The 57671-nt window shown below is 64.3% G+C and carries 48 protein-coding genes and 2 pseudogenes (1 of these 50 running past the window's edge); 19 read left to right on the top strand and 31 right to left on the bottom strand.

The genetic code is table 11. From position 1 onward, the window contains the following. On the top strand, positions 1 to 439 hold the 3' end of the coding sequence (locus FDY95_RS23825) for an AAA family ATPase (RefSeq protein WP_138081850.1). The gene continues 686 nt to the left of window position 1, outside the view; only the last 439 of its 1125 coding nucleotides appear in the window; its start codon lies beyond the left edge, outside the window; the stop codon is at positions 437 to 439. A 144-nt stretch (positions 440 to 583) separates the two neighbouring features. Here FDY95_RS23825 and FDY95_RS23820 read toward each other — a convergent pair whose 3' ends face one another. Next, the gene (locus FDY95_RS23820; protein WP_138081848.1) at positions 584 to 1003 is read right to left on the bottom strand and encodes a nucleoside-diphosphate kinase; all 420 of its coding nucleotides are present in this window, start codon (positions 1001 to 1003) and stop codon (positions 584 to 586) included. Between the two features lie 360 nt (positions 1004 to 1363). Here FDY95_RS23820 and FDY95_RS23815 point away from each other — a divergent pair, with 360 nt between their 5' ends. The 8 genes from FDY95_RS23815 to recO all read left to right on the top strand — a co-directional run bounded on the left by FDY95_RS23815 (position 1364) and on the right by recO (position 9582). Then, the gene (locus FDY95_RS23815) at positions 1364 to 2017 is read left to right on the top strand and encodes an NAD(P)-dependent oxidoreductase (protein WP_138081846.1); all 654 of its coding nucleotides are present in this window, start codon (positions 1364 to 1366) and stop codon (positions 2015 to 2017) included. 225 nt (positions 2018 to 2242) lie between these two features. Then, on the top strand, positions 2243 to 3271 hold the full coding sequence (locus FDY95_RS23810) for a DHH family phosphoesterase (protein WP_138081844.1): 1029 nt from the start codon (positions 2243 to 2245) through the stop codon (positions 3269 to 3271). A gap of 137 nt (positions 3272 to 3408) precedes the next feature. After that, positions 3409 to 4431, top strand: coding sequence for an FKBP-type peptidyl-prolyl cis-trans isomerase (locus FDY95_RS23805; protein WP_138081842.1), 1023 nt, complete (start codon positions 3409 to 3411; stop codon positions 4429 to 4431). A gap of 97 nt (positions 4432 to 4528) precedes the next feature. Next, positions 4529 to 5086: an FKBP-type peptidyl-prolyl cis-trans isomerase gene (locus tag FDY95_RS23800; RefSeq protein WP_138081840.1), complete on the top strand. Its 558-nt coding sequence runs from the start codon at positions 4529 to 4531 to the stop codon at positions 5084 to 5086. A gap of 112 nt (positions 5087 to 5198) precedes the next feature. Beyond that, positions 5199 to 5624 carry an FKBP-type peptidyl-prolyl cis-trans isomerase gene (locus tag FDY95_RS23795; RefSeq protein ID WP_138081838.1) on the top strand — a complete coding sequence of 142 codons (426 nt, stop codon included), beginning with the start codon at positions 5199 to 5201 and terminating at the stop codon, positions 5622 to 5624. 131 nt (positions 5625 to 5755) lie between these two features. Beyond that, entirely contained in the window at positions 5756 to 6385 is a 630-nt protein-coding gene (locus FDY95_RS23790) for a thymidine kinase (RefSeq protein WP_138081836.1), read from the top strand. A gap of 53 nt (positions 6386 to 6438) precedes the next feature. Further along, complete coding sequence (gene porZ, locus FDY95_RS23785; RefSeq protein ID WP_138081834.1) at positions 6439 to 8775, top strand: type IX secretion system anionic LPS delivery protein PorZ; 2337 nt, start codon at positions 6439 to 6441, stop codon at positions 8773 to 8775. 87 nt (positions 8776 to 8862) lie between these two features. After that, positions 8863 to 9582, top strand: coding sequence for a DNA repair protein RecO (recO, locus tag FDY95_RS23780; RefSeq protein WP_138081832.1), 720 nt, complete (start codon positions 8863 to 8865; stop codon positions 9580 to 9582). A 247-nt stretch (positions 9583 to 9829) separates the two neighbouring features. Here recO and FDY95_RS23775 read toward each other — a convergent pair whose 3' ends face one another. Continuing rightward, the gene (locus tag FDY95_RS23775; RefSeq protein ID WP_138081830.1) at positions 9830 to 10153 is read right to left on the bottom strand and encodes a 2Fe-2S iron-sulfur cluster-binding protein; all 324 of its coding nucleotides are present in this window, start codon (positions 10151 to 10153) and stop codon (positions 9830 to 9832) included. 40 nt (positions 10154 to 10193) lie between these two features. Between FDY95_RS23775 and FDY95_RS23770 the strand changes: the two genes are divergently transcribed. Then, positions 10194 to 11546: a hypothetical protein gene (locus tag FDY95_RS23770; protein ID WP_138081828.1), complete on the top strand. Its 1353-nt coding sequence runs from the start codon at positions 10194 to 10196 to the stop codon at positions 11544 to 11546. A gap of 104 nt (positions 11547 to 11650) precedes the next feature. Here the strand turns inward: FDY95_RS23770 and FDY95_RS23765 are convergent, their stop codons facing one another. The 9 genes from FDY95_RS23765 to purH all read right to left on the bottom strand — a co-directional run bounded on the left by FDY95_RS23765 (position 11651) and on the right by purH (position 23153). Continuing rightward, positions 11651 to 13099, bottom strand: coding sequence for a hypothetical protein (locus FDY95_RS23765; RefSeq protein ID WP_138081826.1), 1449 nt, complete (start codon positions 13097 to 13099; stop codon positions 11651 to 11653). Continuing rightward, positions 13099 to 14613: a hypothetical protein gene (locus tag FDY95_RS23760; protein WP_138081824.1), complete on the bottom strand. Its 1515-nt coding sequence runs from the start codon at positions 14611 to 14613 to the stop codon at positions 13099 to 13101. Before FDY95_RS23760 ends, FDY95_RS23765 begins: the two co-directional genes overlap by 1 nt. Positions 14614 to 14929: 316 nt before the next feature. Further along, a complete protein-coding gene (rodA, locus tag FDY95_RS23755) occupies positions 14930 to 16219 on the bottom strand; it encodes a rod shape-determining protein RodA (protein WP_262710244.1) in 1290 nt (429 codons plus the stop codon). Between the two features lie 85 nt (positions 16220 to 16304). Then, complete coding sequence (locus tag FDY95_RS23750; protein WP_138081820.1) at positions 16305 to 16601, bottom strand: GIY-YIG nuclease family protein; 297 nt, start codon at positions 16599 to 16601, stop codon at positions 16305 to 16307. 78 nt (positions 16602 to 16679) lie between these two features. Next, complete coding sequence (gene mrdA, locus FDY95_RS23745) at positions 16680 to 18527, bottom strand: penicillin-binding protein 2 (RefSeq protein ID WP_138081818.1); 1848 nt, start codon at positions 18525 to 18527, stop codon at positions 16680 to 16682. Between the two features lie 311 nt (positions 18528 to 18838). Further along, a complete protein-coding gene (locus tag FDY95_RS23740) occupies positions 18839 to 19363 on the bottom strand; it encodes a hypothetical protein (protein WP_138081816.1) in 525 nt (174 codons plus the stop codon). Further along, positions 19363 to 20283 (bottom strand): rod shape-determining protein MreC, encoded by a 921-nt coding sequence (gene mreC, locus FDY95_RS23735; protein ID WP_138081814.1) that lies wholly within the window; start codon positions 20281 to 20283, stop codon positions 19363 to 19365. The genes FDY95_RS23740 and mreC overlap by 1 nt, the downstream gene beginning before the upstream one ends. An 85-nt stretch (positions 20284 to 20368) precedes the next feature. Beyond that, the gene (locus FDY95_RS23730) at positions 20369 to 21391 is read right to left on the bottom strand and encodes a rod shape-determining protein (RefSeq protein WP_111480734.1); all 1023 of its coding nucleotides are present in this window, start codon (positions 21389 to 21391) and stop codon (positions 20369 to 20371) included. A 184-nt stretch (positions 21392 to 21575) separates the two neighbouring features. Continuing rightward, positions 21576 to 23153 (bottom strand): bifunctional phosphoribosylaminoimidazolecarboxamide formyltransferase/IMP cyclohydrolase, encoded by a 1578-nt coding sequence (gene purH, locus FDY95_RS23725; RefSeq protein ID WP_138081812.1) that lies wholly within the window; start codon positions 23151 to 23153, stop codon positions 21576 to 21578. A gap of 190 nt (positions 23154 to 23343) precedes the next feature. Between purH and FDY95_RS23720 the strand changes: the two genes are divergently transcribed. The 3 genes from FDY95_RS23720 (at position 23344) to FDY95_RS26490 (ending at position 26103) form a co-directional block, all read left to right on the top strand. Continuing rightward, on the top strand, positions 23344 to 24531 hold the full coding sequence (locus FDY95_RS23720; RefSeq protein ID WP_138081810.1) for an acyl-CoA dehydrogenase family protein: 1188 nt from the start codon (positions 23344 to 23346) through the stop codon (positions 24529 to 24531). 75 nt (positions 24532 to 24606) lie between these two features. After that, entirely contained in the window at positions 24607 to 25356 is a 750-nt protein-coding gene (locus FDY95_RS23715) for a PIG-L deacetylase family protein (RefSeq protein ID WP_138081808.1), read from the top strand. Positions 25357 to 25506: 150 nt separating this feature from the next. Next, positions 25507 to 26103, top strand: a complete 597-nt coding sequence (locus FDY95_RS26490) for a class I SAM-dependent DNA methyltransferase (protein ID WP_171025831.1) — start codon at positions 25507 to 25509, stop codon at positions 26101 to 26103. A 678-nt stretch (positions 26104 to 26781) separates the two neighbouring features. On the opposite strand, the pseudogene FDY95_RS26875 reads toward FDY95_RS26490, so the two are convergent. The 9 genes and pseudogenes from FDY95_RS26875 to FDY95_RS23670 form a co-directional block, all read right to left on the bottom strand. Further along, positions 26782 to 27291, bottom strand: a pseudogene (locus tag FDY95_RS26875) (glycosyltransferase); the annotation flags it as partial. Between the two features lie 349 nt (positions 27292 to 27640). After that, positions 27641 to 28819, bottom strand: a complete 1179-nt coding sequence (locus tag FDY95_RS23705; RefSeq protein ID WP_138081804.1) for a BamA/TamA family outer membrane protein — start codon at positions 28817 to 28819, stop codon at positions 27641 to 27643. Positions 28820 to 28993: 174 nt separating this feature from the next. Continuing rightward, on the bottom strand, positions 28994 to 30169 hold the full coding sequence (locus tag FDY95_RS23700) for a BamA/TamA family outer membrane protein (RefSeq protein WP_138081802.1): 1176 nt from the start codon (positions 30167 to 30169) through the stop codon (positions 28994 to 28996). Between the two features lie 144 nt (positions 30170 to 30313). Further along, on the bottom strand, positions 30314 to 31213 hold the full coding sequence (locus FDY95_RS23695) for a geranylgeranylglycerol-phosphate geranylgeranyltransferase (RefSeq protein ID WP_171025829.1): 900 nt from the start codon (positions 31211 to 31213) through the stop codon (positions 30314 to 30316). 153 nt (positions 31214 to 31366) lie between these two features. Continuing rightward, positions 31367 to 31561, bottom strand: coding sequence for a cold-shock protein (locus FDY95_RS23690; RefSeq protein WP_138081798.1), 195 nt, complete (start codon positions 31559 to 31561; stop codon positions 31367 to 31369). Positions 31562 to 31679: 118 nt separating this feature from the next. Further along, the gene (locus FDY95_RS23685; protein ID WP_138081796.1) at positions 31680 to 32168 is read right to left on the bottom strand and encodes a KdsC family phosphatase; all 489 of its coding nucleotides are present in this window, start codon (positions 32166 to 32168) and stop codon (positions 31680 to 31682) included. A 167-nt stretch (positions 32169 to 32335) separates the two neighbouring features. Continuing rightward, the gene (gene iscX, locus FDY95_RS23680; RefSeq protein WP_138081794.1) at positions 32336 to 32572 is read right to left on the bottom strand and encodes a Fe-S cluster assembly protein IscX; all 237 of its coding nucleotides are present in this window, start codon (positions 32570 to 32572) and stop codon (positions 32336 to 32338) included. A gap of 89 nt (positions 32573 to 32661) precedes the next feature. Then, positions 32662 to 32994: a 2Fe-2S iron-sulfur cluster-binding protein gene (locus tag FDY95_RS23675; protein ID WP_138081792.1), complete on the bottom strand. Its 333-nt coding sequence runs from the start codon at positions 32992 to 32994 to the stop codon at positions 32662 to 32664. A 90-nt stretch (positions 32995 to 33084) separates the two neighbouring features. Beyond that, a complete protein-coding gene (locus tag FDY95_RS23670; protein ID WP_171025828.1) occupies positions 33085 to 33897 on the bottom strand; it encodes a Rossmann-like and DUF2520 domain-containing protein in 813 nt (270 codons plus the stop codon). 132 nt (positions 33898 to 34029) lie between these two features. On the opposite strand from FDY95_RS23670, the gene FDY95_RS23665 reads away from it, so the two are divergent. Beyond that, positions 34030 to 35982, top strand: a complete 1953-nt coding sequence (locus FDY95_RS23665; RefSeq protein ID WP_138081788.1) for a T9SS type A sorting domain-containing protein — start codon at positions 34030 to 34032, stop codon at positions 35980 to 35982. Positions 35983 to 36301: 319 nt separating this feature from the next. Here FDY95_RS23665 and ccsA read toward each other — a convergent pair whose 3' ends face one another. From ccsA to FDY95_RS23625, 8 genes are all read right to left on the bottom strand, one after another. Then, complete coding sequence (gene ccsA, locus FDY95_RS23660) at positions 36302 to 38881, bottom strand: cytochrome c biogenesis protein CcsA (protein WP_246074117.1); 2580 nt, start codon at positions 38879 to 38881, stop codon at positions 36302 to 36304. Between the two features lie 124 nt (positions 38882 to 39005). Continuing rightward, positions 39006 to 39431 carry a cytochrome c maturation protein CcmE domain-containing protein gene (locus FDY95_RS23655; RefSeq protein WP_138081784.1) on the bottom strand — a complete coding sequence of 142 codons (426 nt, stop codon included), beginning with the start codon at positions 39429 to 39431 and terminating at the stop codon, positions 39006 to 39008. A 195-nt stretch (positions 39432 to 39626) separates the two neighbouring features. Beyond that, on the bottom strand, positions 39627 to 39875 hold the full coding sequence (locus FDY95_RS23650; protein ID WP_138081782.1) for a CcmD family protein: 249 nt from the start codon (positions 39873 to 39875) through the stop codon (positions 39627 to 39629). Further along, positions 39856 to 40527 carry a cytochrome c biogenesis protein gene (locus FDY95_RS23645; protein WP_138081780.1) on the bottom strand — a complete coding sequence of 224 codons (672 nt, stop codon included), beginning with the start codon at positions 40525 to 40527 and terminating at the stop codon, positions 39856 to 39858. The genes FDY95_RS23650 and FDY95_RS23645 overlap by 20 nt, the downstream gene beginning before the upstream one ends. Before the next feature lie 95 nt (positions 40528 to 40622). After that, positions 40623 to 41255 carry a heme exporter protein CcmB gene (locus FDY95_RS23640; protein ID WP_111480760.1) on the bottom strand — a complete coding sequence of 211 codons (633 nt, stop codon included), beginning with the start codon at positions 41253 to 41255 and terminating at the stop codon, positions 40623 to 40625. 299 nt (positions 41256 to 41554) lie between these two features. Beyond that, positions 41555 to 43099, bottom strand: coding sequence for a T9SS type A sorting domain-containing protein (locus tag FDY95_RS23635; RefSeq protein ID WP_138081778.1), 1545 nt, complete (start codon positions 43097 to 43099; stop codon positions 41555 to 41557). Positions 43100 to 43263: 164 nt separating this feature from the next. Further along, complete coding sequence (locus FDY95_RS23630; RefSeq protein WP_246074116.1) at positions 43264 to 46530, bottom strand: TolB-like translocation protein; 3267 nt, start codon at positions 46528 to 46530, stop codon at positions 43264 to 43266. Positions 46531 to 46564: 34 nt separating this feature from the next. Further along, positions 46565 to 47662, bottom strand: a complete 1098-nt coding sequence (locus FDY95_RS23625; RefSeq protein ID WP_171025827.1) for an NAD(P)/FAD-dependent oxidoreductase — start codon at positions 47660 to 47662, stop codon at positions 46565 to 46567. 100 nt (positions 47663 to 47762) lie between these two features. Here FDY95_RS23625 and FDY95_RS23620 point away from each other — a divergent pair, with 100 nt between their 5' ends. From FDY95_RS23620 to FDY95_RS23600, 5 genes are all read left to right on the top strand, one after another. After that, positions 47763 to 48401: an MBL fold metallo-hydrolase gene (locus FDY95_RS23620; RefSeq protein WP_138081774.1), complete on the top strand. Its 639-nt coding sequence runs from the start codon at positions 47763 to 47765 to the stop codon at positions 48399 to 48401. Positions 48402 to 48414: 13 nt separating this feature from the next. Continuing rightward, complete coding sequence (locus FDY95_RS23615; RefSeq protein ID WP_171025826.1) at positions 48415 to 49152, top strand: CDP-alcohol phosphatidyltransferase family protein; 738 nt, start codon at positions 48415 to 48417, stop codon at positions 49150 to 49152. Positions 49153 to 49284: 132 nt separating this feature from the next. Continuing rightward, positions 49285 to 53256, top strand: a complete 3972-nt coding sequence (porU, locus tag FDY95_RS23610) for a type IX secretion system sortase PorU (RefSeq protein ID WP_138081772.1) — start codon at positions 49285 to 49287, stop codon at positions 53254 to 53256. A 51-nt stretch (positions 53257 to 53307) separates the two neighbouring features. Beyond that, positions 53308 to 54507: a type IX secretion system outer membrane channel protein PorV gene (gene porV, locus FDY95_RS23605; RefSeq protein ID WP_138081770.1), complete on the top strand. Its 1200-nt coding sequence runs from the start codon at positions 53308 to 53310 to the stop codon at positions 54505 to 54507. Positions 54508 to 54513: 6 nt separating this feature from the next. After that, positions 54514 to 55788, top strand: a complete 1275-nt coding sequence (locus FDY95_RS23600) for a M16 family metallopeptidase (protein WP_138081768.1) — start codon at positions 54514 to 54516, stop codon at positions 55786 to 55788. Between the two features lie 668 nt (positions 55789 to 56456). Here FDY95_RS23600 and FDY95_RS27170 read toward each other — a convergent pair. The 3 genes and pseudogenes from FDY95_RS27170 to FDY95_RS23585 all read right to left on the bottom strand — a co-directional run. Further along, a pseudogene (locus FDY95_RS27170) lies at positions 56457 to 56639 on the bottom strand (IS3 family transposase); the annotation flags it as partial. A gap of 15 nt (positions 56640 to 56654) precedes the next feature. Beyond that, a complete protein-coding gene (locus FDY95_RS23590; protein WP_138081766.1) occupies positions 56655 to 56930 on the bottom strand; it encodes a DDE-type integrase/transposase/recombinase in 276 nt (91 codons plus the stop codon). A 277-nt stretch (positions 56931 to 57207) separates the two neighbouring features. After that, positions 57208 to 57510 carry a transposase gene (locus FDY95_RS23585; protein WP_138081764.1) on the bottom strand — a complete coding sequence of 101 codons (303 nt, stop codon included), beginning with the start codon at positions 57508 to 57510 and terminating at the stop codon, positions 57208 to 57210. Positions 57511 to 57671 lie beyond the last annotated feature (161 nt).

Below are 57671 nucleotides of genomic sequence, written 5' to 3'. Positions count from 1 at the left end.
GCCCAACCTGGCGGCCCGCATTGCCGACCCGGAGTTTATCAACCTGCTCCACGACAACACCAACTCCATCCTCATCATCGAGGACGCGGAAGCGTTGCTAACCAAGCGCGACGCCTCTGGCGGCGGCCCCAGCGCCGTTAGCAACCTGCTGAATCTGTCCGACGGGCTGCTGGCCGACTGCTTCCACATCCAGATCGTGTGCACCTTCAACACCGACCTCTCCCGCATCGACAGCGCGCTGCTGCGCAAGGGCCGGCTGATTGCGGCCTACCACTTTGAGCCGCTCACCCAGCCCAAGGCCCAGGCCCTGGCCACCAGCCTCGGCCACACCAATCCGCTGGACGAGCCCACCGCCCTGGCCGATATCTACAACCGCGAGGAGCAAGAATTTGAGGTAGGCAAGGCACCCAAACGTATCGGTTTTGGCACCAAGGGCTAAACTCTGCAGTATAAACCTGGTATATTTTCAGTATAAAACCAGCACAACAAAAAAGCCGCTCTGCACCAGGCAGAGCGGCTTTTTTGCCGAATTTAGGAAATCAGCGTCAGAAATTCCAGCGCTTGATGATCTAGCTTCTGGAAACTAGAACTGCTCGTTCGCGCCGAAGAAGAAGTTGCCTTCGATCTGGGCGTTTTCGTCGGAGTCGGAGCCGTGCACGGCGTTGGCTTCGATGCTCTTCGCGTACTTTTTGCGGATGGTGCCTTCCTCAGCCTGGGTCGGGTTGGTAGCGCCGATCAGGGTGCGGAAGTCAGCCACGGCGTTGTCCTTCTCCAGGATGGCCGCCACGATGGGGCCCGACGACATGTACTTCACCAGGTCGCCGTAGAAGGGGCGCTCCTTGTGCACGGCGTAGAATTCGCCGGCGCGCTCGGCCGTCAGCAGGGTTTTCTTCAGCGCTACGATGCGGAAGCCACCGGCCTCGATCATGTTCAGGATGCCACCGATGTGGTTTTCCTGGGTCGCGTCGGGCTTGATCATCGTGAACGTGCGGTTCGTTGCCATGTCTGGGGAAAAATTAGGGTTAAGCCGGTGGCCGAGCCGCCGGCGGGAAGAATGTCGTTTTGCGGGCGCAAAAGTAGAAGTTTATGCCGGGAATAAGCGGGTGAGTAGTAGATAATCAGCCCGTGCCGCGCCCGAAGGAATGCCGCAAGTAATCTGGTTGGCCGCTATATTGCCCTTATCAAACTCGGGTAGCCATATTCTCCACGCTGTTCGCCCGGCCCTTTTGCAGCCGTCCGGCCCGAACAGTTTGCGCCGGCCATCATCCGGCGCTGGGCCTTGCTATGCCCCTCCCTTTTCTTTCTGGCCAACGCCGTTGGCAGCCGGCCTGGCCTCGCTGCCCGGCTCATTCCCGAGTTTGTCATGCTTCCCTATTCAATTTTTACCGTGGCCGTGCTGGGTGGTGCCGGCCGTATCGGCCGGCCCGTCGTCGAGCGGGCTCTGCACCTGGGCTACCACGTCCAGGCCCTGCTCCGCCACCCCGACCAATTTTCCCTCACCCACGAACGGCTTGCGGTGGTGGCCGGCGACGCCCGCGACCCGGCGGCCCTTCGGCAGTTGCTGCGGGGCAGTCAGGCCCTCATCAGCACGCTGGGCACCCCGCGCGAGGCGCCCACCCCCATCATCGGCGCCGTGACGGCGTTGCTGCTGCCGCTGCTCCACGAGCAGCGCATCGGACGCTACGTGACGGTGACTTCGCTCTACGATACCGGCCAAGCGCAGCCCGACCCGGCTACGCGGCAAGCGGCAGCGTATATGGCGGACCAGTTTCCCGCCTTCGTGGCCGACCGGCGCCGGGAGCGGGAATTACTGACGAGCAGTTCCTCGCTGAATTGGACCTGCATACGGTTACCGCGCGTCGTGGACGCGCCGCCGACCGGCCACGTGGGCGTTAGCCTGACCCAGTTGCCGGGGCCGCAGATTACGGCCGTCGACCTGGCCGATTTTCTCGTCGGGCAGCTGGACAGCGCCGCCTACAGCCGGCAGGCGCCGTTTGTTGCCAGCGGCGGCGCGTAGCGCGCCGGGGGGTGCCTTGTACAAGCCCGGCCGCTGGTAGTGGCCGGGCTTTTTATTACTCCCTTGGCACGAGCAGAAAGGGGTAGTGGGCACGTATTGCGGCATTGACGAACCGAAAAGCCGCGCCCCGATGTTGAGCCCGAGAACAAGTTTGGGAATTGTTCGCGAAATTTGCCCCCTTGCATCCCGGTAAGGGCCGCAAAGTCAGTCACCTATCAGCCGACAATGCACGACGTCACGGCGCTGAAAGAGCTTCTACGGGAGCCTCGGCGCATTTTCATCACCACCCACCACAAACCCGACGCCGACGCCCTGGGCTCGTCGCTGGGCCTGGCGGGCTACCTGCGCAAAAAGGGCCACCACGTGACGGTGGTTACCCCATCGGACTACCCCGACTTCCTGAGCTGGATGCCCGGCAACGAGGACGTGGTGGTATTCGAGCCCGGCCGCAACGACCGGCGCATCCAGGACATCCTGCGGGAGTCGGACGTGCTGTTCTGCCTGGATTTCTCGGCCCTGAGCCGCATCCACGAGCTGGGCGAGTACGTGCGCGCCTCCCACGCCACCAAGGTGCTCATCGACCACCATGAGCAGCCCGAGCCCTTCGCCGACATTGCGTTTTCCTTCCCGTCGGCGGCGGCTACGGCCGAACTGGTGTTCGAAATCATCCGCGACCTGGGCGACCAGGCGCTGATTACGCCCGAAATCGGGGAGTGCCTCTACGCGGGCATCATGACTGATACGGGCTCGTTCCGGCATCCGAGCACCTCGCGCAACGTGCACATGATCATTGCCGAACTGCTCGACGCGGGCATTAACCTCTCGGCCGTGCACCGGCGCATCTACGACTCGCACTCGGAGGAGCGCCTGCGCTTCCTGGGCTTCGTGCTCAAGGACAAGCTGCGGGTGCTGCGCGAGTACAACACGGCCTACATTGCCATTACGGCCGACGAGCTGAAGCAGTACCACTCCAAAACCGGCGACACCGAGGGCCTGGTCAACTTTGCCCTGAGCATCGAGGGCATCGTGTTTGCCGCCATTCTCATCGACCGCGTCAACGCCGTGAAGATTTCCTTCCGCTCGGTAGGCGAGTTTTCGGTCAGCGAGTTTTCGCGTCGGCACTTCAACGGCGGCGGCCACCACAACGCCGCCGGCGGCATCAGCTACGAGCCGCTGGAGCCCACCGTGCAGCGCTTCCTGAGCCTGCTGCCCGATTACCAGGCGCAGCTGGTGACGGCCCCGCTGACCGTGTAAATCAGATATGAGACGGTAAGACCTGAGAAGTGAGACAAAGCGTCATCGTTCAACGATGTCCGTCTAACTTCTCAGGTCTCACAGTCTCACTTCTACCCTATTACCTTCGCCCCGCATTTTCTCTCTTTTCTTCTTTCATGCTCCGTAACTCTCTTCTTCTGTGGCCGGCCGCGCTGGTAGCTGGCGCCATTGCGCTGAATGCCTGCAACCCGGCTGACGCCAAATTCGCCAAGACCAAGTCTGGCATCGAATACAAAGTCTTCGGCAAAGACGGCAAGGCCAAGGAAATCAAGCCCGAAACGGCGGAGGCAGCCTACAAGAAGAACGTCGGCCAGATCATTGCCCTGCACGTGGAGTACCGCACGGCCAAGGACTCGGTGCTGTTCCAGTCGCGCAAGCAGCAGATGGGCTTCCCGGTGCGCGTGCCGCTGCAGGAAGTAGCCCGCAAGGGCGGCCTGGAAGAGGCTATTTCGCTGCTGCAGCCCGGCGACTCGGGCGTGTTCCGCTTCAACGCCGACTCGCTCTCCATCAAGACCACCGGCCAGCCGGCCCCGCCCCAGATCAAGAAGCACGGCAACACGATGACCCTGTTCGTGAAGGTCGATGCCATCCAGAACCAGGCCGACGCCATGGCTGCTCAGCAGAAGGCTATGCAGGACATGCAGGCCAAGGCGAAGGCGCACGAAGACAAGCAGAAGCCCCTGGACGACAAGACCATTCAGGAGTACGCGCAGAAAAATAACCTGCAGACCCAGAAAACGGCTTCGGGCATTTACTACGTCATCACCCAGCCGGGTTCGGGCCCTAAGCCTACCCCGGGCCAGATCGTGTCGGTGAACTACAGCGGCAAGCTACTCAGCGGCAAGGAGTTTGACTCTTCGGCCAAGCAGGGCCGCCCGATTGAATTCCCCATCGGCGTGGGCCAGGTAATTCCGGGCTGGGACGAGGGCATTCCGCTGCTCAACAAGGGCAGCAAGGCCATCCTGCTGATTCCGTCGAGCCTGGCCTACGGCCAGCGCGGTGCCGGCGCCGACATTCCGGCCGATGCCGTGCTGCGCTTCGACGTGGAGCTGGTGGACGTGAAAGCCGCTCCGCCCCAACAGCCTATGGGCATGATGCCCGGCGGCGGTGCCCCCCAAGGTGCTCCGCAGGGCCGATAAGGTATTATCTTTGGTGTTGCGAAGCTGATGCAACCCGCCGACGGGCGGCCGACTCTTCAGGTAGCCGGCCGCCCGCCGTTTTTTTAAGCTCATTGCCATGCGTACATTTTCTTTCCCTGCCCAGGTCCGCGCTATGCTGTGGGCCCTGCTGCCGCTGATGCTTCTGCTGGCGGGCTGCAAAAACGATTCTGACAAAGCGGCCAAGGAGCTGACCAAGCTCATCGAGCAGCACAAAATCGAGGACGACGCGACCATCAAAGCCTACTTGGCCAAGAACAACATCACCAATGCCGAGCAGCGCGAATCCGGCCTCTACATCATCTGGCAGAACCGGGCCACTACCGGCGCCATGCCCACCGACGGGGCCCAGGCCCGAGTGCGCTACATCGGCCGCTTCATCAGCAACGATTTGCGCTTCGATGCCTCGGTGGATAACGGCAGCCTGTGTGGGTGCTCCTCGTTTACGGTTGCCGCGGGCACGGGCGGCGTCATTCAGGGGTGGGTCGAAACGCTCAAGCTGATGCGCAAGGGGGATAAAGTCATCATTCTGGTGCCCTCGCACCTGGCTTACGGACCCGGCGGCAATCCGCCGACCATTGGCTCGTTTACCCCGCTGAAGTTCGAAATGGAGCTGGTGGATTTCACGACTCCCTAACGCCTCTGGCTGGCCACGGCCGTACTTATCCGATAAACGCAGGCCCTGCCCGGGCCTGCGTTTTGTTTTTGACGCATAGGCTGTTCGCGTTGCCTGGCTTACTTTAGCCCCGATGCTACCCACGGTTTTGCTGCTGGCCCTGACGACCAGCGGGGTTGCCCTACCGGCGCCCCCCGACACCCTGCGCACGCCCGGCGGCGTGCAGTACGTGCTACGCGCGCCTGGGCAGGGTGCCCCCGCCGGGCCCCGGGCCGTGGTGCGCGTGCACTACACCGGTTTTTTACCCAACGGCAAGTTTTTTGAAACATCGGCCACCGACCGGCGGCCGCTGCGGGTGCGGTTGGGGCGCGGCGAGGTCATTCCGGGGTGGGACGAGCTGCTGCCGCTGCTGCCGCAGGGTGCCCGCGTCTGGACGCGCATTCCGGCGCGGCTGGCCTACGGCGCGGAAGGGCAGCGCGACCCGGACGACACGACCAAGTACCGCATTCCGCCCGATACGGATCTGGTGTTCGAGCTGGAAATCGTGCGGGTGAATTGATTGGGCGCGCGAGGTGTTAAAAGTCAGCGGGTTTGCCCAGGTTTTAAGGTCCGGCCGCTTGGTCGCTTGAAAAAGCCGGCCGCGACGCTGTAACTTCGGATTTCCAATCTGCCCGCTTTTTCACCTCCCGCATGTTTATTGAACCCCGAGTCGGCAATGGCCGCGAGTTGCCCCGCCGGGGCTGGATTGAGGTGGTGGTCGGCTCGATGTTTTCGGGTAAAACCGAGGAGCTGATCCGGCGCCTGAACCGGGCCAAGATTGCCCGCCAGCGCGTGGAAATCTTCAAGCCCGCCCTCGATACCCGCTACCACGCCGAGGACGTGGTGTCGCACAACGCCACCAGCATCCGCTCCACGCCCATTGCTTTTCCGCAGGAAATGCTGCTGCCCGCCAGCAGCTGCGACGTGGTGGGCATCGACGAGGCGCAGTTCTTCGACCACTCCCTGGTGGAAGTGTGCAACCAGCTGGCCGACCACGGCGTGCGCGTCATCGTGGCCGGCCTCGACATGGACTACCAGGGCCGGCCCTTCGGGCCCATGCCGGCGCTGCTGGCCGTGGCCGAGTACGTGACCAAGGTGCACGCCGTGTGCGTGCGCTGCGGCGACATTGCCACCTATTCCTTCCGCAAAACGCCTTCGGCCGAGCAGGTGCTACTGGGCGAAACCGACACTTACGAAGCCCGCTGCCGCCACTGTTTTTTGGAAGGTCAGCAGGAGCGCACGAGCCTCGGCACCGCCGTAGCCGAAGCGGCGAAGCACTAATTGGCCGGCCGGTGCGTTATCGGCGCACGTCTAATCTGTGATTACCACCCCGTATGACTAAAGCGCTACGCACCGCGCTGCTGGCCGGCCTCGGCCTCGTGGCGGCGGCTTCTTCGGCCCTGGCCCAACGCACCGCCGGCTACGGCGACTGGCAGCTGCACCTGCCCACCAACCGCACCCACGTACTGGCCGACGCCGGCCCGCGCGTATACGCCGCCGCCGAAGACGCCTTCTTCGTGTTCGACAAGGAAACCAGCAGCGTGCAGCTCCTCTCGCGCCGCGACGGGCTGAGCGACGTGAGCGTGCGCGCCCTGGCCTACGACTCGCTCACCCAGCAAGTGGTGGTGGTGTACCGCAGCGGGCAAGTTGATATTCTCAACAACAAGGGCCGGGTGACGGCTTCGCTCTCCGACATCAAGCGCAAAAGCCTGGCCGGCGGCAAAACCATCAACCGCGTGGACGTGGCCCGCCGCCTGGCCTACGTCAGCACCAATTTCGGCATCGTAGTGCTGGATCTGCAGCGCTTCGAAGTCAAGGACACGTACAGCAACTTCGGGCCCGGGGGCACGGCGCCGCAGGTGTACGGCACGGCCGTGCAGGGCGACACCCTGTACGCCGCCACCAGCGCGGGCCTGCTGCGCGGCAACCTGAACACCAACCTGCTCAACTACAACAACTGGCGCAGCACTGCCGGCTTCGGCGCCCGCAACGGCGACCCGTACCGCACGTTGGTCACCCACCGGGGCAAGGTGTACGCGGGCATCAACGACGACAACCTGTACCGGGCCGTGGGCGCGGGCTGGGTGAGCCTTAATTACCCGGTGCGCACCTGCTGGGCTCTGCGCTCCTCGGCAGCTGGCCTGCTGGTGAGCGAGGATGAGCGTATCGGTCTGATCGATACGCGCACCAATCAGGTGCGCAACCGCATTCAGCTGCCTAGCCTTACGGCCGGCCGCGACGCCATCCGACCCAACAGCGGCCCCCTCTACATTGCGGATTTCCGCAACGGCCTGATTCGGGTGGAGGCAAACGGGCAGAACGCCACCAGCTTTGTCACCAACGCGCCGGCCACAACCAACGCGTTCAACATCGTAACCGACCCCGTCAGCAAGACGGCAACTGTGCTTTCGGGCGGCTACGCCGAAGGCTATGTGCAGCTGGAAAACAAGCTGGGCTTTTACGTCTATGATGCTGATGGCCGTTGGACGAACGTCAATGCGCAGAATTACACCAGCGCCGAGTACCCCAACTTGCAGGATGTTAGCCGGGGCGCCCGCACCCCCGACGGCACCTTGTACGTGGCCAGCTACGCCCAGGGCCTGCTGGAATGGAAAGGGCCCGGCCAGTTTCGGGTGTTTGGCGTCGACAACAGCCCGCTGCGGTCAGCTATTAGAGACTTGCAAGACCCCAACTACCCCCGATTCGTACGCGTGACTGACGTGGCTGCGGCGCCCAACGGCGACGTGTGGCTAGTCAACCGCCACCAGGTGGAGCAGCAGCCGGGCGTATTCCGCTTTACGCCGAGCACCGGGCAATGGCAGAGCATCCCGTGGTTTACCGGCGCCGAAAACCTGGAACGCCTTTGCCTTGACGACCTGGGCCACCTCTGGCTGGGACGGGCGCGGCGGGCGTTATCGGGCCTGGTGGCCTATAACCCCGAAACCAACGCCCTGCGCAGCTTCGCGGTGAGCGATGGGCTGCCCAACGGCACCGTGTGGGACTTGGTCAAGGACCGGCGCGGCGCCATCTGGGCCGCTACCAGCGAGGGCGCGGCCGTGTACGACGACCCCAGCCTGGCATTTGAGCCCGGCGCGACGGGCTTCCGCACGCCCATTGTCCGGCGCGGCGCGGGCACGGGCTTCCGCACGCTCTGGACGGAGGTGGTTAAGTGCATAGCCGTGGACGGGGGCAACCGCAAATGGTTTGGCACCGACAACGGGCTCTGGCTGTTCAATGAAGACGGCGACGAGGCCCTGCAGCATTTCACCGTCGAAAACAGCCCGCTGCCCTCCAACCGCATCGTGGACGTGGCCGTGGACGACCGCACCGGCGAGGTGTGGGTGGCCACCGAAGCGGGCGTGGTGTCGTACCGCGGCTCGGCCACGGTGACCGAGGGCGCGCCGAGCTGCGCCAAGGTCTTCCCGAACCCGGTGCGCCAGGATTTCAGCGGGCAGGTAGGCATTTCGGGCCTGGCCAACAACGCCGAAGTGAAAATCACCGACATCACCGGCACGCTGGTGTACCAGACGCGCGCCACCGGCGGCACGGTGGTCTGGAACCTGGCCGACTACAACGGCCGCCGCGTGCAATCGGGCGTGTACCTGGTGCTGACGGCCGACTCGGACGGCAAGAACGGCTGCATCTCGAAAGTGGCCGTATTGACGAAATAGTGAACTGGTGAGGCGGTGAACTGGCGAGTGCCGTTCTGGCCTCCCGAACGTCAAACTCACCAGTTCACCACCTCACCAGTTCACCCTATGCTGATTAAGACCCGGGGCATCGTCCTCAACTATCTTAAATACCGCGAGACGAGCATCATTGCGCGCGTGTACACCGAGCAGCGCGGGGTGCAGTCCTACATCGTCAACGGGGTGCGCAAGGCCAAGCCGCCGGGGCGCATCGCGCTGTTTCAGCCCTTCACCCTGCTCGATCTGGTGGCCTACGTGTCGCCGCGCGGGGGGCTCACGCGCCTCTCGGAGTTTCGCTGCCTGCGCCCCTTCCGCAGCCTGCCCTACGACGTGCGCAAGAGCAGCGTGGTGCTGTTTCTCTCGGAAGTGGTGAGCCGGGTGCTGCGCGAGGAAGAGGAAAACGTGGCCCTGTTTGAGTACCTCTACCAGTCCATCGTGGCCTTCGACGAGCAGGAAGAGGGCTTCGAGAACTTCGCGCTGTCGTTTCTGCTGCATTTGAGCCATTACCTCGGCTTCGGGCCGGATTCGGGCCGGCAGATAACCGAGCAGGTAGCCTTCGCCACCGACGCCAACCTGCCCGCCACCTCCCGCCCCACGGTGCTGCGCTTCCAGGAGTTCGAGCATTTCTTCGACGAGCTGCTGCGCGACGAGGGCCCGGCCACCGTGCCCAACGGCCGCGTGCGCCGCGAGCTGCTCACCATTCTGCTGCGCTACTACCAGCTGCACGTCGAAAACATGGGCGACGTCCGCTCCCTCGACGTGCTGTCGGACGTGCTGGCGGAACTGTAGCCCGCGAAAACGGCAGCACTAGCAGTCATTGCTTCGGCTGCGCCTCGCAATGACTGCCGAGGTGCCGACCCTAAAATAAGCACCGCCCGAAACCGTCGTTGAACAGTTTCGGGCGGTGCTGCTTTTGGGCCAACGCGCTTTTGGTCTGTGGGTGTTGCGGCGGCGGTGCTACTGGAGGAAGGATTGGCTACGCCTTCTTGGGGTTGCTTCGTCCTTTGTCCTCGCAATGACGGCCAGCGTTATCGTTTCACTCCACGTATTGCACGTGCGGCAGCTTGGTGGCCTCGGGCACCCGCCCGACGACTTCGCCCTCAAGGAGTTGGGCCTGGCAGGTGAGGCGGGCAGTGGCGGCGAGGCGGCCGGTGGTGAGGTAGCGCAGCTCGTGGGCGGTGGGCGGGGCCAGGCAGTCGGCGCCGCTGAGCAGCTCGATGCGGCAGGTGGTGCAGCGCCCCCGACCCCCGCAGGCGTGCATCCAGTCGTGGCCGGCGTCGTGCAGGGCCCGAAGCAACGTCTGGCCGGGTTGTACGTTGATAGGGCCGCCGGGCAGGTTTTGCACGGTTAGTGTAGGCATTTTGGCTAACTTGCCCGCTTGAAGCAGGCTTTTTCTGAGGATGCAAGATACGTATAGCAACGACCAGCTGCAGGCTTACGGCAAGCGGCTTGCCGCTCGCCTTTGCGACCAGTACTTCGCCACCCAACCCGTGGGTACCAGTCTGGACGGCCCCGCCGTGCTGCGGCTCGCGCCGGTGCGCCAACTCAACCTCTACGTGGTGCAGCAGCTGCTCGCGCAGTGGACGGGGGAAATGGCCCGGCTGCGCAGCCCCTATTTCGACTACGAGGACCCGGCCGTGCGCCAGGCCCTGACGCAGCTCATGAACCTGCTCTCCCGGCGCATCCGGCTCACGCGCACCAGCTACGAGCCCCTGCTGGCCCAGGCCGCCGCCGATACCCTGCTGACGGCCCTGGACCCGCTGGCGGCCTTCGAAGCCAAGCTGCTGCCCGCCGACCAGCCCTCGGCCACGCCCACCCAGCTGCGCGACGCGCTGCGCTACGTGGACGTGAACAAGCCTCTGTACCAGGACTTCATCGACAGCCTGCCGGCCGACTTGCCGCAGGACCGGGAGTTTCTGCTGAGCCGCTTCCGCCTCTACCGCGACGCCCACTACAAGGAGCAGCAGCCGCTGGGCGCGTTGCTCGGGGAGCTAAGCGCGGTGGTGCCGGTGACGGAGGCCGAGCTACGCGCCAAAGCCGCTCCGGCCGCGCCTGAGCCTGCCCCGGCCGTGCCGGCTCCCGCTCCATTGGCTCCAGCCGCAGAAGTGCCCGCCGAACCCGCCGCCCCGGCTGCTGAAATTTTGGTGGCAGAAGCCCCCATTGCTCCGGCAGCAGCTGACGTGCCCGTCGCGCCAGCGCCCAGCCCCGCGGCGGCAGAAGCCCCGGCACCTGCGGTGGTTCAGCCCGCGCCCGCCGCAGCTGAAGCACCCGCCGCGCCGGCCCTCGAAGCCGCACCGGTTACGAGTGAGCCTGCCGCAGCCCCGCCCGCCGATGCGGCCGAACCCGTAGCGCCGCAGCCGGCTTCGGCCGAACGGCTCAAGCCGCTGGCCGAAACCGTGGCCCCCACCAATACCCTGGCCGATAAGCTGGCCGCCAACGTGCGCACCAGCACCCTGGCCGATAAGCTGGCCTCGAGCAGCGGCGGGACGGCCCCCACGTTGGCCGAAGCGCAGCCCAAGGTGGAATCGTTGCGCGGTGCTATTTCCATCAACCAGCGCTTCAGCTTTATCAACGAGCTGTTCAATGGCGAAAACATGGAGTATCACACCGCCATCGAGCACCTCGACGCGCTGCCCACCGCCGAGGCGGCCCGGCGCTACATCAACGAGGAGCTGGCCCAGCGCTACCAGTGGGTGCGCAAGGACGAGCACGTGAACAAGCTGCTGCGCCTGGTAGAACGGAAATTCACCTGAGCACTGCCTGCTGATCAATAACGCCACCGGCCCGGTTTAGACAAACCGGGCCGGTGGCGTTAAAGGCGCCTGGGTTGCTCGTCCGCAACGGCTCGAACCATTGCTTACGGCCCGTCCGACGGCCGCTGGTAGAGGCGGAAGTACACCTGCCCGACCCGTTCCTCGTGCAGCAGCGGCCACCGTTGCTGCAGCGAATCGAGCACGGCGTCGCCGAAGTTCATGGTGTTGGACTGCAGCACGTAGCGGTTGCGGCGCAAATCCACCGGAGCAAAGCGGCGCGGGTCGCCGTTGAGGTCGACCTGGTGGAGGGGGTAGAGGTTGGGAAAGTTGCTGCCGACGTCGGCCAGCGGAATGCGGCGGGCGTCGAGCCAATCGATGAAGCGGTGGCGCAGGCGGTAGTAGGGCCAGTGGGCCAGGGTGGCGTCCCAGCCGTTGGCCATGTGGTCGGGATACACCCAGAAATGGCCGCTGAGCAGGCCCAGCAGCGCTACGCCGGTAAGCATGCGGGCCAGGCCGCGGGCAGGCAGCTCGCTCAGCAGGTGGGCCACCAGCAGGGCGAAGAGCAGCAGTACCGGCAGGTAGTAGCGGTGCCCGATGGGGTTGGCGTACCACACCATCGCGCCCGACAATGCCAGCGCGGGCGCCAGCCACAGCACCAGCAGCCGCCAGGTAGTCGGGCCTGGGCGCCAGCCGCCGCGCCAGAGCGCCAGCAGCGCCGCCGCCCCGCTCAGCCACAGCAGCAGCCGGCCCTGGTCGAGCAGGCGCCAGCCGATGAGGGCCACGTTGCGCAAGATGCCTAGCGGCCCGAGCAGCGCGTAGTTGCCCGACCACTGCGAGCGGGCGTTGTAGCCCACCCAGCCCCGTAACTGGTAGTGCAGCCCCAGCCAGAGCCCGGCCAGCAGCAAAGCCGGCAGCAGCGGCCAGATGCGGCGCCCCAGCAGCCGGGCGGCGGCTGAAAAGCGGCCGTGCGGCGCCCGCAGTGGGTTTTCATCGAGCCAGCCGAGCAGGGCGGCGGTCAGGGCCAGGGCGGCCCACAGGATCATGCCGCGGGTGCTGAGGAGCACCAGCGGCAGCGAGCCGGCCAGGGTGAGGACGGGGCGGCGGGCGGTAAGGCCGTTCAGGGCCAGCAGGTAGCAGAACAGCAGCGCCACATCGGACGACACTAGGGTGCTTTGGGTGAGCCAGGTCGCGTCGAGCCAGAGCAGCAGCACGGCGGGCCCCACCCAGGCGCGGGGCACGAAGCGCCGGACCAGGCAGTAGACCTGCCAGAGCGTGCCGAGCACCAGCGGCAGCATGGCCCAGTGGCCGGCGGGCAGGGTTTGGCCGAATAGCCGCCAGACCCCGGCCAGCGCCGCCGCGAACAGGGTGGGGTGGCCGGCATCGAGGGCTTCGGGCACCAGCAGGTGGGTGAAGCGCGTGTCGTAATACCACTGCGCGTGGCGCGAGGCCTGCAGCACGGCATCCCAGAAAAAGCCGTGGTGGGCGGCCAGGGCGGTCAGCAACACGCTGCCGAGGGCCAGCACAAGCAGCAGCAGGCGGTGGGAAGCGGGCATCAGCGCAGGTCGGTGAGGTAGCGGGGGCCGAAGAAGGTAGGGAACGTGTCGCGCACCGCGGGGCGGAAGCCGCGCAGCAGCTCGGCGGCCCCGGCCCCGCGCAGCAGGCTGGCGCGGTCGAGCAGCTGGGGGCCGCCGAGGGCATCGGTGCTGAGGCGGCGGCCGGCCTGCTGCTGGGCGCGCAGCCACTGCCGCAGCTGGGCGGGCGTCCAGTGGCGTTTTTGCAGCAGCACATCGGGGGCGGGCAACACGTTGGGGGCCCCGTCGCGGCCGGTGAGGTAGTGCAGCTGGTTGAGGGCCAAGTTGTGGTTGTCGAGCAGAAACCAGGTATTCGGCTCTTGCCGCACGCGCCGCAGCAGCGGGGGCAGGTTGGTGAAATCGAGCTGGTGATTGGGCACGAGGCCGAAGGCCAGGTTCCAGGCCAGCAGGGCGGCGGCGGCGGCCAGCAGCGGCCGGGCCAGGGCGGGCGAAGCGGCCGTGAGCAGCACGGCCAGCAGTACCGGCAGCATCACCATAAACTCGGCATTGCCCGAGGCCCAGGCCGCAAACCCCAGGTGCAGCAGCAAAATCAGCCCGTGGGTGCGCCGCACGGCCTGCCGTAGCGCGGGCGGCAGGCCGGTACTACGTAGGGTTTCGGGAAGGCGCGCACGGCGCAGCCAGGACCCCACCACCCCCACCAGCCCGAGCACCGGCACCACGGCCAGCCAGGGCAGGCGCCGTAACAGGGCCAGCGTGGAGCCGTGCACCTGCGCGAAGGTGCGCACCACGTTGGCCACCGTCAGCAGCGCGGCTTTGGCCAGCGAGGCGGGCGCGCCGGCCGAGCCGCTCAGGAAATCGTGCAGGGCGAAGCGCACCAAGGACTCGGCGGTGCGGGGCAGGTGCCAGTAGTCCAGCGCCAGCCAATAGGCCAGCGGCACCAGCAAGGCCGGCGCGGCAAACCACGCCGCGGCCCCGCGCCGGGGGCTGAACAAGGCCGTCCCGAGCAGCAGGCCCAGCCACCAGCAGGCCTGTAGCTGGTGGAGCAGGCAGGCCCCGGCCGCCAGCAGGCCGGCCAGCAGCAGCGCGGGCAGCGCGCCGGTGCGCAGGTGGCGCAGCCAGGCCACGCTAGCCCACACCGAAAGCAACAGGGGCAGGATGTAGGTTTCGTTTTCGGTGGCGAAGCGCAGCAGCCCGAAGCTGCTGCCGGCCGCGGCCAGCAGGGCCAGGCGCAGGCCCTCGGAGCCGGTGAGCCGGTGCAGCAGCCGGCGCAAACCCAGCAGCACCCCGCCGTAGGCCAGGGCATTGAGCGCCAGCAGGGCGCTGATGACCTCGGGGTGCAGGGGCCGCAGCAGCAGCAGCCACAGCCAGCCCACCACGTTGTGCAGCAGGTGGTGGGGCAGCAGCAAATCGTGGCCGTAGCGCACGCAGGCGGCGTAGTACCAGGCGTCGGCGGTGCTGTTGCGGGTGGGCAGCAGCAGCGCGAGCAAGGTTAGCAGCAGAATCAGCGCCCATTCGCGGCGCGCGGCGGAAAACATCGGCCGCAAGATATGCGCGGGCAGCGGCAGAAGCCCTACCGGGGAATTCCCTTTTGAAAATGGCTTGGGAGGGTTCCTCCCGGCTCCCGCCCGATTAAGAACGGCTTCGAATGGGTCTTCTTAGCTTGTCAACGACTGAGAACGGCTCCGGCGGGCCCCTCCCAAGGCAAACTCAATTGGGAATGGCTCGGGAGGGACCCGCCGGAGCCGTTCTTAATTGCGTTTGCCTTGGGAGGAGTTCTACCCGGCCGATCCGCAATCGGGGACGAGCCGGGCGGGAGCAGGTACCGGCGCGTGGGGCCGATTCGGGCCCCGTCTACCGCACCAGGTCCTGCTTGCGGTAGGCATCGATGGCCAGCAGGATGAAGAGCAGGATGGTGAACGACCACAGGGACGAGCCGCCGTAGGAGAAGAACGGCAGCGGAATGCCCACCACCGGCGCCAGCCCGATGGTCATGCCGATGTTGACGCAGAAGTGGAAGAAGATGATGCTGGCCACGCAGTAGCCGTAGGTGCGCCCAAACACCGATTTCTGCCGCTCGGCCACGAAGATGACGCGGAAGATCAGGGCCATGAAGAGCCCGATGACCGTCATGGTGCCCAGCCAGCCCCACTCCTCCCCCACCGTACAGAAGATGAAGTCGGTGCTCTGCTCGGGCACGAAGTCGAAGCGCGTCTGGGTGCCTTCGAGGAAGCCCTTGCCGGCCAGGCCGCCTGAGCCAATGGCAATTTTGGACTGCGTCACGTTCCAGCCCACACCCAGCGGGTCGGCCGAGGGGTTCAGCAGCACCTCGATGCGCTTCTGCTGGTGGGGCTGCAGCACGTTGTTGTAAAAGAAATCCACCCCGAACACCATGCCCAGCACCACCGCGTACACGCCCGCCGCCAGCGGCAAATGGTGGCGCAGCACCCGGGGGTTCAGCACCAGCACCAGGGCCAGAATCACCGTGAAAGCGCCCACCAGCCACAGCTTGGGCACCAGCAGCGAGAGGATGAGCACCAGCCCCGCGGCGGCCAGCACCAGCAGAATCAGCGGCGACATGCCCTCGCGGAAGTAGGCCAGCAGGAAGGCCCCGAACACCAGCGCCTGCCCCGTTTCGTTGGAGGCAATGATGAGCAGCGGCGGCAGCAGCGTAATGCCCGCCAATACCAGCTGCTGCTTGAAAGCCTGCTGGCGCAGGTTGATGCCCGCCATGAAGCGCGAGGCCGCCAGCGCGGTGGTGAACTTGGCAAACTCGGCCGGCTGCAGGCGCATCGGCCCCAGCTCCAGCCAGGAGCGGGAGCCCGCAATGGGCCGGGCAATGACCAGCGTGACCAGCAACAGCACAATCATGCCCCCGTAGAGCACGTAGGCGAAGGTGTCGTAGGCCTTGTGGTCGATGACGAGCAGCACCATGATGAGCAGCACGCTCACCCCGATCCAGACCAGCTGCTTAAACCAGTTGAAGGCCATCAGCCCGCTCCAGTCGGCCGAAAACACGCGCTCAAACGGCACGTCGGCCGAATACGAGGCGGCGTACACGTTGAGCAGCCCCACCCCCACCATCGTCAGGTAGATGAGCAGGGTGACCCAGTCGATGCTGCGGCTGTAACGAACTTGGTTCAAGGGGTAGGGAGTGAATTGGCGACCAAAAAGAACGTCATGTCGAGCTTGTCGAGACATCTCGCATGCTGACGTCGGGTAAGTAATTTCATCCTGCCCACGTATGTAAATCAATTGGCGTCCAGCCTGGGTTCAGCGCGGTAATCAGGGCCTCTTTCTTGGCCCTACTCCACTTTTTGAGTTGCTTTTCGCGGGCAATGGCCTGCGTGGCATCCGGGCTGCTCTCAAAGTAGATTAGCAGATTGCACTGATAACGCCCCGTAAACTTTCCGGCGTCTCCCAGCCCCTGACTATGCTCATGTAAGCGCCGCTCCAGGTCGTTCGTCACGCCGATATACAGCACCGTTCGGGCCTGATTGGGGAGGATGTAGACGAAGAAGCCCATTACAGAAAATTACTAGCTGGCATCGGCACGCGAGATGTCTCGACAAGCTCGACATGACGTTCTTTTACTTTCCTTGTTTCACCGGCGGTTGCGCTTGCTCACGAACCTATCGGCCGAGCCGGGCAGCCATTCTTCCCAGCGGTGGCGCCAGGGCGCCACTTTGCCGCGCAGGTACTTTTCCATCATCAGGCCCGCCAGCGGGGCGGCCGAAGAGCCGCCGAAGCCGGCATTTTCAATGAACACGGAAATGGCAATTTTCGGGTCGTTGGCCGGGGCGAAGCCCCCGAAGGTGGCATGGTCGATGCCGTGGTAGTTCTGCACGGTGCCCGTCTTGCCCGCCACCGAAATGCCCACGTCGAGCAGGGAGGCATGTTCGCCGGTGCCGCCGCGGCCGTCGACCACCGCCACCATGCCCGGCACGATGGCGTTGAAGTGGCTGCTGTCGACCGAGGTGTAGTGCCGCTGCCGGTAGCGCGAGAGGGGCCCGCGGTTGCCGATGCTGCGCACGAAGTGCGGGGCGTAGTAGTAGCCGCGGTTGGCGAAAATGCACATCAGGTTGGCCATCTGCAGCGGCGTCACCTGGATTTCGCCCTGCCCGATGCTCAGCGAGTAGATGGTCTTGTAGGTCCAGCGGTGGTGGCCGTAGCGCTTGTCGTAGAAGGCGGGCGAGGGAATCAGCCCCATCCGCTCCCCGGGCAAATCTACTTCCAGGTGCTGGGCCAGCCCGAAGGAGGTGACGTGCTTGCGCCAGTCGGCCAGGCCCAGGGCTACGTCCTCATACTTGCTGGGTGAGCGGCCCTGGCGCACGGTGGCAAACATCACCTGGTAGAAGTAGGGGTTGCAGCTGTTCTTGGTGGCAATGGTGAGGTTGGCCGGGTACTCGTGGCGGTGGGTGCAGCGCACCAGCTTCCAGTTGCACGGAAAGCCGGTATAGGGCGTCACCACGTGCTCCTGCAGGGCAATGGCCTCGTTCACGAGCTTAAACACCGAGCCCGGCGAGTAGGCCGCCGCCAGCGGGCGGTCGAACAAGGGGCGGGCCGTGTCGCGCAGCAGCTCCATGTAGCGGTTGCCCGAGCCCTTGCCGGTGAGCATGGCCGGATCAAACGACGGGGCCGAGACGAAGGCCAGGATTTCGCCCGTCTTCGGGTCGATGGCCACCACCGAGCCTTTTTTGCCTTGCATCAGGTACTCGCCGTACTTCTGCAGCTCCGGGTCGATACTCAGGTGCAGATCCTGCCCCGCTACCGAGAGCGTATCAAACTCCCCGTCGCGAAACGCGCCCTTTTCGATGCCGCGCACGTTGACCATGCGGTACTGCACCCCGCGCCGCCCCATCAGCTCCTTCTCGTAGTAAGACTCGATGCCGCTGATGCCGAGGAAGTCGCCGGGCACGTACTTGGCGTACTTGGGCTTCTCCAGCATCGTGGGCGACACCGGCCCCACGTACCCGAGGGCGTGGGCCATGTTCTGCGTCAGGTACGAGCGGGCCATGCGCGGCTTCACGCTGAAACCCGGAAAGTCGATGAGGTTGTCCTGAATGGCCGCCAGCTCCGGCGTGCTCAGGTTCTGCACCAAGGGCGAAGCCTTGACGCGGGAGTAGATTTTGGCGGCCCGCAGCCCGTCGCGCAGCTCCTGCACCGGCATCTGCAACAGCTGGCAGAAACGGGCCGTGTCGAGCTTTTTCACTTCGCGCGGCACCACCATCAGGTCGTACACCGGCGTGTTCTGCACCAGGATTTTGCCGTTGCGGTCATAAATGACGCCGCGGTAGGGCATCTGCACGATGCGCTGAAGCGTGTTCCGGTCGGCGGCCAGCTTGTAGCTGCCGTCGAGCACCTGAATGTGGAAGAGCCGCACCGCAAACACCACCGCCACCGCCAGGAAAATGCCCAGCACAACAAATTTGCGGCCTTCTAAGTACTGCAAAGCGCGTTACGAACTGAAGGTGAGTTGACTGCCCCGGGTGCAATCAGCCCGCAAAGGTACCACCACCGTGGCGTTATCCCTACGTTCCCAACCGATTCACCCGTCCGTCGCCCCCGTAACAACGCGAGAAGGCATTTTGCTCCCGCCCGGGGTCAAACAGGTTTGGCAGAAGAAAAAGCCCGTCATGTCGAGCGAAGTCGAGACATCTCGCGTGCTGATGGCAGGTAGTAATGACCTCGTTCAACGAGAAGAATACTATCCAGCGAGATTCTTCGCTGCGCTCTGAATGACGTTCTAACTTACCTACTCCTCTACCGCCGGCGCCGGGCCGGGAACAGCAGCAGCTGCACGATGAGCATGGTCACGCCCGTAAACAGCGTGCTGGCCAGAATCTTCAGGAAGGTCAGGCCGATGGCGGAGAACGAGCCCAGCTCCAGGAAGAAGAACACGAAGTGGTGAATGGTCACCAGCAGGCCCAGGTACACCCCGAACCACTGCCAGCCCATCTGGTGAATGTTCACCGCGTCCTGCGCGTCGTAGCCGTCGCGGGGGGTGAGGATGCGCAGCACCCAGGGCCGCAGGTAGCCCAGCAGCACCGCCGCCGCCGCGTGCAGGCCGCCGGTGTCGTAGAACAGATCCATGGAGAAGCCCATCAGGAAGCTCACCCCCAGCATCACCACGATGGGCGTGGCAATGGGCAGGAACAGCAGGAAGCCCAGATAGAAAAAGCACCAGCCCACGTCGAAGAGCTGCAGGCGGCTGATGAGCAGCACGTGCACGGCGGCGTAGAGCAGAAAGCGCCCGGCCTGGAGCAGCAGTTGCAGCGCGTTACCCATTAAGGCCGGCCTCCTTCCTGCTCGGTGGCGCGCAGCCCCGAGCGGGTTTCCAGCGTGTCGCGCTCGGCGGCGCGGGGCGGGGTACCCACCACGTACACGAAGGTCAGGTTCGAGAAATTGGCGGCCAGCTTCACGCGCACCGTCCAGAAGTTCTTGTCCGGCTCCTTGGTGAAGTTGTCCACCGTGCCGATGAGCACGCCCTCCGGAAACACCTGGTTGTAGCCCGAGGTGACGATGGTGTCGCCCGGCACCAGCTTGTTCTGGCGCGGAATGTAGTCGAGCAGGGCGTGGGTGGGGTCTTCTCCCAGCCACTTGATGGTGCCGAAGGTACCGTCGCGCCGGATTTTGGCCGAGAGGTTGGTCTTGGAGTGCAGCACTGAGGTGACAGTGGCGTAATGCTCGCTCACCTGCCGCACCCGGCCCACCACCCCGGCCGCCGACAACACGCCCATGCCCGGCAGCACGCCCTGCTGGGCGCCCACGTTCAGGGTCAGGTAGTTGTCCACGCGGCGCAGGGTCTGGTTGATGACGCGGGCCGGAATCAGCGGGCTGCCCACCAGGCGCGTGGGCATGGGGCGCAGGGCCAGTTGCAGCGTATCGGCCCGCAGGCGCAGGCCGGTGGTGTCGCCGGGAGTAGCGAGGCTGTCGGGCATGCGGGCGGCCAGGTCGGCGCGGTAGAGGCGCTGGCGCAGCTGGGCGTTTTCGGTGGCCAGCGCCCGGTTTTTGTCGGCCAGGCTGAAGTAGTCGTAAATCTGCGTGCGCACTTCCAGCACCCGGCCGATATAAGCGTTGGAGGAATTGAAGAACGCCGCCCGCTGGTAGGCGCTGTTGCGGATAAACAGCACCATGCTCACGACTTCCAGCAGCACGAATACCAGGACGCCCCGGTAGCGGTACAGAAAATCGAGCAGATTACGCATGGATTACATTAGTTAAATGGCTGAATGGTTAAATGGCTGGTCGTTCAAGAACAATCAGCCATTTAACCATTCAGCCATTCAGCCATTAGCTCAGCAGCACGCTGCGGAAACCGGTAATGTTCTTGATAGCGGCGCCGGTGCCGCGCACCACGGCGCGCAGCGGGTCTTCGGGCACGTGCACGGGCAGCTTGGTTTTGGCCGCCAGGCGCCGGTCGAGGCCGCGCAGCAGGGCGCCGCCGCCCGTCAGGTGAATGCCGTTGTCGTAGATGTCGGCCGACAGCTCGGGCGGGGCAATTTCCAGGGCCTTGAGCACGGCTTCCTCGATTTTGGCCACCGATTTATCCAGGGCAATGGCAATTTCAGCCGAAGTCACCTTGATAACCTTCGGAATGCCGGTCATCAGGTCGCGGCCGCGCACTTCGTAGTCGGGCGGGGTGTTTTCCAGCTCGGTCAGGGCCGCGCCCACTTCGATTTTGATGCGCTCCGCGCTCCGCTCACCAATGAGCAGGTTGTGCTGCCGACGCATGTAGTCGAGGATGTCCTGGTTGAACACGTCCCCAGCCGTCTTGATGGACTGGTCGCAGACGATGCCCGACAGCGCGATAACCGCAATTTCGGTGGTGCCCCCGCCGATGTCGATGATCATCGAGCCCACGGGCTGCTCCACGTCGATGCCGATGCCGATGGCGGCGGCCATGGGCTCCTGAATCATCCACACTTCCTTGGCCCCGGAGTGCTCGGCGGAGTCGCGCACGGCGCGCTTCTCTACCTCCGTGATGCCCGAGGGAATGCAGATAACCATGCGGTGCGAGGGCTGAAACAGCCGCGTGCCGGTGTTGACCATCCGGATCAGGCCCTTGAGCATTTCCTCGGCGGCGTGGAAGTCGGCAATGACGCCGTCCTTCAGCGGGCGGATGGTTTTGATGTTATCGTGGGTCTTCTCGTGCATTTGCTGCGCTTGCCGGCCCACGGCAATGACCTTGTTGGTCGTACGGTCTTTGGCAATAATGCTGGGCTCATCGACCACGATTTTATCGTTGTGGATGATCAGCGTATTGGCCGTACCCAAGTCGATGGCAATGTCGCTGGTGAAATTGAAGAACCCCATGGAGTAGCGGCAAGTGAAAGAAACAGCGCCGGTTCTGGCGTTGCAAAAAGGTGCGCAAAGGTAAGCAACCTTCTTCGAAGGCCAACCCTTTCGTTTTGTACTGCGGAAAGAAGGGTGCCCTAAACGAAGCGGACCCGGCCGCTGGTATACGGCCGGGTCCGGATTTGGCTAAGTTACTGAAAATTTAGTGCTTAAAGTGGCGCACCCCGGTCAGCACCATGGCCATGCCGAGGCGGTTGCAGGCATCAATGCTGTCCTGGTCCTTAATGGAACCGCCGGGCTGCACCACCGCGCGGATGCCCGCCGCGCCGGCAATTTCCACGCAGTCGGGGAAGGGGAAGAAGGCGTCGGAGGCCATAACGGCGCCGTGCAGGTCGAAGCCGAAGGATTTGGCCTTTTCAATGGCCTGCTTGAGCGCATCCACCCGCGAGGTCTGGCCCACGCCGGAGGCCAGCAGCTGCCCGGCCTTGGCCAGCACGATGGTGTTGCTCTTGGTGTGCTTGCACACTTTCAGGGCGAATTCCAGCGCGTCCACTTCCTCGGCCGAGGGCGCGGTTTCCGTCACCGTGCGGAACTCGTTGCGGCCTTCCACCACGCGGTCGAAGTCCTGCTCCACGAAGCCGTTGAGCAGGGTCTTCACCTGCTTGGTGGGCAGCGCCACCGGCTTTTGCAGCAGCAGAATGCGGTTTTTCTTGCTCTGCAGCACCGGCAGCGCGTCGGCCGCGAAGCGGGGCGCGATGAGCACCTCGAAGAACAGCTTGTTTAGCTCCTCGGCCGTAGCCAGGTCTACTTCTTTATTAACAATGATGACGCCGCCGAAGGCCGAAATCGGGTCACAGGCCAGGGCGTTGAGGTAGGCCTGGTGCAGGGTGTCGGCCTGGGCCACGCCGCAGGCGTTGGTGTGCTTGAGAATGGCCACGGCGGCGGGGCCCTGCTGGAATTCCTGCATCAGCAGCACGGCCGCGTCCACGTCCACCAGGTTGTTGTAGCTGAGCTGCTTGCCGTGCAGCTGCTCGAACAGGGCCGACAGGTCGCCGTAGAAGGTGCCCCGCTGGTGGGGGTTTTCGCCGTAGCGCAGCGGCGTGGCGGGCCCTTCGCTGATTTTCAGCGCGGCGCCGGCTACCTCCGTGCCCTGGGCGAGGTAGTTGAAGATGTGCGTGTCGTAGTGCGAGGTTTGCTGGAAAGCGGCGGCGGCGTAGTGGCGGCGCTGCTCCAGGGTGGTGGCCCCGTTCTGGGCTTCGAGCAGCTCGGTCACGGCTGCGTACTGGTCGCGGCTGCTCACCACCAGCACGTCGCGGTAGTTTTTGGCGGCGGCGCGCAGCAGCGAGATGCCGCCGATGTCGATTTTCTCGATGACGTCGGCTTCGGCGGCGCCGCTGGCCACGGTTTCCTCAAAGGGGTAGAGGTCGACGATGACCAGGTCGATGGGCGGAATCTGGTGCTGCTCGGCCTGCTGAAGGTCGCCGGCTTCGTGGCGGCGGTGCAGAATGCCGCCGAACACCTTCGGGTGCAGGGTTTTCACGCGCCCGCCGAACACCTCGGGAAAGCCGGTCAGTGTTTCCACGGCCGTCACATCGGCGCCCAGCTCCTGAATGAACTTCAGGGTGCCGCCGGTGGAAAACATCTGCACGCCGTGCTGCTGCAGCAGGCGCACCAGCGGCTCCAGCCGGTCTTTGTAGTACACGGAAACCAGGGCGCCGCGGATGGGCAGACGCTCAGCGGTGGCCGTTTCCAGGGTGGCGGGCGACGGGGACGAACTCATAGCAAACGAAAGGTTTGGGGGTGAAACGCGCCGCGAAGGTAGCCCCTGCCGCCGGGAGCGGCGGCCCGAGCTATGTTACCGAATTGTTACGCAACGGCTTGTCGGGCCCGAAGCCCGACCGATATAGCCCTTTCCGCCGCGCCGCCGTACTGCCCGGTAGCGTCTCCTACCGCCCCGACCAATCAACCCGATGAATCCGACCACTACGCACGCCTCCGCTTCTGCTATCGATAAAACGTCCAGCTCTCTACTACCCGCCGCGGCTGTAGCCGCCGCCGCGCACCTCACGCCCCGGCTGTTTGCCCACGCCCCGCAGTCCGACCACGAAGGCGGCTTTCCACGGGAGGAGTTTCATTGGCTGCACGAGGCGGGCCTGCTGACGGCGGGGCTGCCGGCTGCACTCGGCGGCGCGGGTCTCAACCAACCGGGCCACCTGGCCGAGCAGTTGCGGGTGCTGCAGCACATCGGGGCCGGCAACCTGGCGGTGGGGCGGGTGTACGAGGGGCACCTGAACGCCCTGCAGCTCATCGAGCGGTTTGGCACCGGGGAGCAGCTGCGGCGCTACGCGGCCGATGCCCAGGCCGGCCACCTGTTCGGCGTGTGGAACACCGAGGCCCAGGACGGCGTGCACCTGGAGCCGCTGCCGGACGGCCGTTTCCGCCTGCGCGGCAGCAAAACCTTCGGCTCGGGCGCGGGGCAGCTCACCCGTCCGCTTCTCACCGGCGCCCGGCCCGATGGCGGCTGGCAGCTGTTCGTGCTGCCCACCGACGCGCAGCCGCCCCGGCTCGACCCCACGTTCTGGCAGCCGCTGGGCATGCGCGCCACCGCCAGCTTCCGCGTCGAGGTGACGGGGCTGGAAATCGGGCCCGCCGACCTCATCGGCCCGCCCGGCGACTATTACCGCCAGCCCTGGTTTAGCGGCGGGGCAGTGCGCTTCGCGGCCGTGCAGCTCGGCGGGGCCGCCGCCGTGCTCGACGCCACCCGCGGCTTTTTGCGCGGCCTGGGCCGCACCGACGACCCTTATCAGCGCCAGCGCCTGGGCGAAATGACCTTGCTGGTGGAAAGCGGGCAGCTCTGGCTCACGGGCGCCGCGGCGCGTTACCCTGCGCCCGAGCAGGAGGAAGCTCAGGCCGAAGGCATCGTGGCCTACGCCAACATGGTGCGCACGGCCATCGAGGATATCTGCCTGCGCGTGCTGCAGCTGGCCGAGCGCAGCGTGGGCGCCCGGGGCCTGCTGCGCCCGCACCCGCTGGAGCGCCTGCACCGCGACCTGACGCACTACCTGCGCCAGCCCGCCCCCGATGCCGCCCTGGCCGACGTGGGCCGCTTCGCCCTCACCCACGACGCGCCCGCCGCCCAGCTCTGGCAGCCGGAATAACCCCTGCGTCCTCCGCGTAACCCTCTGCGCCCTCCGCGGGCTAAAAACCGCATGCCCCGCCCTGCCAAACGAACTATGCCCGAACGCCCATCCGCCCTGCTCGACCTCCCCCTGCGCCCCGCCAGCTACGCCGCCACCCTCGGCCCCACCGCCATCCTGGTCCCCCACCCCGACGACGAGTCGCTGGGCTGCGGCGGGCTGCTGGCGCTGCTGCGGCAGGCGGGCCAGCCGGTCAGCGTGGCACTGGTTACGGATGGCAGCATGTCGCACCCAAACTCGGTGCGCTTCCCGCCGGCCGCCCGGCAGCAGCTGCGGGAACAGGAGCTGCAGAAGGCGCTACGGGAGCTGGACGTAGCTGATGATAGGCTGCTGACCCTGAACCTGCCCGACGGCGCCGCTCCCCAGCACCCCGGGCAGCCCGGCTTCGATGGGGCTGTGGCAACCTTGCGCCTCTGGCTGCAGGAACAGCAGCCGCAGACGCTGCTGCTGCCTTGGCGCCGCGACCCGCACCCTGACCACCGCGCCACCTACGCCCTGGCTCAGGCCGCGCTGGCGACGCTAGCCCGGCCGCCGCGGCTGCTGGAGTACGTGGTGTGGGCCTGGCAGCGCGCTGCGGCCGCCGATTTGCCCCAGCCGGACGAAGTGCAGGGCTGGCGGCTCGACATCAGCCCGGTGCTGGCCCAGAAGCAGCGGGCCATCGAAGCGCACCGCTCCCAGCTCACGATCCTTATTGACGACGACCCGAGCGGCTTCCAGCTCAGCCCCGATATGCTGGCGCATTTCGCTCAGCCCTTCGAAACGTATTTCGAAACGACGTCGGCCTGAACTACGCGCTCTTGACCGCGGTCATCGGGCAGTTAGGCTGCTACGGATTTTCTTCCGGTTGTCGAACAGGGAGCGGGCGCACCTACTACGAGTTTGGCCGCCCGCGTAAAAACCCGCAGCATTCCTCTTAACTCAGGTTTCAACGCCGTTATGAACCCCAACCAGCCCCATACGCTATGTGCCGACTATTTCGACCACGTGTACCGCGCCAACGACGACCCCTGGCACTTCGAAACCAGCCCCTACGAGCACGCCAAGTACGCCGACACGCTGGCCGCCCTGCCGGAGCCGCACTACGCCCGCGCCTTCGAAATCGGCTGCTCCCTGGGCGTGCTGACGGCGCAGCTGGCTCCGCGCTGCGGCCACCTGCTCAGCGTCGACGTGGCGGAGGCGGCCCTGGCCAAAGCCCGGCAGCGCTGCGCCAGCCTGCCGCAGGTGGAGCTGCGCCGCATGGCCGTGCCGGAGGAGTTTCCGGCCGGGCAGTTCGACTTGGTTATGCTGTCGGAAGTGGGCTACTACTGGGATATGCCCACGCTGCAGCGCGCCGCCGACCTGATCGTCGCAGCCCTGCCGGCGGGCGGGCAGCTGCTGCTGGTGCACTGGACGCCCGCAGTACACGATTACCCGCTGACCGGCGACGAAGTGCACGAACATTTTCTGAGCCCAGCCACCGAAACCGGCCCGCTGCGCCACCTGCACGGCCACCGGGCGGAAACGTACCGGCTCGATCTGCTGGCCCGCCGCTGAGGCTTCGGCCGCCCGCAGCAGCTGCCGCAAGGACGCCCGGGCTGCCGTCAGCGGCAGTGGGGACCACTGCGCCTGCCACCGCCGGATGGCGGCCGGCCGCAGCGCGTCCCAGGTCGTTCCAAAGCTGGCCGTGCGCAGCAACTGCCGCAGGCGGCCGGGCGTGGTGGCCAACTCGGCGGCCAGGGCCCGCAGATCGGCGGGGGCAATGGGCAGGCCGGCTTGGCCTTGCTGCCACGCCCGGCGCAGCTGCCGCCGCAGCTGCCATTCGGCGGCCAGGCGCTGGGGGTGCTCAGCCCATGGCTCGCGCCCTGCGGCGGCATCGTCGGCCCACACGCGCAGCTGCCACGACAGGCCCACCGCCACCCGCCCCTGCTGCCGCGCCGAGGTGTGCACGCGCACCAGCGGGCTGTGGCGCAGGCGCAACTCGTGGCGCAGCAGCAGCTGGCAGAGGGCTTCGTCTTCGAGGTAGGGCACCACGGGCAGGCCGCCCACCTGGCGGTAGGCCGCCACCGTCAGGGCCAGGCTGCCGCCGAAGTGCTGGTGGTGGCGCGGCCAGGGGTCGGCGGCGCTGGGGTCGAGCAGGTGCTCCAACCGGGCCAGGCCCAGCCGGTAAGCGGCGTCGTGCAGGTGCAGGCGGCGGGCGGGGCAGCCGGCCGTGGTCGGGGCATCGGGCAGGATGCGGCCGCCCACCGCGTCGGCGCCGGCGGCAAACTCGCGCTGCAGGGCGGTTAGCCAGTCGGGCGCCACGCGGGTATCGGCGTCGGTGGAGGCAATGATGCCGCGGGGGCGGCCGGCCAGCTCCAGGCGGCGGGCGGCTTCGTCCATCAGCAGGCGGCGGGCCCGGCCCACGTGCGCTTCGGCCCGGGGCAGGCTGATTTCGAGCACGTGTAGGCGCAGGTGCGGGTGCCGCTGGCCGGCAGCCCGCGCCACGGCGGCAGTGGCATCGGTGCAGTTGTTGGCCAGCACGATGACTTCGTAGCTGGCGCCGCTCAGCGGTTGCCCCTCGGCATCGAGCTGGGCGGCCAGCGCGGCCAGCGTCGTGGGCAGGGCGTCGGCCTCGTCCTTGGCCGGAATAATCACGCAGATTTCCAGCTCCGACGTGGGCGCGGCCGTCACCTGAGCAGGGCCGACTACCAGTCCGGCCTGCCCGGGGCCACCATGAAAACGATAGGGTAACGGTAATGCCATACCGCCGGTACGCACCGGCGCTGCGTTGGGGTACGTTTGCCGCCGCCGAAGGCCGGAAATCAGTATTTGCCGCCGAATCTGGTCGAGGGGTTGGCATTAAGCGGCGTCAATACAGCCGTCATCCTGAGGCGTAGCTGAAGGACCTTCCTCGAACCTCGCACTGACTGGAAAACGCAGCCACCGACGCCCAATTGTCTGGGCTCGATGGCTGCGCTTTGGCATCAATTTCAGTTGATAAAAGCGTCAGCACTTCGTAGTCGGCGGCAGTGCAAGGTACGAGCAAGGTCCTTCGCGTTGCTCAGGATGACGGCCTTGCTAAACACAGTCACTTTGCCGCCCGCTCTCCGCGCTAAAACGCTTCGTTGAAGGCAAAATACAGCCCACTCGACTGGCCCGAGCCCACGGCGTAATCGATGCGGATGCCGAGGCGGTCAGTGCGGTTGACGGCGATGCGCAGGCCCGCGCCCGCGGCCACGTTGAAGTCGTTGGGGCGGAACTGGCCGAGCCGGTCGTGCACCTGACCGGCGGCCCCGAATACCACCCCACCGAGGCGCCAGAACAGCTGCTGGCGCAACTCCAACTGCGCGGCCACCATCTGCCGGTCGCGGAAACGGCCTTCGTAGATGCCGCGCAGCATTTTCTCGCCGCCCAGGTTGGCCAACTCGCGGAAGGGCACTTGGCCGCCGGTATTAAACTGCGCCAGCAGCTGCCCCGCCAGGACGGTACGGTTGTCCGTCTTGCGCAGGGAGCGGAAATGGCGGGCGTCGAGCAGCAGGCGGGTGAAGCGGTAGTCGCTGCCGAGGTAGGGGCCCATCACTAGGGCGCTGGTTTCGAGGTAGCTGCCGCGATAGGTGCTGAGCACGTTGTCGCGGCTGTCGTAGAGGAAGGTGGGGCCGAGGCCGGACGTAATGGTGGTTTGCCGCTCGCGCGGGTCGCGCAGCAGCAGCAGGTTGGGCCGGGTCCGGTCGTCGGTGGAGTCGTCGTCGAGGCGGATGTGGTGCAGGTCGGTGAGGCGGAAGCCCAGGCCGGCGAAGGTGTGCGGCCCGATCTTCTTCAGCACCCGCTGGGTGACGATGACGACCTTGTAGGAAATGTCGCTTTTCTCGGCTTTGCGAGTGTCGTTGCCGGTGCCGTAGTAGTAGTAGGGAAAATTGAAGTAGAAGGCCTCGCCACCCAGGATGAATTTCTCTCGCGGAGTGAAGATATTGTAAGTCAGCGACATGCTCGACTGCTTGCGCTGGGTGTAGTAGCCCAGCAGGCGGGCGTTGGAGCTGCGCGTGAGCGTGTCCGGCCCGAAGCGCCACACCGGCAGCACGGCCGCGCCGTAGGCAATGCCGGTTTCGGGCTGCGAAAACACGATGGGCAGGGCCGCTACTTTCACCCGCCGCGGTTTGCGCGGGGGCTTGGGCGCGGGTACGTCGGCGGGCGTTTCGGCGGCGGTGGCGGGCGGGGTGGTCTGGGCGTAGGCGCAGGGCGCGGCCGTCAGTAGCAGCCCCGCCGTGGCGAGAATAAAAAACCGGCTAGGCATCGGTAAACAAAAGCAGCCGCCCAACACGGACGGCTGCTAAATGTACCAGCTTCTTGCTCGGATTATCCAATCAGAAGCCGCCAATTGCGCGGGTAATCTGACTTTTCAGACGGGATTAGATTAACGTTTCAGGCACAAAGCAAGCTGTTCCGGCCGTACCCGCCCGATTTTACGCTAGAACGCCTCGTTCACGCCGAAGTACAGCCCGGAGCTGCCGCCCGAGCCCACGCCGTAGTCGAGGCGAATGTTGATCCGGTCGCGGCGGTTGAACTGAAAACGCACCCCAGCCCCTCCGGCCACGTTGAATTTGGAGCCGAAGTCATTCACGTGCTGCGCTACCTGCCCCGCCCCCACGAACCCGGCTACGTTGATGCGCCAGAACAGGTGGTGGCGCAGCTCGGTCTGCAGCGCAATGAGCTGCCGGTCGCGGAAACGGCCTTCGTAAATGCCGCGCAGCAAGCTCACGCCCCCCAGGTTGCCCAGCTCGCGGAAGGGCACGGTGCCGTTGTGAAACTGCCCGAAAAGCTGCGAGGCCCAGATGGTGCGGTTCGAGCCCACCGGCTGAAAGTGGCGGGCATCGAGGGTGTAGCGGGTGAAGGTATAGTCGCTGCCGAGGCCCTTCACGTTGAACAGCGCCTGCAGATCGAGGTAGTGCCCATGGAAGGTGCTCAGGATGTTGTCGCGGCCGTCGTGCACCAAGGCCGGGCCCAGGCCCGACACGGTGGTGTGCTGGCGCTGCCGCTCGTCGAGCAGAAGCAGCTGGTTGACGCCGTCGTCCTTGTTGTCAAGCGGCTTGTCGGCCTTGATGCTGCGGGCGTCGGTGAGGCGGTAGGTCAGGCCCGCAAACCAGTGACGCCGGAAACTCTTCAAGCCGCGCTGCTGCAGGATCAGCAGCTTGTAGCTGATTTCGCTTTCGTTGTTCTTGTCGGTGTCGTTGCCGATGCCGTAGAAGAAAATCGGGTAGTCGTAGTACAGAATGTCGCCGCTGACGAGGTAGCGCTCCTGCCGGGTGAAGATGGTGTGGGAGAGCTGCAGGTTGAGCTGCTTTTTCTGCGAGTACCAGCCCCCAAAGCGCCCGTTGGACTTGCGCACGGTGGTGTCGCGGCCGTGGCGCCAGGTGGGCAGGAAAGTGACGCCGGCCGCCGCCCCGGTTTCGGGCTCGTAGAAGAGCACCGGCGCGGGAATAAAGCTGGGCTTATCGGCCGGGTCCTTGGGCGGGCGCGGGTCGAGGGTGGCTCGGTCGGTGGGGTTGATGCTGGGGGGCGGCGTGGTGAGGGTGTCCTGGGCCTGGGCCCAAATCGGGGCCATCAGCAAGCCGCAGCCGAGCAGGGAAACGTAGCGAGTGGTCATAAACGGGCAGGTGTGGCCTCTGCCAACAACGGCCGGCGCCAGCCTTCAAGCCAGCCGCCGGGGTGTGGGCAACGCTCCGCTAACGGCCCGGCTGCCTCCGCGGTTGCCGTAACAGTGCAACGCGGCGTCTTGCCTAGTTCCTATCTAGCGCCCCAGCACCAGCATCGAGAGCACGCCGCCGAGCATGACCAGCTTGCACAGCAGGCTCAAGCGGGCAAAGTCGCGGCGGCGGTCGGCGCGCAGCAGCTGCCGGCCCAGCATGGCGCCGGGGCCGAGCACCGTACCCAGCAGCCACAGCGCCATTCGCCATTCGCCCTGCCCGAAGGCCGCCAGCACGGCGCCGCCTACCAGGGCCATCATCAGCAGCAGAAACAGCCCCGCCACCCACTTGCTGCGCGCCACGCCGGCCACGATGGGCAGCGTGCGGCAGCCGTGCTGGGCGTCGCCGCGCATGTCTTCGATGTCTTTGATGATTTCGCGTACCACCGTCAGCAGAAAGGCCGCCAGCGCGTAAGCCCACACCGCGCTGTTGCCGGTGCGGCGCAGCAGCTCGGGCAGCAGCACCGAGGCCGCCGTGAGGGCAGCGATGCTGAGGTTGCCGAGCAAGGCCAGCCGCTTGAAGCGGGCCGAGTAGCCCCACAGCAGCAGGGCCGCGCCCGCCGTCACCAGCCCCACCACCCGGCTCATGGCCCCGGCCACCACCACGCCCTCGAACGACAGCACCAGGTGCGCCATCATGGCCGAGCGGCGCCCCACGGCCTGCCCTACCACCAGCGTGCCGGGCCGGTTGATGGCGTCGATTTTCACGTCGTAGTAGTCGTTGATGATGTAGCCGGCGGCGGCCACGCACACCGTGGCCAGCACCACCAGCCCGAAGCGCACGTCGAGCAGGGCCGCCAGGGGCTGCTCGGGTGCCAGCAGGCAGGCCTGGGTCAGGGCCATGGTCAGCACGATAATGAGCAGGTTGGGCAGGCGCACCAGCCGGGCCAGCTGCGCCCAGCGGGTGAGCAGGCCAGCCGGCGCCGGCACAACGGGATGATTCACGGGCATAAGCGTAAAAAAACGGAGAAAAGCGGCCGCAGAACGCAAAGCTACGCCCGCCGGCCGCCGCTCAGCCAAATGGCAGAAAAAAGCCCCCGCCGCGACGCAGCAGGGGCTTTTCTCATGCGAGAAGTGTCGGGGAGCGTAGAAGTGTTATCAGACTTTCTTCACGTTAACGGCGTTGATGCCCTTGCGACCTTCGCGCGTGTCGAACTCGACGCGGTCGTGCTGCTGCACCTGTACCCCGTTGAGGCCGGTGATGTGCACGAAGAAGTCTTCTTTAGTTGCCTCGTCCGTAATGAAGCCGTAGCCCTTCGACTCATTAAAGAATTTGACGGTTCCTGTTTTCATTGGTAAGCGAAAAGGAGAAAGGTGAACAAAATGTCCGGTAAATGTATCGGAATATCGCACACTTGCAACTCTGCCCTTACCAGCCCGTTGTGAATAAATCGTGAAGCTTCGTTGGATGCTACCAACGGCCCTGCGCCTTCATCACGGCCTCAATCAATTCGCGCACGGCGCCGCGCCCGCCGGGCAGCTGGGCCACGTACTGGCTGATGGCGCGCACGTCGGCGGCGGCATCGGCGGGGCAGGCGGCTAGGTGGCAGCGCTGCATCACGTCGAGGTCGGGCATGTCGTCGCCCATGTAGGCCACTCGGGCCGCGTCGAGGCCGCAGGCGCCGAACACCTGCACCTTGTCGTCGACGCCGAGGTAGATTTCCGTCACGTCCAAGGACTCCAGGCGGCGGCGCACGCCTTCCTCCTGGCGGCCCGAAATGATAACCACCCGGTAGCCGCGGCGCAGCGCGTGCCGGATGGCGTAGCCGTCGCGGATGTGGAAGGTGCGGGCCTGCTCGCCGGTGCTCAAGGCCAGCAGCGTGCCGTCGGTCAGCACGCCGTCGACGTCGAACACGAAGGCCTCGATGGCGGAAAAATCGGGGTTAGAAATTGTGGACATAGCTGACGGAAGCGTCGGAAATGGGCCGTCATTGCGAGCGAAGCCGAGGAACCTCGCGTGTTTGGCCAGATAGTATTTTCCTGATTTAGGTTACTATCCAGCATCAGCACGCGAGATTCCTCGGCTCCGCTCGGAATGACGCTCGGGAGTATCAGACCTTAAACAACCTATTGGTTGTCGCGCCACTCGTACACCCACTTGGCCTGGATCTGCTCCAGGTGGCCTTCGTTGGCCTGTTCGCGGGTGCCCTCGAAGTTGGGCAGGCTCAGCACCCAGTCCAGCAGGTCGGTGAAGCGGATGCGGTAGATTTTGGCCTCGGTGAAGTCGTCGCCGAACTTTTCGTAGAGGGCCATGGCAATGTCCTCGTGGTCTTGCCAGTGCATCGGCGGCTCGAAGTGAGTCATAGTGCGGTTGTCAGTTGCTAGTTATCAGTTGTCAGGCTAGGCATCAGCACGAACTGTCAACTGACAACCCGCAACTGACAACTTCGGAATTAGTGGCCCAGGAAGTCCTGTTTGGGAATTTCGATGACGAGGTTTTCGCTGGCGGATTGCACCACGCACTGGCAGGCCAGGCGGGAGCTGAGGCGCGGGTTGACGGCGCGGTCGATGAAGTCTTCTTCCTTGTCGCTGATTTCCGGCAGCTCGTCGCCGCCCTGCAGCACGTACACGTGGCAGGTGCTGCAGCCGCACACCCCGCCGCAGTTGTGCTGCAGCTGGATGCCGTTGTTCAGCGCTACATCCAGCACCGACTCGCCTTCCGCGGCCACGTGGGTTTGCTCGGGCTGCCCGTCCGAAAACTTGAAGGTGATATTGACGGCTTTCACGCGTAAGGTGCTTGCGAGGTGAAAATAAGGCCGCAAAGGTACGCAGGCCGCTGCATAAAGTCGGAACCCCGGCCTGATGTTTGGCCCGGCTCAGTCTTCCTTGGCCCCGGGCGCGGGCGCAGTGGCCTGAATGCTGGCCGTAAGCTGCGCGTACAGCGCCTGCCAGCGCGGGTGCGCCGCCAGCGCCGCCGTGTGCGTGGCAATGGTAGCCGCGTCATGGCGGATGGCCGGGCCGGTCTGCACCCGAAAGGGCGGGTTGTGCAGGGCTTTATCGACGGTTTCGCGCACCAGCGGATTCAGCAGGTCGGCGGGCAGGTGGGCTTCGGCGAGCAGGGCGTCGGCCAGGCCGAGCAGGTGGTTGGTGAAGTTGCTGGCAAACACGGCTGCCACGTGCAGCTGCTGGCGCTGGGCGGTGGCCACCAGCAGCACCCGCTGGCTGAGCGAGGCCGCCACCTGCCGCAGCACGGCCAGCCCGGCCGCATCGGCCGCCTCCAGGCACAGCGGCAGCTGCGGCCACTCGATGGCGCGGCCGGGGCTGAAGGTCTGCAGCGGATAAAACACGCCGCCGCGTACCGCGGGCTGGGTCGCAAACACGGCCAGGGGCAGGGCGCCGGAAGTGTGGGCCACCAGCGCGCCGGCGGGCCATTGGGCCGCGGCTAGCACCTGGGCCGCCGCATCGTCGGGTACGGCCAGCAGGTAGAGGTCGGCGGCGGGGGCGAGGCGCAGATCGGGGGCGGGGCCGTGCAGCGCCACGGCGCCCAGGGGCCCGGCCACGGCTTGGGCCGTGGCGGCTTGGCGGCTCCAGACGGCCACTACCCGGTGGCCGGCGCGGGCCAGAGCGGGGGCCAGCTGCGCGGCTACGCGGCCCGCGCCCAGCAGGGCTATTTTGATGGAAACAGGCAAGAGCGAAGGCTGAAATGCTGAAAGGACGCCGAAATTTCGCATTTTGTAGCGCCATTGCTGCTTTAGGGCTGCCTGGCGGAGCATCTGACTCACTTTTTCCTCTTTCTTATTCACTCACCCCTACTCACCCCCATGCTGTCCTCCAACCGCATCACCCGCCGGGGCGCCTGGCGCGGTCTGGCCCTGTTGGGCCTTTTGGCGCTAACCGGCACCGCCGCCTCGGCCCAAACGCTTAGCTACACCGTGCCGCTGGTACAGAACGTACCGGGCACCTACACCGACCTGGCCGCCACCGGCACCGCCATCAGCACCACCAGCACCGACGACGCCAACTCGGCGGCCCAAAATATCGGGTTCACGTTCAGCTACAACGGCCAGTCGTTCCAGCAATTCATCCTGAATACGAACGGCGCCCTGAAACTGGGCACTACGGCACCGAGCAGCGCGGCCCTCTACAGCACCGAAAACCAGCCTTCCCTGGACGGGCCCGCCAACAGCATCAATGCGGCCGACGTGAACCTGCTGATGCCGTTCAACTTCGACCTGGAAGCCGGCAATGGTACGGGCGGCGCTGAATACCGCGTAGCCACTACCGGTACCGCGCCCAACCGCGTCTGCACCATTCAGTGGAAAAACGTCAGCGACAAAGCCGGCGCCACGCCCAAGCACTATGCCAACTTCTCGTTCCAGGTGAAGCTGTACGAAACCACCAGCGTCATCGAGTTCGTGTACGGCACGGCCACGGCCACCACCGCTCCGGCGTCGGCGGCTCCGCACTGGGCCACGGCGGGCCTGAAGGGCAGCGGCCCGCTCGCGGGGCAACTGCTGCTGGTCAGCCACGCTTCCGTGAACCCGTGGAGCACGATGACTTACAAGAACGAGCCCTACGTGCCCACCACCTCTACGGCCAACGGGGACAACGCTCTGAACTTCCGCAGCACCGTTTTGCCCGATGCCGGCCGCACCCTGCGCTTCGTGCCGCAGTACGCCAACGACATCGAGGTGCAACTGGTGTACTCGATGACCAAGATTCCGCTCAGCGGCGGCGGCGGCCAAGTGGTATCGGCCATCTTCCGCAACGTGGGCACGGCCACGCAAACGCTGATTCCGGTCACGCTGAACGTGTCAGGCGCCAATACTTACTCCAACCTCAAGTCCATTGGCACGCTGGCTGCCGGTGCTTCGGCCACGGTTACGTTTGACCCGTACACGCCGACGGCCCTCGGCACCAACACCGTTACGGTGAGCCTGCTCTCGGATGACAACGGGTCGAACAACACCAAAACGGTGACGCAACAGGTAACGGACAACCTGCTCAGCTACGCCAACAGCAACACGGCTACGAGCCTGGTGGGCATTCAGCCGGCCAACGCCACCGGCGCCTTCCTGACCAAGTACAACACCACGGCTACCCGCACCCTGACCGGGGCCAACATCTTCCTGGGCAGCAGCACCACGCCGGCGAATACGTCGGTGGGCCGCACGGTTTTCGCCGTGGCTCTCAACAGCACGGGCACCGTCATTGCGCGCTCAGCCGATTACGTGATTCAGGCAACGGACGTCGACGCCTACAAGCCGTTCACGTTCACGACGCCGGTCAGCGTAACTGCGGGCAGCTTCTACGTGGGCATCGGGGTGGTGAACCCCACCGGCAGCGCCATCTTCTACCCGGCCTCGTTCCAGCCCGAAAACCCGACCCGCACGGGTACCTTCTACATCGTTGCGCCGTTGAACGCCACGGGGGCTAATGCGCCCTCCGACCTGTCCGCTCAGAACTACGGCATCCTGCTGATGGATGCGGTGCTGAACACCACTACGGGCGTATCGAAGGCCCTGGAATCGGCCATCAGCGTGTACCCGAACCCCTCGAACGGCGAGTTTACGCTGGCAGTGCGCGGGGCTAATGCCATCAGCGGCCTGCAAGTGGAAGTGACCAACCTGCTCGGCCAGCGCGTGTACACCAGCTCGGTGCGCGACAACTTCGAGAACAAGCTCAACCTCTCGCACCTGGCCAACGGCCTCTACACCCTTAAAGTGAACGACGGCGGCCAGTACACGATGCGCACCATCAGCATCAGCAAGTAAGGATACTCTGGCTTGTCGATTAACGGCAACGGGCGGCTCGCATTGGCGGGCCGCCCGTTGTTTTTGTACTTGATGCAGCGCCTCGCGCCGTATCCAGCTTTCGATTACCGAGCCGGCAACCCGCATTGCCAGCAGCCATCCAGAACCGGATGTTGTGCGGTATCGGCAGAACGAGGCCAAATACCGCACAACTTTTGCCGCAACAGTGTGCGGTATTATGGCTCTGGTCAAAAATACCGCACACTCCGGTTCGGCATAAAACGCGCAACGGGCGGCCCGAATCGTCGGACCGCCCGTTGCGCGTTGTGGGAGACTGGTCTTAAGCGGCCTGCGGCTGCTTGGCGGAGCGCGGGGCTTTGCTGGCCGGCACCGGGCGGGGCTTGCGCCCGCGCTGCACCACCGCAATGCCGAAGCCCAGGCCCATGAGCAGGGTACCGCTCCAGAGCAGGTTGATGAAGGGCTTTTCCATAGCCTTCAGGATGACGTAGTCCTTCTGGGTGGTGGCCACGCCGAAGGTAAACTTGCCCTTCTGCGGGTCGATGTTGTCGAGGGTGATGCGTAGGCCGAGGTCTTCCACCTCGTCGGCCACGCGGCCTACCAGGCCGTTCTTCACCAGGAAAATGGGGTGCACGTGGTACTGGCGGCCTTTCTCGCCGTAGACGATGATGTCGCCCTGCACGGCAATGTCGTCTTTGGCGAGGCCCAGGCCAGCGGTGTTATGCGCCGGCTCGGCGTTCTTGAACACGGCGAAGTAGTCGTTCAGGAACAAGGTGTCGTTCATGGCCACGGTGAACTGCTTGGCCTCCGACCAGTCCTTTTCCTTGTTCGGATCGGGCACCGACGAGATGTGCGAGTAGATGTCGTGGTCCCAGAACAGCTTGATATCGGGCGAGGCGAGCAGGCCGCCCATTTCCTCGTTGGCCTGGGCGCGCGGGAAGAGCACGAACTCCTCGCCGGTCTTCGGCTGCTTGTAGGCCACGCGGTAGTAGGTGTCCTCGGGGCGAATGGTCAGCGTGTCGCCGGCCTTGTAGTAGGTCTTCTCCCCTACCTTGATTTCGCCCCGGGCAATAGCCTTGTACTCATCGTTGGCGACGGGGAAGAGCAGCTCCTTGTTCACGTACTCCGGCACGCCGGGCACGTCGAAGTACTGGCCGGTGTAGGTCAGCTCGTACTTGCCCATTTTGGCCGCGTCGTTGCGCCAGAGCAGCACGTTGTCGCGGTTCAGCTCCTCGGAGAATTCACGCGAGTAGAGCAGGCCGGAGGTGTTCTGCGAAATAATCTTGGAGTAGCCGGCCGAAGCCAGGATGCCCAGCAGCATCAGCGCAATGCCGATGTGCGACACGGCCCCGCCCGAGAGGCGCACCCCGCGGCGCAGCAGCTGAATCAGCATGCTCACGTTGGCCAGCAGCCCGAACAGGCCGGTGGTCAGCAGGGCAATGTAGGGCAGGGACATCTGATGGTCGCCGTTCTGGCGCACCAGCAGGATGACGAGGCTGGCCCCGAGCAGGGTCAGAATGGCCGGGATGGTGAAGGTGGCGCTGACGGTTTCCTTGTCGTTGCGCTGCCACCACAGCAGCTGGGCAATGCCCGAAAGCAGGGCCACGAACACGCCCATCCACAGCTGAATCTTGGTGTAGTGGGCAATCTGGTCGGCCGGCAGCGCCAGGTTCGACTTCACGCCGAAGAAGCCCACAATGGCGTTGTAGACCGGAATGCTGGTCGTCACGAGCACCTGGAAGGCGCCCAGGCAGAGCACCGTCGCGCCGATGAACACCCACAGCTCGGGGTGGTACATGGTCAGCTCTTTCTCCGACACCGGAATCTGCTTCCAGCGCCACACCAGCAGCCCGATGCTGAGCACCACGAAGGCCATCAGGTACAGCAGCAGCTGGCCCGACAGGCCCAGGTCGGTGAAGGAGTGGACGGAGGCGTTGCCCAGCACGCCCGAGCGCGTGAGGAACGTAGCGTAGAGCACGAGCAGGAAGGTGGCTACCACCAGGCTAAAGGCGGTGCGCAGGCCGGTTTTGCCGCGCTGCCAGAGCACCAGGGCGTGCAGAGCTGCCACCAGCACCAGCCAGGGAATGTACACGGCGTTTTCCACCGGGTCCCAGTTCCAGTAGCCGCCGAAGTTCAGCGTCTCGTAGGCCCAGTAGGCGCCCATCATCACGCCCACGCCCAGCACGCCGCCCCCGACGAGGCTCCAGCGGATGGCCGGCTGCACCCAGTTGGTGAGCTGGTTTTTCCAGAGGCCGGCCACCGCGTAAGCGAAGGGCACCAGCGTGAGGGCGAAGCCCAGGAACAACGTGGGCGGGTGAATCACCATCCAGTAGTTCTGCAGCAGCGGGTTCAGGCCGGTGCCGTCCTGGGGCACGAAATCGGGGTTGAGCTTGTAGACCGGCAGGTCGGGCATAAACTCCTTCATCAGAATGAAGGGCGAGGAGCCCAGCTTGATGCCGCCCAGCATCACGCCCAGAATCATGGAGGTGAGGAAGAGCTGCACGAAGGCAAATACGGCCATAACCGGGGCTTCCCACTGCTTGGCCGAGCGAATCAGCCAGAAGCCGATGAGCACGTGCCAGAAAATCCAGAGCAGGAACGAGCCCTCCTGGCCTTCCCAGAAGCAAGAAATCATGTAGTACACCGGCAGGTGGTTGCTGCTGTGCGACCAGGCGTAGTAGTACTCGTAGCGGTGCCCGTGAATGATGCCGAACAGCGCCACGATGACGCCGAAGACGGCCACGCCGTGCACCAGAAAAGCGCCGCGCCCCAGCCGCTGCCACGAGGCATCTACCTCGCCCAGGGCCCGGCCGCGCGCCGCCATAAAATACCCCAACGCCGACACTACCGCCGCCACGAAGGCCACGATAACGCCCAAATGTCCCCAGTCGCCTATGTTCATGTTTTCCAATTAATAATTAAGAATTAATAATTAAGAATTGCCGCTGCCGCGCCTGTCATGGCCCGTTTTGCGCTACAACTGGAGCATCAGCCCCAATTATTAATTCTTAATTATTAATTATTCATTACCGCGAAGCGGTGGCGCCTTTCACTTCCTTCTCCACGTACTTCGACGGGCACTTCAGCAGGATTTTGTCGGCCACGAAGATGTCGTTGCGCATGTTGCCGGTGATGACCACCTGCTCCGACTTGTCGAAGTCCTGGGGCTTGGGGTTGTAGTACACCACCTGCTGCTGCACGTGGTTGGTGTCCACCAGCATGAAGGCGAAGTAGTTCGGGTCCAGCGTGGGGTTGTACTGCATCCCGACGATGTTTTTCTGCGCGTCGTGGGGCAGGCGGCCCACCACGTGCACCTTGCGCAGGTCGCCGTCGGCGGCCAGCTCCTTGGCTTCCTTGAACGAGACGTACACCGACGCGTCGCCGGCGGTGGCCATGACGATGCTGATGGCAATGGCAATGACCACGAGGGCCAGTAAGTGAGTTTTTTTCATGGTGCTTAAGACAACAGCAGCCGGGAAATAGGACCGGCCACTCGGCAGCCAGCCCGTTGAAACAACCGCCAGGGGCGGAAAAATTCAAAGGTGAAGTTGGGAAGGGTAAACTTGTGAAACCATGATGGATATCAGCCTCCTGCGTTGAACCAGCAGCACGACACTCACCATTTCACCAGCTCACCATTTCACCACCTAGTCGCGCAGCTCCTTCTCCAGGCGGCTGACCTTCCGGTCGATGCTGACCAGGTAAGCCAGCAAACCCACCACGATGACCACGATGACGGCCACCACCACGTAGATTTTGCCGTCCTGGCGCAGCTGGTCGGCCATTTCGGGGCCGGCTTCGGGCGCTTGGGCCAGGGCCGAGTACAGCGGCAGCAGCACGGCGGCCAGCGCCAGCAGGGCGCGGCGCGAGAACTGGTTAAGCCAGTTGTTTTTCATACAGCTTGTGTTTGACGAAGGCCAGGCGCACCGACACGTTGGTAATCCAGACGCCGAGCAGCGTCCAGGCAATGATGGCGGGGTAAAACACCAGGCGCATGTTGTTGTCGAGGTCGTACTTGCTGAAGCCCGGGTTGCCGCCGGCGCCGGGGTGCAGCGAGTCGGTGAGGCGGGGCAGGATGAACAGCAGGGGAATGGCGGCGCAGAAAGCGAAGATGTTGTAGACGGCCGAAATGCGGGCCCGCTGCTGCTCGTCGGTGATGGAGGAGCGCAGCACCAGGTAGGCGCCGTAAATCATCACGGCCACGGCGGCCCCGTTCAGGCGCGGGTCGGCCGTCCACCAAGTGCCCCAGGTGTAGCGCGCCCAGATGCTGCCGGTAGCCAGCCCGAGCACCGCCATCAGAATACCGGTGACGGCGGTGTGGTGGGCCAGCACATCGAGGCGGTCGGAGGGCTTGCGCAGGTAGCGCACCGAATACACCACCGAGGCAAACAGGATGATGGTCATGCCGAACCACATCGGCACGTGGAAGTACAGGTTACGGATGGTTTCGTTGAGGATGGCCAGCCGCGGCGCGTGGCCCAGCAGGCCCATCACCACGGTGTAGAGCAAAAGCACCACCGTCAACACTTTCCACCAGGCGTTTTTCATTCTTTTTGAGGTGACAGGTAACAAGTGACAAGTGACAGGTTTGGGGTAACGGGTGTCGTGCCGGACTTGTCACGTGTCACCTGTTACCTGTTACCCTAAGTCCGCCACAAAAAGGGGTACAACAGGTACGATACGGCCACCACCAGCAGGCTCAGGCCGCCGAGCATGTAGAGCGGCTGCGGGGAGGCATCGAGGCCGTCGAGGGCATTCTTGGCGGCTTTGATGAGCTGGAGCAGAATGGGAATGACCACCGGAAAGCCCAGAATCGGCATCAGCGTGTTGCTGTTGGCGGCCTTGGCGGCAATACCCGAAATCAGGGTCAGCGCCGTGGCAAAGCCCACCGCGCCCAGGGCCACCACCAGCACGAAGCGGGGCACGTCCTGCACCGGGTTGCCGAGCACCACCGCGTAGGCCCCGAAGGCCAGCAAACTCAGGCCCAGCAGCAGCAGCACGTTGTAGGCAATTTTGGCCAGAATCATGGCCTCGGGCCGCACCAGCGTGTAGTAGTAGAGCAGGCGCCCCCGGCTTTCCTGCAGGAAGCTCTTGCCCACCGCGTTGATGGCCGCAAACAGCAGAATCACCCACAGCAGCGCGTTCCAGGCCGGGGCCGGCAGCTGCCCGCCGCGCACGAAGCTCAGGTAGCACACGTACACCGTACTGCCCACGTAGAGCAGCATGCCGTTGAGGGCGGCGCGCTGCCGCCATTCCAGGCGGAAGTCCTTCTGCATCAGGTACCAAATCTCGCTAAGCAGCTGCACGGCCGGTCGGGTGGTTTGCGGGACGGCAAAGATACAACCCAACTCCCGGAAAGGGGGTGTTGCCGCTTGAATATGTGATACTGAGCGCTCTAAAAAAGCCGCGAGCCGGCCCCCAACGGGGTCGGCTCGCTCAATGATGTTAGATGCTGAAGGCTAATGCCTACCCGTACAGTCCGGGTTATTTGCCGTGTTTTTCCTGGCTTACCGGGATTCCAGATGCCCTGAAAATCGTAAGCCGGTTTCCTCGTCGTTACCGGCCCTGGCCGGCGTTACTCTACCAGCAGCCGCCCCGTAGCGGTGTGCCCGCCCTGCTCGGCCCGGTACAGGTACAAGCCCGCTTTCAGGTTCGTCAGCGGCAGGGCCGCCCGGCCGTCGGGGGTGGCGGTGAGGGTACGCTGCTGCACCACGCGCCCGGCTGCATCCAGCAGCGACACCTGCACCCGGCCAGGGGCCGGGGCTTGCAGCGTCACGGCGTCGCGGGCGGGGTTGGGGTACACTTCCAGCGCCAGCGGCCGGGCCGTGCGAATGGCCAGCGGCCCGCTCACGCGGAAGGGCAGGTAATCGACGAAGCCCAGGGTGTTGTCGTCGGTTTTGTGGGTGATGTGCGCTTCGATATCGGCCACCACGGCCGTGCCCCACCAGTTGTTTTCGGCCCGGATGGTGTCGGTGGTCACGTTGTTGTTGTAGAGGTCGGCCACCGTGCCGCCGTTGCCGTTGCCCAGAATCACGTTGAAGCCGCGGTTGGTGGTATCGGCGCTGGCCAGGTTGCCGAAGCTGATGCGCGGCCCGCCCGTAACGCCCGTACCGGAGCCCGAACGCAGAATCGTCACGCCCCAGAGGTTGCCGCGGATAATGTTGCGCGACACCACCCCGGTTTGCGACTGGGTGCCGGTGAAGTTCAGCCCGCTGCCGCCGGTCAGGGCGTTGGGATTGGTGTTGTTGTTCTCGACAAGGTTCTGGGTGATGTAGACCGCGTAGCTAGTGGCCGTGATGCCCACGCCGTAGCGGTTGTTGCGGATGATGTTGCGCCGTATCACTGCCTTGCTCACGCTGCTGCCGCCCAGCAGGTTGGAGAGGCTGATGCCGCCGGCCATGTTGGTGGCCGTGCCGCCGCCCACCACGAGGCAGCGCTCAATGAAAATCGTATCGGTGGGAATGCCGGGCCCCAGGTTGATCTGCGGGTAGTTGCCGTTTTCGGTGCTGTTGGCCAGAAAGCGGCAGTCGCGGATGATGGGCGAGGCCCCGCCGTTGGCCGGCGAAATGATGCCCGAGCGGGCGTTGCGCTCGAAGCGGCAGCCCTGCACCAGCGCCCGGTTGCCCGACAAGCTCAACGCCCCGCTGCCGATGAGGCGGCCGTTGAGCGTGGCCACGTTGCGCCGGAAGGTGCAGTCGATCAGCTGCAGATTGGAGCCGATGGTGCGCAGGCCGGCGCAATATTCCACCACCGTGCGGCGCAGGCGCGAGTTGCTGCTGGTATTCGAAAACGAGAAGCCGTGCCAGGGCGCGGCCGTATTTTGGGCCGTGAATTTCACCGAGTCGGGCGGGGTGATGAGCAGCGTGCCGTCGACGTACACCAGGGCCAGCGCCGCCGCCCGGATGGTTTCGTTGGTGGTGATGCTCAGCGTGTCGGTGGCGGCCAGCCGGATGGTGTCGTTCAGGCGCCACTCGGTGCCCGACGGGGCCAGGTAGGCCGCGCCGGCGGCCGTGCTCAGCTGCGCCAGGGTGTAGCGGCGGCCGGTGCCGGCGGTCTGAAATTGGGCCTGCGCCGCCACGGTCAGCAGCAACGCCAGGGCGCACAGTAGGAGTCGTTTCATAGCAACAGAGGTGTGTTGGGTGAGTTGCAAAGAAACACAACCGCCCGGCACGCCGCAGGTTACCACGATTTTTCCGGCCCAAACGCCACCGGCCCCGGCAGCCGAAGCTACCGGGGCCGGTACGGGTGTCTTGATACTATTCGCCCGCCAGTTGGCTTCAGCCGTTAGAAGTCGTAGCCGAGCGAGAGGTAGAACTTCGGTCCTTTTTCCTTGCCGTTTTCGCGGGCCCAGGCCACGTCCAGCTTGGTGTAGAAGCCCAGCATGGTCGTGCGCATTCCGCCGCCGTAGCCAATCAGGAAGGGATTCTGAAAGTTGGTTACCGTACCGGAAAAGGGATTGAGGCCGCTCGGCTCAAACGCAACGGTATTTACGGAGTTGTTGAAATTGAACGGATTAGCCCCGCGGTAGGCCGTGCCGGCGTCGCCGAAGGCCGTCAGCTGCAGGTTGCGGAAGAAGCCCGAGTAAATCGGCTTGCGCGAGAAATACTGGATGATGGGAATCCGCAGCTCCGAGTTGAAGAGCACGTACTTCGGGCCCGAGCGGGCGTTGTAATTGAAGCCGCGCAGGTTGGTCACGAACTGCTGGTAGAAGAAATCGGCCGGCGAGTTGCCCACCTGCGGCTCCACTTGCCGGCTGTCGTCGGTGCGCGCGTTCAACCAATTGTCCATGCCGCCGAGACGGAACACCTTGGGGTCGTTGCCAAAAAACTGTCCGTAGCTGGCCCGGTTGGCCCAGATGATTTGCCGGTGCACCTTCTGGTAGTGGCGCAGGTCGACGTAAATCTTGCCGAAGTCGCCCCCGGCTTTGTGCAGCTGGTCCAGCTTCATCACGCCCACCTTCATGCGGGTGCCTTCCAGCATGTTCACGCCGGTGGCAATGGAGTTATCGAACACCAGCTCGCCGCTGCCGCCCACAAACTGGTCGCGCCGGTCGGTGCCGGCCAGATCGTCCAAGTTGGAGTAGGTGCTGTTGACGTAGCGCAGGTTGCCGCGCACGCTGATGTTGTGCGAGAGCGGGTACGAAATGCCCGGCGTAATCTCGTAGCGGCCCATATACACGTTGGGCGAGAGGTCGTTGGCCACGTAGTAGCTCTGCTTCTGGAAGCCGATGCTCCAGTCGTAGCGGTGCTTCAGGTTGGTGTACTCCGCGTACATGCTGCTGGTGCGCAGGTCCGTCAGGGCGAAGATGCCAGCGCGGATGCGGTGGTCCTCCATTAGGTCCGACATGGTGGCCTGCCCGATAAAGCCGAAGCCCAGCAGCGGGTCGTTGTAGATGGTCGACACCACGTTGTCGAGGCTGAAGCGCGTGTCGTAGCGCATCGGGCCGGTCACGCCCGGCGTGACGGCGGCTGGCTTCTGCACCACCGTGGGGGCGCGGCGCTGCCGGGGCCGGGGCGCGTCTTCCTCAAACTGGTAGTCGCTCACGTTCACGTTCTGGTCCTTGCGCGCGGGCACCGTCGGCTGCACCGTGCCCACGTTGCCGCCCGCCTGGTTGCCGCCGGCTGCGCCCGCGCCGGTGGCCGGGGCCGCCTGGGGCTTGGGCCGGGGCCGCGCGGCAGCGGCCGAGCGGTCCTCCAGAATTTCCTGGCGAGCCGTCTTGCTCAGCGTCAGGTACTCGGGCAGCTCGTATTTGGGGTACGCGTACACGAAGTCGCGGGCGCGGTCGGCCGCCACGAAGCCCAGCGCCCCGGACTTCGGGTTGTAGTCGAAGCTCTTGACGTTGTTGAGGAAGCTGGTGACGGGGCTGCGCTGCCGGGTGGTCATGTCGTAGCGGTACACGCTGCGCACGCCGCTTTCCTCGCTCAGAAACAGGATTTCATTCTGCGACACCACCCGCGGCCGGGTCTCGTTGGAGATGGTAGCCACCAGCTGCTCCACCGGCTGGGGCGAGCCGTCGAGGCGGTAGCGGAACAGGTCGTAATTGTTGACGACGGCCTTAAACGAGCCCTTGGCCGTGCCGGCCGAGTCCAGCCAGCGGTTAGAGCTAAACACCAGCGACTGGCCGTCGGGCATAAACACCGGCTGCACATCGTCGAACACGTCGTTGGTCAGGCGCTCGGGCTGCCGGGCACCGGCGCGCAGCAAGTACAGGTCGGCCTGCCCGTTGCGCACGCCGCTAAAAGCCAGGGCCTTGCCGTCGGGCGAGTAGCCCATGCTCAGCACCTGCGAGTAAGGGTTGAACACGCTGCTGCCCCGGTCGCCGATAAACGGCAGCGACTCCTTGAGCCGCACCACGGCCCCGAACGGGCCGCTATCGGCCGAGCGCAGGCGCAGCACCATCCTGCCACGCGACTCTTCGGCAATGGCCAGCTGCGCGCTGTTGCGCCAGGTGAGCACCGGCAGGCGGCGGTCCACCTCCTGGTCGGGCGACTTGTAGCCGCCGGCAAATACCAGGTGCTTGTTGGAGCCGTCCACATTGGCCACGTACACGCGGTAGCGTCCGCGGTCGGTGATGGTGAAGGCCAGGCGCTGTCCGTCGGGGCTGATGACGGGCTCGTTGAGGGAGTGGCCCCGGCGGTTGCGGCGCAGCAGCAGGTGCTGCTCGTCGGGCAGCACGAAGGCCGTTTCGGGCTGGGCGTTCAGCTGGCGGTAGTAGCCCATCCAGTCGCGCAGAAACTGCTTGTAGGGCACGTTCAGCGAGGAGCTGATGCCCGTTTCCACGTCGCGCGTGATGCGCGTCAGGTTCAGAATGTTCTGGATGCTGGTGTAGCCGTAGCGCTCGGCAATGTAGTTCCATACGCTCTGGCCGGCCAGCTCGGGGTTGCGCAGGAAGAACTGGGCGGCTTTGTCCTTGTCGACCTTCTGCGTCATGTCACGCATGTAGTCGTCCATTTCCACGCTCCAGCCTTCGGCGGCATAGGCCGAGGCCCCGCCCACAAACCAGTCGGGCAATTGCAGCAGGTAGCTGCTCTGGATGACTTCCTTGAGCGAGCCGCCGTACATCATGTCGTTGAGCAGCACCTTGGTCACCTGATAGCTCAGGTCGCGCTTAAACAGGGTCTGCTGGCCCTGGAAGGCCAGTTGCACCTTGGTCATGCGCAGCAGCGAGGTTTCGCCGCCCATCTGGTACTTGTCGTCGTTCAGCCCGATGTTGCTCTGGCGCAGGTCGCCCACCGAGTTATAGAGCATCACGGTGGTTTTCGAGTACGGGTAGTACCCGATCAGCGAGGTGATGCGCTGCAGCTCCTGCTCGGCGTACTCGGCCGCGCGCCGGGCCGCCGCTCCGCCGCCCTGGTAGTAGTACACGTTGAAGTTGGCCGTGCTCAGCAGTTGCCAGTCAAAATCCTTGTACTGGATGCGGGTACGGCCAAAGCTTTCCTGCGCCGTTTGCGCCTGCACTGCCTCCGTCGAGGTCAGAAATACCAGCCCCAGGGCCGGCAGGCTCAGCATGCCCCAGCGCAGGCGGGGCGTCAGATTGGACAAGTGCATCATAACGGCTGCAAAAAAGCAGGTCGAAGAGAGAAGGTCAGGCGGGCGTGGCAGTCGGCGGCAAGGTAACCGGATACAACGCCTGATAACGAATAATATTGACTTCCGGCCACAGTTCCGCGCCGGTTTCCAGGGCCTCGGCCAGCAGCTCCGCCAGGCGGGGCGCCAGCAGCACGCCTTTCGAGCCCAACCCATTGAACACGGCCAGCGCCGGATGCGCCGGGTGCGTGCCCAACAAGGGTTTCCGGTCACGCACGGCCGGCCGGATGCCCGCGCGCTGGCCCGTGATGCGGAAGGGCACCGTGGTCAGCTCGCGCAGCCGCTGGCTGAGCTCCTCGCGAGCTTCGGCCGTGGGCTCGGGGCTGAACGGGGGCCAGCGGTACGTGGCGCCCACGCGCACGCGCCCATCCCCGAGCGGCACCACGTAGGCGCCGCGGTTGAGCACGTAGTCGGTGGGCAGATCGGGAGCTTCCACGTCGAGCACTTCGCCTTGGTTGGGAGTCACCGGCAGCCAACTGAACCACGGATTGGCGGTGACGGCGGCGCCTTCGCAGAACACCACGCGCCCCACGCGCAAGCCGGGGCCGTAGCGGACGCCGGATGCATCGGCAACAAGCAGCTCCGGCACAAAAGTTTCGGCGCGCAGCTCCCCGTTTTTCTGCGCGTCGTCGGCCAGCACGTCGAGTAGCGCGGCCGTGTCGACCCAGCCGCCGTGGCGCAGCTCTAGGCCGCCGAAGGGCTGCTCGAGGCCGGGTATTTCGGGCAGGGGCTGGGCGGGGTCGGCCACGTAGTCGCCCCAGGGCTGGCCGGCCGAGCGGACCAGCACGTCGTTCTGCTCGCGCACCGAGCTGAACAGCTTCAGAATGGGCATCTCGAAGTACAGCCGGCGGCCCGACTCGGCTTCGAGCTGCTGGTAGAACTGCCGGGCGGCGGGCAGCAGGTCGTTGATGCGCCAGGCCAGGGCGAAGCGCTTGCCGGCCACGGGGTTGATGAGGCCCGCCGCCACCCGGGTGGCCGAGTCGGGCTGCTGGGCGTCGAGCACGACCACGCGGCGGCCGCGCTGGCGCAGGGTGCGGGCCAGGGTGGCCCCGGCGAGACCGTGGCCAATGATGAGGTAGTCGGCGTGAGCTTGCATTCCGGGCAAAATACGCACTTTGCCCGACGGTACGCGGCCGATTGCGTAACTTACCCTCCCGTTCTCTGCCTGCCTCTGCGGCGGGCTTTTCCCTTTCTGCATGACCGTTTCGGGCTTTACGTTCAACGCCTTTTCCGAAAATACCTACCTGCTCCACGACGCCTCGGGCGCCTGCGCCATCGTCGACCCCGGCTGTTACGAGCGGGCCGAGCAGCAGGCTTTGCAGCAGTACATCAAGGACCACAACCTGCGCGTGGAGCTGCTGCTGAACACCCACTGCCACATCGACCACGTGTTCGGCAACCAGTTCGTGCTCGACACCTGGCCCGGCACGCCCTTTCTCATTCACCAGGCCGACCTCGCCACGCTGCGCGCCGTACCGACGTACGCGCCCAACTACGGCTTCCCGCTGTATAACCCGGCCGAGCCCACCGGCTTTCTGACGCCCGGCGAGCCGCTGCGCTTTGGTGAAACTGAGCTGGAAGTACGCTTTGCCCCCGGCCACGCGCCCGGCCACGTGGTGTTCTACCATGCGCCAACCAAGGCAGTCATCGGCGGCGACGTGCTCTTCCGCGGCAGCATCGGCCGCACCGACTTGCCCGGCGGCGACTACGACACGCTGATCCGGAGCATCCGCGAGCAGCTGCTCACCCTGCCCGACGACACCACCGTGTACCCCGGCCACGGCCCCGCCACCACGGTGGGCGCCGAACGCGTGTCCAATCCTTTTTTGCGCTAGTTATTCCCGCCTGATGGCTATCAAAAACCACCTGCCCAACGCCCTGACCTGCCTGAACCTGCTCTGCGGCTGCGTGGCGCTGAGTTTGATTCTGGCCTACGACCCGCGCCAAACGGCCTCGCCCGACTGGCAGCCGCTGGTGCAGGCCGCTTACTTAATCGGCATTGCCGCCGTTGCCGACTTCTTCGATGGCCTGGTGGCGCGGGCGCTGCACGTGTCCTCCCCCATCGGCAAGGACCTCGACTCGCTGGCCGACATGGTGTCGTTTGGCGTGGTGCCGGGCGCCATTCTCTTTAAGCTGCTGCAGCACGTGCTGCCGCTGACCGCGCTGCCCGAAAGCCTGGCGTACCTGGCCTTCACCGTCAGCATCTTCTCGGCCCTGCGCCTGGCCAAGTTCAACAACGACACCCGGCAGTCCGACTCCTTTATCGGGGTGCCGACGCCGGCCAACACCATGTTGATTGCCTCGTTGCCGGTGATTCTGGCCTTCGACTCGTTCGGCGTGGGCGGCTTCATCCTGAATCCTTGGGTGCTGCTGGGCCTCACGTTTCTGATGTCGGGCCTGCTGGTGGCTGAGCTGCCGCTGTTTGCCCTGAAGTTTAAAAACTTCACCTGGCAGGACAATTCGCTGCGTTTCGTGTTCCTGCTGCTGTCGGTGCTGCTACTGGCCGTGCTGCGGGCCGCGGCGGTGCCGCTCATCATCCTGCTGTACGTGCTGCTGTCGGTGGTGCGGCTTCCGGCCAAAGGATAAGCGCCGCACAATATTTTCCCACTCAGCTAGTTGTATAGGCCGATAACTGAACGCACCGGCCGGAACGATTGTTGAGGGGTCCGCCGGAAGCTTCGTCCGCCAAAATCACACCACGCTGTTTATCTAGCTTTTATGCGGTTTTCTACTTCGTTGCTTTTGTGGCTGCTCCTCGGGCTGAGCTGGCAGGCGCAGGCGCAGGCCCCGACTCAGCAGGTCACCCTCGACTGGAACAGCAAGGAACTCATCTTCCCCACGCGCGGGGTGGGCATCTACGTACCTTCGTTTAAGGGCGCCGTTTTTGCCGGCGGCCAGCGGTTGCCCGCCGTCAGCCTCTACCTGCCCGGCTACGTGACGGAGGTGCAGCTGCTGGACGCGCGCTATGCCCCGTTCACGGCTAAGGAAGCGGCGGCTTTTGCGGGCGCCACCGATGCCGGGCAGCAGTTTAGCCTGCGCCACGGCACCGAAAACCGCCAGCCGGCCACCATTGCCCAGATGCCGGCCGTGCGCCGCAACGCGCAGACCGGGCAGTTGGAAAAGCTTCTCAGCTTCGGCTATACTTACCGCGCGGGCACTGCCCCGCAGGCCCGTACCACCAGCCGCAACTACGCCGCCAATTCTGCGCTGCGCACCGGCGACTGGTTTAAGATCGGGGTGACGAACACCGACCTGGGCACCGGCAGCGTCTATAAGCTCGACAAGAACTACCTGCGCAACCTGGGCCTGCCCGTGCAGACTCTGGACCCGCGCCGGCTGCAGCTGTTTGGCTACGGGCTCGGCATGCTGCCCCAGGCCAACAACATCGACCGGCCCGACGACCTGGCGGAAAACGCCATCTACTTCGCCGACAACGGCAGCAACAACGCCACCTTCGACGACGACGAGTATTTCCTTTTCTACTCCCGGGGCCCGCACACCTGGTCGTACTCGACTACCGACCGCCGCTTCAGCCACGAGCTGAACACGTACACCGATACCACTTATTATTTTCTCACCGTCGGCAGCGTCAATGGCCGGCGAGTGGCGGCCCAGCCCGCCGTAAGCGGCACGCCTACCGCTACCATCACCGAGTATACCGACCACTTCTTTTACGAGCGGGAGCTGGCCAACCTGCTCAAATCGGGCCGGCGGTGGCTGGGCGAGGGTTTCAACCGTGACGCGCAGAAAGAATTTACGTTTGCCGGCGTTAGCAATCTGGTACCGGGCTCTGCCTTGCAGCTCACTTCGTCGGTAGCGGCGACTTCGTTGCCCGGGCGCACCACCACCTTCACGCTGCAGCTGAACGGCAGCTCCGTGGGCATTCCGCAGGCTGTGCGCGGCCAATCCTGCGACCTGACGCAGGGCAACTGCTACGCCGAAGTGGCCAACACCGACGTGACCACCTACAATACGGTGGCTCCCGCCTCCGGCTCCGACCTGCGTGTCAGCATGACGTACAGTGGCTCGGTTTCCGACGCTTCGGCCGCCGGCTACCTCGATTACCTGGAAGTGCAGGCCCGCCGCCGTCTGCAGCTCAGCGGCCGGCCGCTGGAGTTCCGCTCGCTCGATAACCTGCTGCCCAACGCCGTTAGCGCATTTGAGGTGCAGAGCGCCCCGGCCAACCTGGTGGTGTGGGATGTCACCAATCCTCGCTTGGCCCAGAGCTTGACCCACGCCAACGGCCGCTTCCTGGCCCAGACCAGCAGTCTGCGCGAGTATGTGGCCTTCACGCCCAACGGCAGCTTCGATACTCCGCGGGCGTTTGGCCGGGTGGCCAACCAAAACCTGCACGCCAACGGCCTCACCACGCCCATCGACCTGGTTATTGTGGCACCGCCCGTGTTTCTGGAGCAAGCGCGGCGCCTGGCCGACCACCGCCGCGACTACGACCAGCTCCGCACCCTGGTGGTGACGCCGCAGCAGATCTACAACGAATTCAGCTCCGGCGGGCAGGACGTCACGGCCATTCGTGACTTCATGAAGATGCTCTACGACCGTCGTACCGGTCAGCCCGGGCGTCTCTACCTGCTGCTGTTCGGCGACGCCTCCTACGACTACAAATCCGACTACCAGAACGACGTTGCCCAGTTGCCCAGCTGGTGGCGCAACCGCCAAGTGCGCGACGCCGACAACCAGAACTTCGTCCCGACTTACGAGTCGTACTCGTCGTTCGACAAAGTGCTCCTCCAGCCGTCGTTCTGCTCCGATGACTACTTCGGCTTTCTAGACGACGACGAGGGCGCTTGGACCGAATCTGAGGGCGATGATCTAATGGATGTTGCCGTGGGCCGCCTGCCCGTTCGCTTCCCCGTCAATCAGCCGAACTCGGCTGCCGAAGCCGTTACTATGGTCGATAAGCTCTTGGCTTACGACCAACCTGTTACGCAAGGCAAATGGCGCAACCGCATCACGTTCGTCGCCGATGACGGCGACGCCAATATTCACCAGAACAACGCCGAAGCGCCGGCCAATCTGCTCGTGAACACGCGCCCGGCTTACCAGGTCAACAAGGTGTACTTGGATATGTATCCCCAGCAAAGCAGCGCAGCGGGCCAGTCTTCGCCCGAAGCCAACGCCGCGCTCGACGCCTCAATCGAGCAAGGCTCACTGGTGGTATCGTACGCAGGCCACGGCGGGCCCCGAGGCTGGATGGACGAAAAGATCCTGACGAATAGTTCGGTTCTCGCGCTTCAAAACACCACGCGTCCCACGTTCATGTTCACCGGTACCTGTGACTTCGCCTGGTACGACGATCCGGGCTTCACCTCCGCCGGCGAACAGTTGCTTACCGACACCCGCGCCGGCGGCATTGGCCTGCTCACCACCACGCGCTTGGTGTACGCTTCTAACAACCAGGCGCTGGCCAACGTCTTCCTTTCGGCTCTGTTTACCCGGGCCGCTGGCACCGGCAACTGGCCCCGACTGGGCGATGCGGTAGTGGCAGGCAAAAATGGAGACGGCGTTGACCTTTACAACCGCAACTTCACCTTGCTTGGCGACCCCAGCATGCGCCTGGCCATGCCCTACTACACGGTGCGCGCTACCCGCATGAGCGATGCGCAAGACCCCACGCACGCCCCTATCGATACCATTCGCGCCTTGCAGCAGGTACGCCTCGAAGGGGAAGTGGTACACCCCGTCACGGCAGCGCTGCAAACCTCATTCAATGGCAAAGTACACGTAACGGTTTACGAGAAACCCTCTACGGTATACACGCTTGGCAACGAAAGCGACACGGCCCGGGTATCCGTGCAGAAAGACGTGGTGTACGACGGCAAAGCCACGGTAACCAACGGCCGCTTCCAGGTGCAGTTTATCGTGCCGAAGGATATCAACTACAGCTTCGGCTTCGGCAAAATCAGCTTCTACGCCTCCGATTCTGCGCGCAACGTGGATGGCCAAGGAGCCAACCCACGCGTCGTCATCGGCGGTGCCAGCAACACGGCCCTTGCCGATTCCATTCCGCCGGTTATCCGGTTGGCTATGGACGATACCACCTTCGTTTTCGGGGGCCTCACCAAGCCCAACACCATGCTCCTGGCGCGCATCAGCGACGCCAACGGCATTAATACCGCTGGCACCGGCATTGGCCACGAGCTGACCGCTACCCTTGATAACGACGCGAGCAAAGTGACCGTGCTAAACGAATTTTACACGGCCAACACCGACAAGTTCACCAGCGGCACCGTCAGCTACCCTTACAAAAGCCTCGCGGTGGGTCCGCACGTGCTCCGCGTCAAGGCGTGGGATACGCACAACAACTCCGCCGAGAAGGAAATCGAGTTCATCGTCGCGCACGACGAAAAGCTGGCCCTCAGCCACATTCTGAACTATCCGAACCCCTTCGCTGGACACACCACTTTCCACTTCGACCACAACCGCTTCGGCGACGCGCTCGACGTACAGGTGCAGATTTTCACCGTGTCCGGCAAACTTGTGCGTACCCTGACGGCGTATGTGCCTGCCGGGGCCAGCAGCGCAGCGCACGCAGCCCCTATTCAGTGGGACGGCCGCGACGACTATAATGACCAACTGGCCCGCGGCGTTTACGTGTACCGCCTCAGCGTGCGCACCCCGCACGACGGTTCGACGGTCAGCAAATTCGAAAAGCTCGTGCTGCTCAATTAGCCGCCGGTTACTTTCTTCACCTCCGCTTTTCCCGACTCTTCCCCTTTGTTTATGCTTTTTCCGAAACCGACGGCTTCGCGCTATTTGCTCCCGGCCCTGCTGCTGGGCTGCGCAACCGCCGCCCACGCGCAGCAAGACCCCAACACCATCACTACCGCCGTTCCGTTCCTGACGATCAGCCCTGATTCGCGTTCGGCTGCTCTGGGTGATGCGGGCGTGGCGCTTTCGCCCGATGCCAATGCTGCCTACCACAACGCGGGTAAGCTCGGGTTCGAAACCAATCCGTATGGCCTGTCGGCTTCGTATTCGCCCTGGCTGCGCAACGTGACCGATGACATGAGCATTTCCTCTATCTCGGGCTATAAAAAGTTTGGGCAGCGCTCCGCCCTGGCCGCCGCCATTACCTATTTCGACCTCGGCCAGATTGACTTTCGCAGCGCTACCAACCAGCCCGACGGTACTTTCAATCCGAAGGAATACTCCATCAGCGTATCCTACGGGCAGCAGCTGAGCCAATACTTCGGCTTGGGTGCCACCGCCCGCTATATCCGCTCCAACCTCACCGGCAGCCAGATTCAGGACAGCCGCCCCGGCAACGCCGCCGCCGTCGACCTCGGCGCCTATTACACCCGCGACGTCACCATCGGTCCGTCGGATTATAATCTGTCGTTTGGCGCGGCAGTGGCCAACATCGGCAACAAGATCAACTACACCAAAGCCGACCAAGCCGACTTCCTGCCGACCAACCTCAAGATTGGTACCGCCATCACGCGCGAGCTGGACGCTTACAACAAAATCACGCTTACCGTCGACGCCAACAAGCTGCTAGTCCCAACGCCGTACTACATCGACGGGGTTGCACCCAACGATCCGGCGGTGGTAGCGCGTAACCAAGAAATTGCCAACAAGGGCATTGTCAGCGGCATGCTTAGCTCCTTCAGCGACGCTCCGGGCGGCTTCAAGGAGGAAATGCGGGAAATCAACCTCTCGGCCGGCGCCGAATACTGGTACAACGACCTCTTGGCTGCTCGCGTAGGCTATTTCTACGAAAACCCCAAGAAAGGTGACCGGCAATACCTGTGCCTCGGGTTGGGGCTCCGCTATCAAGTATTTGGAGCCGATGCCGCATATCTGGTGCCGAACTCCAAAGCCAACCCGCTGGCCAATACTATCCGGGTTTCCCTGCACTTCAATTTCAATGGCAATCAGGGCGGTTCAGTCGCTCCCAGCGAGGACACTCCCTCAAATTAATTCTGGATGCTCAATCGTCTAGCTCCCCCACCGACCCGGCCACTTGGCCGGGTCGATTTGCCTTCAGCCCAAGTGTCGTACTTGGATAATGGCGCTCGTCTCCACATCCTGCCGCACTCTGCCCAGCCTGTAATACGGCTGCAGGTAGTGTTGCCCGCCGGCCGCTGGTACGATCCTTCACCCGGTACTTCCTTGCTCACCGCGCGGGCCCTGCTGGAAGGCACGCGCAACCGCTCGGCTCGCCAGATAGCCGCAGAAGTAGCCTTCTATGGTGCCTCGCTCGATTGTGAACAGGGTTTTGATCGGGCGACGCTGACGCTGTATTGTCTAGCTCGTCATTTCAGTCAGCTGCTGCCGCTGGTGCAGGACGTTCTGCTCAACGCTACCTTCCCCCCCGCTGAGCTGGACCAGATCAAGACGCGCACCGCCCAGAATATCCGCGTTGAGCGGCAGAAAACCAGCTACCAGGCGTCCGAACGGTTCGCGCGTAACCTTTACGGCTCCCAACACCCCTACGGCGTAGTATTCGACGAAAATGCGTTCCGCGATATAACGCCTGAAGCGGTGCACCAATTTTATCAACAAGCTTACGCTTTATCCCAAGCCGAAATATTTGCCTGCGGCGCATTGGAGGACGACCATATCAAACAGATCGTTGATCTGTTTTCCTACTCTACTACTACCGCGCAGCGTATAGCGGTACATGCTCCAGCAGCGCCCGCTGTTGCTGCCGCCGACCACGTCACCGTAGCCGACAGCCTACAGGCCTCTATCCGCATTGGCCGCCGGTGGCCCGACGCCCAGCATCCCAACACGCACCAGCTGCAGTTGCTAGTAAAAGTACTGGGAGGGTATTTCGGCTCCCGACTGATGAAGAATATTCGTGAAGATAAGGGCCTCACCTACGGTATTTATGCCAGCATCTCCCACCGAGAACACGCCAGTTCGTGCGTAATCGGTTCCGACGTCAACGCTGCTAACGCATCTGTTGCTGTTGGAGAAATCCATAAAGAGCTGATACTTCTGCAACAGCATGAAATTCCAGAGGACGAGCTTAATACCGTTAAAAATTATATCCAAGGCAAATTCCTCAATGAACTAGGCACTGTGTTTGAGCAAGCTGATAAATACCGCTCAATTATTCTCTTGAACTTACCTGCCAATTTCTACAGCTCGTTCCTCTCTGAAGTCGAATCTGTTCCAGCTAGCCAATTACAACGGTTAGCCCAGCAGTATTTCAATCCTGCTGACTTTGTACATGTAACAGCTGGTCCAGCTTAATTGTATTATTTCTCTCTCTCCATAGAAAAGACGGCCGCTATAAAGCGGCCGTCTTTTGTTTCGCCCGTTCACCAATTAGATGTATAATCTAGAAGTGTGATAGTGTATTGCCATTCGCCTTCTGGTACGCGTCATAGCGCCTGCACAACGGCGGCCGTGCGGGCCGCTAGTCAGTGTAGTTCAGAAAGCTTACAACGTTTGGCCCAGCGCAATGGTATCACCCCATAAACAGTGGCCAATTGGCACAAGCGCCTCACCACGCAGGATACAAAACGGGTCCTGCACCGCCCTTGATTGTGCTTGCAGCGGAAAAACAAGCTGGTGTAGTAGCTGCCTCTAGCACACACCATTGCCGCTCAACGATTGCCGTTACGCGCTGCAGAACACGATTCCGCAGCTCATTCGCTTGGCCTTACCCCGTCTGTTCCAGCGCCACTATATTAGCTCCCTGCCCTTACACTATACTGGAAAAGCCCAACCAGTAAGACAGAAGTATCCCATTAGCTAGTTGCATGTGGACTCCGCCGAAGTGCATACCGAACCAAGCCGCGTCTACCGATTTGTGACCATCGATTACACCAGCAAGGTATATGCTGCCGAATTACAATACACTCAGTATATGCTGGCCGCGCTACCGTACGAAGTACACGCGGCCTGAGGTGGTCCATCTAAGCCGGACACATTTGGGACGTTGTTTGAAGATGGGTTTCGAAGTGGTTGGGTGAGCGATAAGCCAGGGCGGAGTGGCGCCGCTCATCGTTATAGCAGGCAATGTCGTGGCTGAGTTCGAGGCCCGCCTCCTCCACGCCGGGAAAACCGCCGCCGTCGAGCAGTCCGGTCTTGAGCCGGCTCCAACAGGATCCGGCCTAGGCGTTGCCGTAGCAGTTGCCGCGCCGGCTCATGCGTTGCTGCGCGCCGTGGGTAGCCAGCAAGTCGCGGAAGCGCGTGGCCGTGTACTGGTCTTGGTCGGAGTGCACGATTAACTCGGCCGCGGGCTGGCGCACGGCTACGGCCCGGCGCAGGGCCTCACTGACCAAGTCTTCGGGCATGGACTCGCGCACGTCCCAGCCGACGGCTGTGCGCGAGCAGGCATCCTGCCAGCTGGCCAGGTAGAGCAAGCCCCCCCCTGTTTGGGCAGGCACGTGATGTCACCGACCCACACCTGGCTGGGGTCATTGGGGGCCGGCCGGTCCAGCAAGCGCTTGGGCGTCACGCGCCGGCCGTGGGCGGAATCGGTGGTCCACGGCACAAACGAGCGGGGCTGCTGGGCGCCCAGCCCATGCGCGGCGAGGGCACGCCTGGGGCCGGCGGCGGACGCCGCTGGCCCCAGGCGTAGTACCTGCTCGCCCCCCTGCAACGCCGTGCACAGCGCCCGCACTGGCCCCTGCCCGCGGTGCTGGTCGATGAAGCGGTAGCGGCTCACGGCATCTCGCAGCGGAAGATGGCCGAGGCTTTTTTTAAAACGGCCCGTTCGCGTTGCAGCCGTTGGTTTTCGGCCCGCAGCGCCCGCCATTCCGGGTTACGGGCTTGCTCAACGCTACCCGCGTCCACAACGGCTTGTTGCTGCTGCCAACAGTAGAGCAGCTTCTCGTTGATGCATAATTCGCGGGTGGCAGCCCGCGTCGAGCAGCTTTCGCCAGCCAGGCGCAAGGCTTCGGCTTTGAATGCCTCGTCATATTTGCGCCGTTTATCCCGCTTCTTTTCTTGTAAAGTCGTAGCCATGACGGAAGGAAAATACGTCCAAAATCCGTCCGGCGTCGCTAGACCGCCTCAGCCTTTCCCAACATCTCAGCAAGCAATATCTAAAAAAGCGGTAATCGGCGCCAAACGTGCTCGGCGCGTGGGGGCAGGCCGGGGGGCGGCGGGGGCCCATAAACGGGCAC

This window comes from Hymenobacter jeollabukensis, assembly GCF_005771675.1.
GTDB classification, from domain to species: domain Bacteria; phylum Bacteroidota; class Bacteroidia; order Cytophagales; family Hymenobacteraceae; genus Solirubrum; species Solirubrum jeollabukense.
The sequence above is the reverse complement of the archived record's forward strand: the minus strand, read 5'-3'. Positions and strand labels throughout refer to the sequence as shown.

Coding starts and splice junctions, on each gene's coding strand:
- FDY95_RS23820 (WP_138081848.1), bottom strand. CDS start 1,003: ATGGCAACGAACCGCACGTTCACGATGATCAAGCCCGACGCGACCCAG.
- FDY95_RS23815 (WP_138081846.1), top strand. CDS start 1,364: ATGCTTCCCTATTCAATTTTTACCGTGGCCGTGCTGGGTGGTGCCGGC.
- FDY95_RS23810 (WP_138081844.1), top strand. CDS start 2,243: ATGCACGACGTCACGGCGCTGAAAGAGCTTCTACGGGAGCCTCGGCGC.
- FDY95_RS23805 (WP_138081842.1), top strand. CDS start 3,409: ATGCTCCGTAACTCTCTTCTTCTGTGGCCGGCCGCGCTGGTAGCTGGC.
- FDY95_RS23800 (WP_138081840.1), top strand. CDS start 4,529: ATGCGTACATTTTCTTTCCCTGCCCAGGTCCGCGCTATGCTGTGGGCC.
- FDY95_RS23795 (WP_138081838.1), top strand. CDS start 5,199: ATGCTACCCACGGTTTTGCTGCTGGCCCTGACGACCAGCGGGGTTGCC.
- FDY95_RS23790 (WP_138081836.1), top strand. CDS start 5,756: ATGTTTATTGAACCCCGAGTCGGCAATGGCCGCGAGTTGCCCCGCCGG.
- porZ (WP_138081834.1), top strand. CDS start 6,439: ATGACTAAAGCGCTACGCACCGCGCTGCTGGCCGGCCTCGGCCTCGTG.
- recO (WP_138081832.1), top strand. CDS start 8,863: ATGCTGATTAAGACCCGGGGCATCGTCCTCAACTATCTTAAATACCGC.
- FDY95_RS23775 (WP_138081830.1), bottom strand. CDS start 10,153: ATGCCTACACTAACCGTGCAAAACCTGCCCGGCGGCCCTATCAACGTA.
- FDY95_RS23770 (WP_138081828.1), top strand. CDS start 10,194: ATGCAAGATACGTATAGCAACGACCAGCTGCAGGCTTACGGCAAGCGG.
- FDY95_RS23765 (WP_138081826.1), bottom strand. CDS start 13,099: ATGCCCGCTTCCCACCGCCTGCTGCTGCTTGTGCTGGCCCTCGGCAGC.
- FDY95_RS23760 (WP_138081824.1), bottom strand. CDS start 14,613: ATGTTTTCCGCCGCGCGCCGCGAATGGGCGCTGATTCTGCTGCTAACC.
- FDY95_RS23750 (WP_138081820.1), bottom strand. CDS start 16,601: ATGGGCTTCTTCGTCTACATCCTCCCCAATCAGGCCCGAACGGTGCTG.
- FDY95_RS23740 (WP_138081816.1), bottom strand. CDS start 19,363: ATGGGTAACGCGCTGCAACTGCTGCTCCAGGCCGGGCGCTTTCTGCTC.
- mreC (WP_138081814.1), bottom strand. CDS start 20,283: ATGCGTAATCTGCTCGATTTTCTGTACCGCTACCGGGGCGTCCTGGTA.
- FDY95_RS23730 (WP_111480734.1), bottom strand. CDS start 21,391: ATGGGGTTCTTCAATTTCACCAGCGACATTGCCATCGACTTGGGTACG.
- purH (WP_138081812.1), bottom strand. CDS start 23,153: ATGAGTTCGTCCCCGTCGCCCGCCACCCTGGAAACGGCCACCGCTGAG.
- FDY95_RS23720 (WP_138081810.1), top strand. CDS start 23,344: ATGAATCCGACCACTACGCACGCCTCCGCTTCTGCTATCGATAAAACG.
- FDY95_RS23715 (WP_138081808.1), top strand. CDS start 24,607: ATGCCCGAACGCCCATCCGCCCTGCTCGACCTCCCCCTGCGCCCCGCC.
- FDY95_RS26490 (WP_171025831.1), top strand. CDS start 25,507: ATGAACCCCAACCAGCCCCATACGCTATGTGCCGACTATTTCGACCAC.
- FDY95_RS23705 (WP_138081804.1), bottom strand. CDS start 28,819: ATGCCTAGCCGGTTTTTTATTCTCGCCACGGCGGGGCTGCTACTGACG.
- FDY95_RS23700 (WP_138081802.1), bottom strand. CDS start 30,169: ATGACCACTCGCTACGTTTCCCTGCTCGGCTGCGGCTTGCTGATGGCC.
- FDY95_RS23690 (WP_138081798.1), bottom strand. CDS start 31,561: ATGAAAACAGGAACCGTCAAATTCTTTAATGAGTCGAAGGGCTACGGC.
- FDY95_RS23685 (WP_138081796.1), bottom strand. CDS start 32,168: ATGTCCACAATTTCTAACCCCGATTTTTCCGCCATCGAGGCCTTCGTG.
- iscX (WP_138081794.1), bottom strand. CDS start 32,572: ATGACTCACTTCGAGCCGCCGATGCACTGGCAAGACCACGAGGACATT.
- FDY95_RS23665 (WP_138081788.1), top strand. CDS start 34,030: ATGCTGTCCTCCAACCGCATCACCCGCCGGGGCGCCTGGCGCGGTCTG.
- ccsA (WP_246074117.1), bottom strand. CDS start 38,881: ATGAACATAGGCGACTGGGGACATTTGGGCGTTATCGTGGCCTTCGTG.
- FDY95_RS23655 (WP_138081784.1), bottom strand. CDS start 39,431: ATGAAAAAAACTCACTTACTGGCCCTCGTGGTCATTGCCATTGCCATC.
- FDY95_RS23650 (WP_138081782.1), bottom strand. CDS start 39,875: ATGAAAAACAACTGGCTTAACCAGTTCTCGCGCCGCGCCCTGCTGGCG.
- FDY95_RS23645 (WP_138081780.1), bottom strand. CDS start 40,527: ATGAAAAACGCCTGGTGGAAAGTGTTGACGGTGGTGCTTTTGCTCTAC.
- FDY95_RS23640 (WP_111480760.1), bottom strand. CDS start 41,255: ATGCAGAAGGACTTCCGCCTGGAATGGCGGCAGCGCGCCGCCCTCAAC.
- FDY95_RS23635 (WP_138081778.1), bottom strand. CDS start 43,099: ATGAAACGACTCCTACTGTGCGCCCTGGCGTTGCTGCTGACCGTGGCG.
- FDY95_RS23630 (WP_246074116.1), bottom strand. CDS start 46,530: ATGATGCACTTGTCCAATCTGACGCCCCGCCTGCGCTGGGGCATGCTG.
- FDY95_RS23625 (WP_171025827.1), bottom strand. CDS start 47,662: ATGCAAGCTCACGCCGACTACCTCATCATTGGCCACGGTCTCGCCGGG.
- FDY95_RS23620 (WP_138081774.1), top strand. CDS start 47,763: ATGACCGTTTCGGGCTTTACGTTCAACGCCTTTTCCGAAAATACCTAC.
- FDY95_RS23615 (WP_171025826.1), top strand. CDS start 48,415: ATGGCTATCAAAAACCACCTGCCCAACGCCCTGACCTGCCTGAACCTG.
- porU (WP_138081772.1), top strand. CDS start 49,285: ATGCGGTTTTCTACTTCGTTGCTTTTGTGGCTGCTCCTCGGGCTGAGC.
- porV (WP_138081770.1), top strand. CDS start 53,308: ATGCTTTTTCCGAAACCGACGGCTTCGCGCTATTTGCTCCCGGCCCTG.
- FDY95_RS23600 (WP_138081768.1), top strand. CDS start 54,514: ATGCTCAATCGTCTAGCTCCCCCACCGACCCGGCCACTTGGCCGGGTC.
- FDY95_RS23585 (WP_138081764.1), bottom strand. CDS start 57,510: ATGGCTACGACTTTACAAGAAAAGAAGCGGGATAAACGGCGCAAATAT.